The organism is Phormidesmis priestleyi BC1401 (assembly GCF_001650195.1).
Lineage (GTDB): Bacteria > Cyanobacteriota > Cyanobacteriia > Leptolyngbyales > Leptolyngbyaceae > Phormidesmis_A > Phormidesmis_A priestleyi_B.
Genome location: NZ_LXYR01000028.1, coordinates 1 through 57,671, shown reverse-complemented (window position 1 = coordinate 57,671; position 57,671 = coordinate 1). Strand labels below are relative to the sequence as shown.

Genomic DNA, 57,671 nt, shown 5'->3' with positions numbered 1-57,671 from the left:
CGAATCATGGCAGTTGTTTTGAAAGGGGCAACGCAACCGAGACGCGGCAGCCATTTTCAGGTTGACTATCAATGGTGAACTGTCCGCCCAATGCGATCGCTCGTTCTCGCATTCCCTGAAGCCCAAACCCAGTCGTGTTTTGAGCCGGATTAAAGCCTGTGCCATTGTCGTCAATCGAGAGATAGATTAGCCCCGCCTGTTGATGCAATCCTACACTAACCTGCTTCGCCTGAGCGTGCTTATAGATGTTTGTGAGCGATTCTTGCACAATGCGATATAGCGTTGTATTCACGTCTGAAGAGAGCGGCATTGGGAGGTGAATCGTATTAGAGACGATGATTCCTGTCATGTGCTCAAAGTTTTGCAGGAGCGTGTTGATTGCCGTTTCGAGCGATCGCCCCTGTAAGGGGTTCGATCGCAAGACAGAAACAGATTTGCGAATCTCTAGTAATGCGTCTGATCCAAGCTGCTTTGCTTGTTTGAGAAATGCCAGTGCTTTGTCAGCGTCAGATTTCCAAAACAATAGCGCATTGTTCATTTGAATCGTTTGTGCTACGAGAGTGTGTCCGAGTCCGTCATGAATTTCGCGGGCGATGCGGTTCCGTTCTTGTAAGGTGGCTTGATCCTCAACTCGTAGAGCATAATGCCGCAATTGTTCAAGCGTAGTCGCTAACTGATCATGAGTCGTTTCTAGCTGCTCTCGGCTTTGGCGTTCAGCAATTAACGCATTGATTAACAGCAAAGCAAATACTAACGTCAGGCTAAACAACAACACATTGCTGACCCGCGATTCCCAAACCATTGAAACAAATTTTTCGGGCACGATCGGTCTTAACAGCAAAAGCGACCCATAAGAAAGCATCGCTAAAACTAGAACAATCACCTGCCCTATCTGCCCAAATATCAAGCAACTGCGTAACAGCAGCACCAGAAATAATAGAAAATTGGAGCGGCTCGACAACCCTTCTTGAACCACGGGGAGCAGAATTAAGCCAAACTCTAGCGCCGTAAATAGAATCTTTGAGCGAAGCCGAACCGTTGGTAACCGCAGCCCAAGTAGACCAAAAATTGCGATCGCGATCAGGCGCAGCAGCAGCGACGAAGGCGAGCGATACAAATGCAGCACTTCCATCACAACCGACGTTCCTAGCAGCAGCCATTCTAGGTACAGCAGTAGACGAAACGATGGGTAGGTCAAGCGGATCATAGAACTCTTTCCCATCAAAAGATGGAGCGGGGCATCGAAAGACGCTGACCTAATTTTGGAGGGAGTGAAGGAGTCAAACAACACAGTAGCCCCCTTTGGGTGAGCGCGCAATAGCGGCTAGAAGCACACTTAGAACCGTGGATTAAATTCACCCCAACCTTCTCCTATCAGCAGAGGATGATTGATCTCTCTAGTCTTTAAGATACGAGAGTTTGGGAGATGCGGGTGAATCGAGGTGCGATCGTCGAGGTCATTAAACTTTTTGCAAAAGTCCGAAGATGCTCTCATTCCCCAATCCCTTCTCTCAAGCTTGGGAGAAGGGGAGCCAGATTTCAAAGTCCCTCTCCCACATTTGGGAGAGGGATTTAGGGTGAGGGCAGGGACTTTTGCAAAAGGTCTACTTATTCCAGGTCTCTGTAATGGTTTAGCAGACTTGTTTCTCGTCTCAGTAGAGCCAATCTAACTACATTCAACTATTCAGACTAGGAAAAAAGTCACAACATTCAAGTAGGTTTTGACGGGTCAAGTTAGGAGCCTGGTGTCATGCGTCAATTGGGTTCACCCTTTAAGATTTGTAAGTAAAATCGGATTTGGAACCTGGTGAATCTCATGAAAAAGCAACCGATCGCAGCCACATTTCTAATCGGCGCACTAATGATGGGGCTGTCTGCTTGTGGTCAATCCAATTCTGCTCAAACGCCGCAATCTAATTCAACGGTAAGTCCAGCAAATTCAGCGCAATCGAGTAGTCCGTCTGCGCCCGATCAGACCCAAAAAGCAGACCGGGCACAAAAACGTGAGGCAGTTCGCAAACAAGTTCTAGCCGTTTTAACGCAAGAGCAGGCGCAGCAGTTTCAAACTAAAGTGCAGAGTGGTGAAAAAATGCGGCAAGCGCTGAGAGAAGTAAATCTTACAGCCGAGCAAAAAGCCAAAATTCAGGACATTCTTAAGGCTGCGTATCCTCGTCAGCAAGGATCTCAAAAGAGCTAACACTTATCTATTGCAGCAGGTTTCAGTCCGCGTCTGAGACATTTATGCCCCGCTTTCGGCAAACATAGAGGATTTTATGGTCAACGAAGGTCACAATAAAAAGCCGAACGACGCTCCGATCGGAGGGTCGGATGAACCGATCGAGAGCAGCGAAACAACGCCAGCCGTTCTATCAAAGCGCCGGATTGGGTTATTTCTGGGCGGCGTGCTGTTGCTGGGCGGATTGGGATTTTTGGGACTGCGATCGATGGCTGCAAAACCCGATAAACCAGCCGGACGCAATGCCAGACAGCAAGTCACCCCTGTGATGGTCGCGGCTGTGAGCCAGAGGACGGTTCCTGTGCAACTGAAGGCGATCGGCAATGTGCAGGCTAATTCAACGGTGTCGGTCACGCCGCAAGCGAGTGGACGGATTACGGGCGTATTCTTCCAGAAGGGGCAAGAGGTGCATAAAGGGCAGCTGCTGTTTACGCTCGACGATCGCTCTCAGACTGCCTCGATTCAGCAAGCGCAGGGAACCGTAGCCAAAAGTCAGGCGCAAGTGCAGCAAGCTAGAGCCACCCTTGCCAAAGACCAAGGACTTGTTGAACAAGCTAGAGCCACCCTTGCCAAAGACCAAGGGGCTGTCAAACAGGCGATCGCTACCCTGGCAAAGGATCAGGCACAAGCACAGTTTGCTCAAGCACAGAGTCAACGCTACGAAAATCTCTATAAGCAAGGAGCCATTAGTCAGGATCAGGCGCAGCAATATGCAACCAACAGCCGATCAATTGCAGCAACGCTACAGGTTGATCAAGAAGCGATCTCCAACGCTCAAGCCGTTGTGAGAAGTGATGAAGTGGCAATCAAAAATGCTCAGGCAGTGGTGCTAGGTGATCAAGCCGCGATCGAAAACGCTCAGGCAGGCGTGAGCGCTGACAGTGGCGCGTTGAACAGCGTGCGGGTGGAATCGTCGTATACCAAAATTTATGCGCCGATCGACGGGCGGGCGGGTAATATTTTGGTGACGGAAGGAAATGTCGTACAGGCGGGTGGCTCAAATCCGCTGGTGACGATCGCCAAAATTCACCCAATTCAGGTTGCATTCTCGGTGCCCGAATCGAATTTGCCGGACGTGCAAAAGCACATGGATAACGGCAAGCTGAAAGTATCGGTCACGTTTGCGGGCAATAATACTCCAATTCAGGGGTTGCTCTCGTTTGTAAATAACACGGTCGATACGAATACGGGAACAATTCAACTGATTGGTGACTTTGATAATGCAGATGCCAGACTCTTTCCGGGGCAATTTGTGAACACGACGCTGACGCTGACTCAAGAGCCGAATGCTACTGTTGTTCCATCGCAAGCGGTTCAAAATGGTCCAAATGGTCAGTTTGTGTTTGTCTTCAACCCTGATGACAACACAGTAGACAATGTTCCGGTTGTAGCGAGTAGCACGATCGACGGACTCGACGTGATTCAAAAAGGAGTGCAGCCAGGCGATCAGGTCGTTACGGATGGACAAGCGAACCTAGTGGATGGGAGTCAAGTTCGAGTGAAGACCGCTTCAGAGCAGGGCAACGGCGGTAACGGAACTGCACCGGGTGATATGAGCGGCAACAATTCTCAGCCCAACCGCAAGACTGCAAAGCCCGCCTCCGGGAATGCTCCAAATGCCGGGGATGCTCCAAATGCGGGGAATGCACCCCGATCGAGTAGACAACCCAAACCAGGCAATGGGTCGCAGCGTGCAGGAGATAACTAATTTATGAATCTCTCACAACTGTTTATTCGCCGCCCGATCATGACGACGCTCGTGATGGTAGGAATCTTGATCTTCGGCGTTATGAGTTACCGTTTGCTGCCAATCAGTGACTTGCCAAGCGTAGATTATCCCACGATTCAAATCACAGCGTCTCGCCCCGGTGCAAGCCCTGAAACGATGGCAGCATCGGTTGCCCGTCCGCTAGAAAAGCAATTTTCGAGTATTGCCGGGGTTGATACGCTCAACTCAACCAGCACGCTTGGCTCGACGCAAATCACGCTGCAATTCGACCTTAGCCGCAACATTGATGACGCGGCGCAAGATGTCGAAGCAGCCATTTCATCATCATCAGGTCAAATTCCCAATGATCTACCAAATCCGCCGACCTATAGCAAAGTCAATCCCGCAGATCAGCCGATTTTATACCTGTATCTCAAGTCTCCGACGCTGCCTTTGTCTGAAGTAGACAACTACGCTGAGACCTATGTGGCGCAAAAGCTGTCTACGATCGGTGGCGTGGCACAGGTGCAAGTGTATGGTTCGCAAAAATATGCGGCTCGAATTCAGCTTGACCCGCAGCAGTTAGCGACTCGGCAACTCGGACTCGATCAAGTGCAAACGGCGATTCAGCAGGGCAACGTCAACTTACCGACTGGTAGCCTTTCGGGTACAAATAAAAGCTATACCGTGCAAACAAACGGGCAGCTTGAGGACGCAGCCGCTTACAAATCGTTGATTGTTGCTTACAAAGATGGCTCTCCAGTTTATCTTCAGCAACTCGGTCGCATTATCGACAGCGTTGAAAATGATAATATCGCGAGTTGGTACAATGATACTCGCGCTATTATTCTCAGCATTCAACGTCAACCGGGAACCAATACCGTCCAGGTGGTCGATACGATTAAAAAACTATTACCAAAGCTGGGAGATCAGATTCCCAAATCGGTTGAAGTTGGTATTCTTTATGATGCGTCTCAAGCGATTCGAGATTCTGTCAATGATGTGCGATTTACGCTGATGCTGACGATCGCGCTGGTTGTCTTAGTCATTTTCTTATTTCTACGCAATCTGCCTGCAACCGTTATTCCCAGTTTGGCGCTACCTGTTTCGCTAATCGGCACCTTTGCCGTAATGCAGCAGCTTCATTTCTCGTTAGATAACTTATCGCTGATGGCGCTGACGCTTTCAGTCGGATTTGTAGTCGATGATGCGATCGTCATGCTCGAAAATATTGTGCGGCATCTAGAAATGGGTGAAGCGCCTCTTGAAGCCGCGCTCAATGGCTCACGCGAGATCAGTTTCACCATTTTATCGATGACGCTTTCGTTGGTCGCCGTATTCATCCCCATGCTTTTCATGAGTGGGTTATTGGGGCGACTATTTCATGAATTTGCGGTGACGATCGCGGTTTCAATTCTGGTATCTGGTTTCGTTTCGTTGACGCTTACACCGATGTTGTGTAGTCGATTTCTGCGTCCAATAAATCACTCACGTCAAAGTCGGCTGTATCGCGCGTCTGAACGAGTATTCGACTGGTTTTTAGCCCAATATGAGTGGAGCCTGAAGCAAGCCTTAAAGTTTCATCGCACCACTATGATTTTGTCCATTGCGATGTTCTTTGTCACCGTTGCCTTGCTGGTGGTGATTCCAAAAGGCTTTATTCCTAGTGAAGATACCGGAAAAATCACGGGCGTGACGCAAGCGGCACAAGATGCTTCATTTGACGCGTTGGTAAAACATCAGCAAGAAGTAGTGAACGTGATTCGTCAAGATCCAAACGTGGATGCAGTCAACTCAAACATTGGCGGCGGTGCGAGTGCAACGGGCAGTGGTGGCGGAACGCCAAGCAATACAGGCAGCTTGTTTATTCGACTCAAACCCCGCGATCAGCGTCATTTAAACGCGGATGAGATTGTGCAAGCTCTACGCCCGAAACTTGCTGCTATTCCGGGCATTCAGGTATTTTTACAAAATCCGCCTGCGATTCCGATCGGCACTCAGCAGTCTACAGGTCTCTATCAACTAGGGCTGCAAAGCAGCGATGTTCAACCCTTGCAGCAATATGTGCCGCAGCTCGTGGACAAAATGAAGAATTTGCCGCAAATTCAAGATGTCAACAGCGATTTGCAAACAACATCACAAGTAAGGCTGAACATCGATCGAGATAAAGCTTCAGCGTTGGGCATTACTGCTCAACAGATTGAAAACACGCTGAGAAATGCTTATGGAGGATATCAAGTCTCGACAATCTATGCAGCAAGCAATCAGTATCAGGTGATTCTAGAACTCGAACCGCAGTATCAGCAAGAGCCAAATGCACTGTTGCAGCTTTATGTGAATGCGAATGGCAGTTCGGGTACATCTGCTAATAATTCAAGCAATCTGGGTGAAACGACCAATAACACGAGCAACAATGGTACGACTGCAACAGGAGCTAAGACTACCAGCAGTTCCAGCGTTCAGGCAGTTCCCCTCAGCACGTTTGCCACGATTTCTACTGGCGTTGCGCCACTGATGATAAATCATGTTGGTCGTCTGAGTGCGGCAACTATTTCCTATAATCTTACGCCTGGTGCGTCGTTAGGTGAGGCAAATCAGGAAATTGAGAATCTGATTCAAAGTGTCATTCCGGTTAGCGTTACAACGAGCTTTCAAGGGGCAAGCCAGGTATTCCAGAGTTCATTACCCGATCTATTGCTATTGCTGTTAATTGCAATTCTCGTCATCTATCTAATTCTGGGTATTTTATACGAGGATTTTATTCATCCGATTACGATTCTTTCAGGATTGCCATCGGCGGGATTTGGGGCATTGCTAACGCTGCTGATCTTTCATGTTGAACTCAACGTCTACTCGTTTATTGGCATTATGCTGCTGGTCGGCATTGTGAAGAAAAACGGCATCATGATGGTGGACTTTGCGATCGAGTCACAGCGCGACGAAGCCAAAAAACCATCTGAGGCGATTTATCAAGCCTGTTTGGTGCGCTTTCGTCCGATTATGATGACCACAATGGCGGCACTGATGGGTACGTTACCGATCGCGATCGGATTCGGTGCGGGCTCTGAGTCTCGTCGCCCACTAGGAATTGCGGTGGTTGGAGGTCTAATTTTCTCGCAGATCTTGACGCTGTATATAACGCCTGTGTTCTACATCTACATGGAAGCATGGCGCAAGAAGATCGCCCACACGAAGTTTGCTCGTGTCCTCTCACTGGGCGGAAGTCGATCGTAGTTTCTCCTCAGTTTGAACGTTTTTTTAGACCCGCAACCTTTCTGGGAAAGTGCCCCTGATGAACCTTTCAGAACTCTTTATTCGCCGTCCGGTGATGACAACCCTGGTGATGCTGGGAATTGTGATCTTCGGTCTCATGAGCTATGTGCTGTTGCCGATTAGTGCGCTTCCCAACGTAGACTATCCGTTTGTCAACGTATCTGCGAGTCTGCCGGGGGCAACACCAGAAACGATGGCATCATCGGTTGCAGCACCGTTAGAGCGGCAGTTTACCGAGATTGCGGGGCTGAATTCATTCAACTCGACGAGTTCTACGGGGAGTACAAACATCTCCTTACAGTTCGACTTTAGCCGCAAGGTGACGGATGCTGCCAAAGACGTGCAAGCCGCGATCGCTGCCGCCGCAGGGCAGTTGCCCGCCGGAATGCCACGTCCGCCCACTTACCGCAAAGTCAATCCCTCAGTCTCTCCAATTTTGTTCCTGTATCTCTACTCAAAAACACTCCCGATCGCGGCAGTAGACGAAGCGGCTGAAATCACGATCGCTGAGCCGATTTCGATGATCAGCGGAGTGGCGCAAGTCTCGGTTTATGGTCAGAAGCAATATGCGGTGCGCATTCAGCTTGACCCGCGCGAATTGGCGACGCGAGGCATGGGGCTAAATCAAGTCAAAACGGCGGTTCAGCAGGGAAATGTTGAGCTACCAACCGGAAGTTTGTCGGGTCCTGATAAACGCTATTTGATTCAAGCAAACGGACAACTCACCGATGCAGCAGGGTATCGATCGCTAATCATTTCCTACAAAAATGGTGCAGCCGTTCGGTTAGGAGATGTGGCAACCGTAACCGATGATGTGCAAAACAACAAAGTTACCAATCGCTTTTACGACCAGAATATCGCTAATCAACCGTCGATCGTCCTAGCAGTGCAACCACAGCCGGGTGCCAACACTGTCAATATTGTCGATGAAATTAAGCAACTCATGCCGACCCTGCAATCGCAAATTCCACCTGCGATCGAGATGGGTGTTCTATACGATCGATCTCAATCGATCCGCGCTTCTGTCAACGATGTCAAATTTACGCTGGTGCTGTCGATCGGGCTGGTGATTCTCGTGATTTTTGTCTTTTTGCGAAATCTACCCGCGACCATCATTCCCAGCTTGGCGTTACCGATCGCGATTATCGGCACGTTTGCCGCCATGTATTTATTAGGCTACTCGCTCGACAACTTATCGCTGATGGCGTTAACGCTTTCGGTCGGCTTTGTAGTCGATGACGCGATCGTGGTGCTAGAAAATATTGTGCGACATCAAGAAATGGGTGAAACGCCTCATGAAGCGGCTCTTAACGGATCACGAGAAATCGGCTTTACCATTTTATCGATGACGCTCTCGCTGGTAGCCGTGTTCATTCCGATTATGTTTATGGGAGGCTTAATCGGTCGTTTGTTCCATGAGTTTGCGATTACGATTAGTATTGCAATTTTGGTTTCAGGCTTTGTTTCACTAAGTCTAACGCCCATGTTGTGCAGTCGATTCCTAACAACACAGCATAACCATTCACAAAATCGTCTTTATCGCCTTTCAGAAGGTGCATTTAACGCATTGTTGAGCGCCTATGAGTGGACGCTCAAACCCGTGTTAAAATTTCGATTTTTGACGCTGATCGTGTCTGTGATCATCTTAGCGATGACTGTTTATCTATTCACCCTGGTTCCAAAGGGCTTCATTCCAACTGAAGACACCGGACAACTGATGGGCAACACAAAAACGGCTCAAGATATTTCATTTAGCGATATGCTGCGTCACCAACAGGCGATCGTCGATATCATCCGCCAAGATCCTAATATTGATGCAATCAATTCAACAGTGGGCGCGAGCGGTCCTAACGCCTCGGTCAATAGTGGGCGCGTCACGATTCGACTAAAGCCACGAGGACAGCGCCAACTGAGTGCAGACGAGATTATTCAAGAACTCACGCCTAAGCTGCGGCGAGTTCCGGGCATTCAAGCCTTTTTGCGATCGCCCTCTGCCATTCCGATCGGCGGACAACAAACTAACTCTACCTATCAGTTCACGTTGCAGAGCCTAGATCTACAAGCACTGCGACAATCGATTCCGCTTCTGCTTGCCAAAGTTAAAACCATTCCTGGGCTGCGCGGCGTTGATAGCGATTTGCAACTCAGCACCCCGCAAGTGCAAGTGCAAGTCGATCACGATAAAGCAGCAACCTTTGGCATCACCGCTCAACAAATTGGCAGCACACTCGGCGCGGCATATGGTTCTGGGCAGATTTCAACCATTTATACGCCTAACAATCAGTTCTATGTGATTTCAGAACTGAAGCCAGAATTCCAAACCGATCCAAGTGCGCTATCGATGCTGTATATCCAATCGAGCAAAGGGCAAACGATTCCGCTTAACGCTGTCGCGACAATTACTCAAGGGGTGAGTCCGCTAACGGTTAATCACCTGTCAGGGTTGCCTTCGGCGACGATCTCGTTTGATACCCTTCAAGGTATGTCACTCAGCCAAGCGACCGAAGCCATTCAGAAAGTAGCCCAAGACGTTTTGCCACCTACAGTCACTGCCAGTTTTCAAGGCTCAACTCAAGTATTTCAACAGTCATTTAATGATTTAGGCTGGCTGTTGTTGGTGTCGATCGTGGTGATCTATCTCATTCTGGGTATTTTATACGAGGACTTTATTCATCCGCTCACGATTCTTTCGGGGCTTCCATCTGCCGGGTTTGGGGCATTATTGACGCTGCTGATCTTTCAAGTCGAGCTAAATCTCTATTCGTTTATCGGCATCATTTTGTTAGTCGGCATCGTGAAGAAAAACGGCATTATGCTGGTGGACTTTGCGATCGACAAACAGCGCAATGAAGGCAAACTTCCCTACGATGCGATTTACGAAGCGTGCGTAGTGCGATTCCGTCCGATCATGATGACGACAATGGCAGCCTTAGTCGGAACATTGCCGATCGCCCTGGGGGTTGGGGCGGGTTCAGAATCGCGCCGTCCGTTAGGAATCGCGATCGTGGGTGGGCTGCTGTTTTCGCAAGTGTTGACGCTGTATCTCACACCTGTGTTTTACACCTACCTAGAGGCATTGCGAAAACGGCTTGGGCATTCGCAGCTAAAGCTGCCTCGATTCTTTTACCGCCCAAAAGCTAGACCTTCACGCGGAAACTAAACGTCATCGGCTGGGCAGTTGCCACTGCGACTGCTAGACTCACTGCCCGCTTATTAGACCTCCTACGTGAATCTGGATAGCCCTCCTCCCCAGGGAGAAGGGAGCTAGAACCTCTTGTCCCCTCTCCTTAGGGAGAGGGCTAGGGTGAGGGCAAAGGATTCATGCAAGAGGTCTATTCAAACGGCGATCGACTAAATGCAGTCGCTTAGATCCTGACAGAGTGTGCGGTCTGATGCCTTGCAAGTCGAGTACGCTGTCGTCGCATCAACCCCAACGCTAACCCAGCCCCAACCACACCGACGAGATAGCTCAAACTGATCAAGCGAACCAAGAGCGGGGGCGCGACTCCTTCAACCTCGATCGTCTGTGCCACTGCAAACGGCTGAAACGTTCGGTTTGAGTTTGGTGCAGGCGCAACTTCTACTTCGATTTTGTGAGGAGCACCGTCGAAGAATTGCTGCTGCCAGGTCAGGGTTCCTGCTGCATCAGAAACGCCTTGATAAGCAAAAGCAACCCAGTTGTTTTCGAGCTGCGTGGCTTTAAGATTCAAGATCAGATCTTGAACGGACTGGTTAGTGTTGAGGTCGATCGCGGTCACTTGAAACTGAGCCAGTTTGCCCACCGTGGCGTTAGTATCGCCTGAGAGCCGCACATCTAGCCCCTGAGACTGGATTCGGCTTGGCTGGTCTGCTGAAGGAGCCGCTTTGCTCATATGCGACATCGGCATTGACATTCCCGACTGCGCCATCTCTGCGCTAACGTTGATGACCAGCAGCGCGACGATCGCAACCCCGATCGCTCCACTGAGCAATAATCGGACTGGCTGCGGCGCGATTTCTCCCGGTTGAATGGGTTGCCGTCCTCCGATGATCCAACCCCCACCGATTCCCACCGCTAATAAAATAGCGACTAAAACAGCAAAATTCTGATACTTCACCCAGTTTTCAGGAATTGAAAGGGTTAAAGTCTGCTCAAACGGTGCAAAAGCATTCGCCGTTTGCGGAGTGACCTTTGCCAACAGCCGATAAGTGCCTCTGATGGGAAACACCTGCTGAAGAGTTAACTCGCCCTTAGGAGCCACTGCATCTATCTCCAGTAACGTGGTTCCTTCCACGATCGGAAAATCTGTGGTGAACCAGGGCGTTTTAGACGGTGTGAAAATCTGTAAATGAATGTGGGCGTTTTCTAAAGGTTGACCCGATGCGTCCATAGCCTGAAGAGTCAGACGAGCAGGAGGCTGGTAAGTCGTTGCCTCTGCTTCAAAAGGGACAAGTTGAGCGACCCCTTGCGGGTTACTCGAAGAGATCGCCGGATCGGCTGTCAGTCGCACAGTAGGCTGAGGAGTTTGGGAAAATCCTACCGCTCCATAAACAATCATACTCATCAAGCAAATCACGCTGATGAGTACAGAAATCTTCAATTTGGGCATTTCTACTTCACTCTGTTAGGTTTGGGCTGTCGTCTCTAGTGACAAGAAACCGTCAGTGTGTGGTGACGGAGGGAATGCACTTTGTCATGCACAGCCGGATAGGTGGTGAAGTAAATAGTCCACAGAATAAGAGCGCAGAGTGAAATGTAAAGTGTGGCTTGCACAGGCGTGGATAGCGTGAAGCGAACCGCCTGTTGCTGAATAGAAGCAGTCGATCGAGTAATCATTCTGTACCTCGCAGATGAATTAAGAACGGAATCCGTTCGGGTTGATAGGCGCAATTCTTGCATTGCGCTTTGCGCGGATCGGCGGGCATCCTGGCTCCTCAAGCTGGGTTTTGAGCACTCTCAACCCATTCTTGAATGACAGTTGCGGGACAGCGTTGGACTCACACCAAACTTTCCCCTTTACTTCTAATGACTGGTCTTCATCAGAACCGATCGGGCATTCAAACTATCTCACTTTAAGGCAGAACTAGCAATGGATATGAAGCCTTGATTATTCTTTAAGCGCTGCTGTGCTTGAGCCGCGAGCTATGCTGGGCATTCTTGTGTTTAGGAATCCTTAAGGCAAGCTGGCAACCGCTTCAATCAGATTAAGGTTAAAGTAGGGCGATACAGAGCGATCGAGTTTTATGGTTCTCTCCTTTAAGCAATTGGCGATCGGCACTTCACTATTAGCAATTGGGGGAGGTGCTGCCCTGATTAGCAGTCACTACAACGATCGACTCAGCAGCAGTTCGCCGTCTGGGTTGCCCCTTTTTGCCAATCAATCGACCAAGATCGCCGTCTCAGATAGCGCGACCAACAACTCAAACTTCATTGCGGCTGCCGTCGAAAAAGTTGGACCTGCTGTCGTCAGAATTGACTCTGCCCGACGAGTCAACAGTCAGGGTCCTGATGCTTTACGCAACCCCTTATTTAAGCGGTTTTTTGGCGACCAACTTCCTGCCCCTGAAGATCGAGTCGAACGGGGTACGGGGTCAGGGTTTATTGTCAGCGCCGATGGTCGTCTCGTCACGAACGCTCATGTGGTTTCGGGGTCAGACACCGTTGAGGTCAAGCTCAAAGATGGGCGCACCTTTGAAGGGAAAGTGGTGGGGATCGATCCGGTGACAGATGTTGCAGCCGTGAAAATCAACGCCAGCAATCTGCCGAGCGTGCAGTTGGGAAACTCTTCGACGTTGCTGCCGGGTCAGTGGGCGATCGCCATTGGCAACCCGTTTGGACTCGATAACACCGTGACAGCAGGCATTATTAGCGCGCTCGATCGCTCCAGTTCTCAAGTAGGCGTGCCTGATAAGCGGGTCAGCTTTATTCAAACCGATGCGGCAATCAATCCGGGCAACTCTGGCGGACCATTGTTGAACGATCGCGGAGAGGTGATCGGCATCAACACCGCAATTCGGGCAGATGCTCAGGGGTTGGGGTTTGCCATTCCGATCGAGACCGCGAGACGAGTCGTTGAGCAGCTATTTAGCAAAGGTCGAGTTGAGCATCCGTTCTTAGGAATTCAGATGGTTGATTTGACTCCAACAATCAGAGATGAGATCAATAAAGACCAGGGAACTCAGGTTAACGTCAGTCAAGATCGAGGGGTCTATGTTGCACGGGTGTTAGACAATTCTCCTGCCGCTCAGGGTGGAATGCAGCAGGGAGATGTGATTCAGAAAATCAACGGCGCTCAGGTCAAGACCGCTTCTGATGTGCAAGCTCAAGTAGAATCTAGCTCGATCGGCACTCCGCTAGAAGTTGAAGTCATTCGTGGCAATCAGCCTAAGACGATTCGTGTACGTCCCGGCGCGTTTCCGACTAATCGTGCTGACCAATAGCAGCATCAAGACTGCCTACTCGATTTCTTCTTGGATTTCTGATAGGTCTTCTAGCTCCATACGTTGCTCCATCTGCCGCAAAAAGTAGCCCGTCAGCATCGCAGACCCTAGCAACCCGGCTAAGCTCTCTCGATCGGTGGCAATCTTAACTCCAAACCCTTCGGAGGGTAAAGCTCCTAGCAACCCCTGAACGTTGTGAGAAATAATCTGCTTGACTCTGGGGCTGACCGATCGAGCCACTCGGTCTAAGACTTCTGGCGGCTGATGCTGAAGATAGTTAAGCAGTGCATCAACATCAGCCGCCTCGTCGTCAGTTTGGAGGAAATTTGCGCCGTCAGAATTGAACACCATAGAGTTGAATAGATATTGATTGCACTATTCTGACACTTCTTGTCTGAGGTGTACCTACCTCCTTTTAGAGAGAGGTTTGTTTTTAGGCGTTGCTGAATTGATGTGTGAATTTCCGGATTGACCCTCACCCTAGCCCTCTCCCAAGAGGAGAGGGGATCTTTAGCTCCCTTCTCCTTGGGGAGAAGGGTTGGCGAGGGCTTTGCCCCACTTCGTGAGGAGGGCAACTCATACCTGCATTCAGCAACGCCTGTTTTTAAGTAAGCAGATGGAATCCACGGTCAGACGGGTTTCGGCTCTGCTCAACGCCCAACACTAGAATTTCCAGCGGGTTGAGCGGAGCCGAAACCCATCCCCACAAGTTGACTTTGATTGCGTCTGTCTACTGACCTAAGAGATCGATCGCAGCGGCAGGACCCAAAACAGAGACGTAAGGTTCAACAAAGCAACGGGTTGCTGCTGCTTGAGCCATTTCTGAAGTCACCGCCGCGACTTCTTGCTGAAAGCGCGTGTCAAACTCGACTCCTAGCCCGATCGTTTCATACCAGCCAAAAATTTGAGCAAGCTGAGAGTTGGTTTGCTTGCCTAACGCATATTGCCCCAGCATTTTGTTTTGAGACGATTGCAATTCTTCAGGGTTAAGTGGGGTCGATCGGAGTCGATCGACTTCAGTTTGCAGACCGTCTAGAGCGATCGTGGTATTTTCGGGAGCCGTGCCCATATATACGACGAACTGCGATGCATCTAGCCGCGTTGGATAGAAAGCAGACACTTCATAAGCAAGTCCTCGCTTTTCTCGCAGTTCAACAAAGAGACGACTAGAAAGCCCGTTGCCGAGGTAGGTGTTGAGCAACTTCAGCGCCGTGTAGTCCGATAAATCAAAAGCGTTGGTGTTGACCGACGGAGCCAGATAGCCCAACATCACGATCGACTGCTGCGTCTCTTGAGTCTTGATTACCCTGTGGGGATTTGACGAAATCGCAGCCAAGTTTAAAGTCAGCAGAGGATCTGACGGAGCTTGCCAATCGCCCAAAACGTTCTCGATTTGAGCCACTGCTTCGTCTGGAGCAATTCGACCCGCCACACTAATCACCAGATTGTCAGGGCGGAAATAGGTTTGATGATAGTGCTGTAAATCGTGCCGAGACAACTGAGCGACCGTTTCTGCGGTGCCCAACCCCGAAAAGGCGTAGGGATGCTGCCCATACATGGCAGAGCGAAGACCATCAAGCGCCACAGTAAAGGGCTGTTCTTGCTGAGAGCGAATTGCTTGCAGCGTCAGACGACGTTCTAACTCGACTTCATCTTCGGGGAAGGTGGGCGATCGCAGCACCTCACCTGCCAGCGCCAGAATCTCTGGAAAGTCAGCCGAGACGGTTTTTAAGCTCAACAAAAAGTAGTCAGAAGCCGAATCTGTACCGAGACCTGCCCCCACTGACTCGACGCGCTCGGCAATGTCTAGAGACGAAAAACGCTCAGTTCCTTTAGGCAAAACGGCAGAAACCAGATGCGATAACCCTGCCTGGTGCGAAGGCTCCCATCGACTTCCTGCTCGAATGAAGAGACGCGCTGCAACGATGTCAGCCGAAGGATTTTCAACCACCAGAACCACGATGCCATTCTTTAAAACGGTACGGTGAATCTGACGATTTTGGATGGTATTAGAAGTCACGAGAAGGAGTCCTTAACAGGGGTAGGGCAGAATCTTTTCAGAGCGGCTTCATGACGATCGCCGCATAGTGATAGGGCGAAAGATATTGACTCGCCAAGTTTCGCAGATCTTCAGCACTAAAGGCTTGGATGCGCTGAGGATAGTTGACAGATAGTTCTGCCTGGGCGATCGTGTGATAGTAGCCATAAAGCCCCGCCAGTTGACCCGGCGTTTCGGTCGAGAAGGCGTAATCGTTGCACAGAAGGCGTTTGCTGCGCGCTAGTTCGACTTCACTAACGAGAGTCGTCGTCAATGCTGAGAGGCGATCGCAAATCAGCGCTTCCACTCGCTCGATATTTTCTGGTTCTAGCCACGCGGTGATGGTAAACAGACTCGATTCTCGCTGCATTGAAAAGCTGCTGCCGACTGCCTGCACGAGTTGCCGATCTTCCCGCAGTTCTTGCACAAGTCGAGCCGATTGACTTTCTGCCAACAGCACCGAGATTAGATCCAATCCATAGGCGTTTTGCAGAGGGTCGTCATCCATTCCCGGAGCCAGCCACGCCATCATCAGTCGAGCCTGTTCGAGGCGAGGCAGCCGCAGCTCTTGGCGACGAATGCCCACGATCGGCGGTTCGGCTTCTGGCTCTGAACGCGGACAGATGCTCGGAGCCGGGAACGCGGGGAACGATCGCTCAACCCACTTCACCGCATCATCGTGATCGACATCTCCGACAATCACCACGGTCATATTGTGGGGCTGATAGTGAGCGCGATGGAAGCGACGCATTTCGTCGGGCGATCGCGGCATTAAACTGTCTTCGGTGCCTAAAATCGGTCGTCCATAAGGATGACGTTGATAGACACTCTCAGCCAGTGCCTGAAATGCGATGCAGTCTGGATCGTCGTGAGATTGCCGAATTTCTTCGAGGACAACATCGCGCTCTCGATCGAACTCATCATCAGGAATTGCCGCATTTAACAGCAATTCTCCCAAATAGGGCAGAGTGTCACCGAGATATTGAGAGGCTGTCGTCATGAAAAAGTGGGCATAGTCATAACTGGTTGCGGCGTTGGTCACACCACCCCGATTTTCAATCACTTTGTCAAAGCTGCCCGGAGGAAGCCGATCTGTGCCCTTAAAAATCATGTGTTCTAAAAAGTGCGCCATGCCTGACCACTCATCAGGCTCAACGATCGCACCCGCTTTGACCCACACATCAACTGCTGCAACTCCAGTAGCAGGAACCTGTTGATGAATGAACGTCAACCCACTCTCTAGCTTGAGGATCTTGGCTGGAAAGGGAACGATGGCAGACCGTGATAACTGATTTAAGTTCAAGATTCAGTTTCGACCCAATGGATTGTTTAACTCAATAAAAATAATGCTGACTCTGCTGTGCTATTTCTTAATAGAAAAAAGAACACAAATTGTCAATTTGCTGACACTTCGACTTCTGTATTCTAGACCAATTAGCTAAAGAGTTAAGCGGCTCTCACACACGTCAAATAAAGATAGGTATCAGATGTTATAAAATTATCACATCAATACTTCTAAGATTTAGCTGAAAGCTTTCAACAAAAATTCCCCGCTAACTTAGCAAGGGAAGCCATTCGATAGAAGTTCACCGCAACGCCGTTTTACCTCAGTTTTTGACCTGGTGCGAGACCAGGTGGGAGTCGATCGTCGGACTTAAAGTTTCCGGGTACAAGCCCGGTCTACTGCTGCCAGACGTAATTAGATTCCCTTATTGAAAAGCAAGATCATAAAACATTATTGGCAGTCACCAACGCCGCAGTGAACTTCCTTCATTGTAGTGGCTGGAGGAATGAATGGGTAGCAAACAGCCAATTTAACGAGTCGCTGGGCGATCGTCTTTCTCTAACCCTAGAAACCAACCTGTGCGATTAGTTATCTTGTGCCGAGAGTTCCTGAAGCCTGGATTTCAGGCAGTCTTAAAGAAAGTGGTCGATCGTGAAAGCCGAGTCTCTTAATTCTCTATGGGTTGCTCAGGCGATCGCTGGAATTGAGAGGCTCGTTTTTCTAGGTTTCGTACCAGATGGACTCGATCGTGTGACCGATCTCGATCGCTCGCTGACGCAAATTAGAGGAGTCTTCTAGCAAAACCGTGACGTGACCTAGCTTGCGTCCTAGACGCGATTCGGTCTTACTGTACCAATGCACGAAGGCACCAGGAATTTTAGCGAGTTGTTGCCGCTTGTCTAAATAGTCGCTCTCAGAGGATTCGTAGCCGAGAAGATTGACCATCACTGCCCCATCGCAGGTCAAAGCCGGACTGCCCAAAGGCAAGCGACACAATGCCCGAAGCTGCTGCTCAAATTGAGAAGTGACGCAGGCATCGATCGTATAGTGTCCCGAATTATGGGTTCGAGGCGCAATTTCGTTCACCAAAACTTTGCCTTCATGAGTGAGAAATAGCTCGATTCCAAAGATGCCGACGACTTGCAGACTTTCTAACAGGATGCGGGCGATCGTCTCCACTTCCACAGTGATAGAAGCGGGCAGATCGGCAGGGGCAATGACGCGATGACAGACCTGATTTTCTTGCTGAGTTTCAACGACGGGATAAACGACGATTTCGCCCGTGAGCGATCGGGCTGCCATGACCGCAAGTTCTCGATCAAACGGGACGAATTCTTCAACTAATAGAGGCTGGTCATTTAGAGTTTTGAGAATGGCTGCAAGTTCCTCAGCCGTTTTGAGAATAAAAGTTCCTTGTCCGTCATAGCCGTGACGACGAGTTTTAAGGACGATCGGAAACTCAGCCGTTCGGGTCGAAGAACCTGCTTCTAATGCAAAGAATTTAGGCACCGGAAGATGACGATCGCGCAAATAGCAGCGCTGATCATATTTATCTAATAGTGGTTTGAGCGCACTTAAACTAGGACGAAAGCAAACGCCCTGCTTCTCTAAGTGAGAGAGGGCATCTAAATCGACGAACTCGTTTTCAAAGGTGATGACATCGCAACACGCCGCGAGGTGAGCCGTTGAGTCAGCATCGTCGATTGGCGCGAGAATGGTTTGAGTGGCGATCGCAACTGCCGGATCGGTTTGAGACGGGGTTTGAATGATTAGTTCGACGCTCAACTTTTTGGCTGCGTCTGCCATCATCCAGGCAAGCTGTCCGCCGCCAATGATGCCGACTCGATTCATTGCACGGCTCCGCGAGAGGCAAACGGCGAAAACAATCTTGGAAACATCGATAAAACGCCATCGATCGAGCGTGACTGTTGCCCACAGCCTAAAGACTCTTTTGTAGCAACACCCGTTTTAGAATTCACGCCTTGGGCGATTTCACACAGTTCTTTAACCTGAGCGCGGTCTAGAATCGCATTGCTAAAGTCTGCCCCGGTAATGGTGACTCGATCGAAGGTCGATCGCAGCAGAATCGCTTCGGTCAAGATCGCGTCACTCAAATCTGCCTCTGTGAATTTAATCTGATCGATTAAGGCGTTGGTCAGATTGGCTCCGTGCAGGTTTGTCTTGGTCAACACCGACGCGCTCAAGACAATTCCCTGCATTTCTGCATGGGCAAAATTCGTGCTTTCGAGATTGGTGTTCGAGAATTCTGCCGATCGCAAATTCTGCCCTGAAAAATCTTTTCGAGACAGCTCAGCGTTGCTAAACGAAAGCGGGGGAGGATAGTCTAACGCCTGAGCCGGAAAGGGATGACTGCACACAATCAAAGCCAGTAACCATGCAGCCGATCGCCAAAAAAACATAAGACAGAATTCTCTCAGTTACAGATAGTTGTCAGCTTATCGTACTTAGGAACGTTCCAGATCTGGGTCAACACACGGTTTAGAAAAAACCCTACGACTTGCATCCTAGCGATTCTCGCGTGTCTGCACCTGTTTTAGAATTGCTTCCGGTGGCGACTTTACAAAGCTCTTTTACCTGAAGACCGCTTAAGATTGCACCACTAAAATCGGCTCCTGTGACGGTCACATTTTGAAACACAGTCCGCAGCAGCATCGCGTCTGTCAGCACTGCATCGCTAAGATTCACGTTAGACAACCGGACTTGATCCATCATCACCTGGTTCATATTTGCGCCCTGAAAGTTTGTGCCTTTGAGCGTCGAGGTGCTGAAAACGGCTCCTTCTAAATTGGCGTTTGTGAAATTGGCTTGATTGAGATCAGCGCCCGGAAATTCTTCTGAGCGAAGGTTTGCGCCCGAAAAGTCTTTTTCGGCTAATCCCTCGTTTGAGTAGTCGAGTGATTTGCCACTCGCTGCCGCAGACGCTGCTGCCTGGGCAGGAAGTGCGCCACTAAACCACACCAAACCGACTAGCAGAAAGGAGATGACTCTAGACAGCGTTTTAGAAAATACCGAAGGTTTGCGAGTCATAATTCGGGTTTGAGAGAACGTCCTTATATTAGTTTAAGGTCGTCGGTATATTCTCGATCGGCTTGGGCGATCGCCACCGTCACCGATCCGGGCTGTCCTTCGATGCGAACGATTGTTTTGGCAACCCGAATCGAATCTTTTAGCGGATCAGCCGATTGATCAGTTCGAGCTGCCAAAATTGCGGCGGCTTCTGCAACGCTAAACGTCCCAACCTTAGCAACGGCTGACGGATTTGGGACGGTGACAGCATTCAAATCTTCAGCAGAAAAGAATCGTAAAGGAAGACGGCGATCGTCGCAAAATTTCACGAGTCCCGCTTCGTCGGCTTTGTGATCGATCGTGGCAATTCCAGCGATCGCGGCTTCGGCGAGATGATGCGATCGCAGCGTTTTTTGAATTGCGTGTTCGATCAATGACTCCGGCGTTCCTCGCTGGCAGCCGATCCCCACCCAAAGCACTCTAGGATGCCACTGCACTTTAGGCAATGCCGATGCGGGCGCAAACCGTCTTTGAATCGGGCTGATCCAAATCCGCGCTTTGGGTTCGGGAGTCGTTTCTCGTGTCGTCGCCGTGTAGTCAGGAAAGCCTATATAAATCGAAGAATCAGCAGGCAGAAGAGATTGCCATCTCGTTGATCCGGCTTCTTGAATGATCTGGATGGCATCTCGACGATCGAGCGCCGCACGCACCCCTACCCAATCTCCACCTCCGCGCCGCCACCCTAGTGGAATCCCTAAATCAATCAGGTCGAACGATCGCATTTAATCCACCTCCAAGCCGCCGTTAAGGACGATCGATATCCGTGACTTGAGTAATAAATGCAACAATTTGTTGAAGTTCCTGAAATCACTAGAACCTTCAGAATAGAGAAATAAGGCATTTTGTCACAGCCGAGTTATTTCTAATCTAGCGATCGCTAAAGATCGAGGATTAAATAATTTTGGGAATTACACAATCTCGGCTTGCCCTCATCCCCAACCCTTCTCCTTGGGGAGAAGGGAGCAAGAACTCTAGTTCCCTCTCCTCAGGGAGAGGGTGAGGGTGAGGGCAAATCCGGGTCTGATTTAATTCACGATCGCTAAATTAGCTTTCCATACTCAAAAAGTCGATGATTCAAGCTTTCTCACGATTGACAGTTCCGTTTACGTTGGCTTTAGCGAGTGCAGTGCTGATGACGGGCTGCGACGAGACAGCCGAAATAGCTGCTCCTTCTTCTCAAAAAAACGTTGATCTAGAACTCAGTGACCCCACCTACTATGTCAATTTGGGTGCTGAACTGAGAGACAGTCACAAACTAGAAGACGCGATCGCCGCTTACCGAAAAGCCATTCAAATCGATTTTAGAAATACTGAAGCATATCAGGGCTTAGGCAGCGCGCTCTATGACCAGAAAAGACTTGAGGAAGCGATCGCCGTTTACACAAGAGCCATTCAGATCGACGCAGATAATGCTCAAGCCTACTGTGGGTTAGGAAACGCGCTCCTCGACCAAAAGCGCCCCGAAGCCGCGATCGCCGCTTATCGCAGAGCCATCCAAGCCGATCCTACCCTGACCTATTCTTACAGTGGCTTAGGAAATGCACTGCGTCTGCAAAAGAAATTATCGGCAGCCGTCATCGCTTATCGCAAAGCTCTCTCGCTGCCAGAGATGACCGGAACCAGTGCGAGTGCCCACGCGATCGCCTATGTAGGGTTAGGTCGATCGCTGCACGGTCAAGGAAATGCTGAGGACGCGATCGCGCCTTATCGCGAAGCCATTAAGCTTAATCCTGGCGACGCAGTGGCGTATGTCTATTTGGGAGACGCGCTCTCTGATCAAAAACGCCTAAACGAAGCCTCGTTTACCTACCAAAAAGCTTTGGATCTGCCCAACGTCAAAAAGCCGAAGTTTATAGGCAGTCATGCTTTGGCACACAATGGTTTAGGGTTAGTGCTTCAGCGTCAAGGCAAAATGCAGCCTGCGATTCAGCACTATCAGCAAGCGCTGCAATCTGATCTCACTTGTGAAGTGGCAGGAGACAATCTCAAACGAGCGAGACAACTGTTAGCCAAACAGATCCCAAACCCCAACTCCCAGCCAAAACAGAACTTGGACAATATCAGCAACGTCTCGTGGATGCTGTTGCTGCGATCGCTCAAAACAGTGGACACCGCAAGAACTTAAGACAAAAATCGCCCCCAGTGATCTGAGAGCGATTCATTCCTAATGCCAATCGTTCACAGATTGATAGGAGTCCGATCGATTTCACGACTCACCTGAATCGCGGGTCTCTCCATTGCCTGTTGCAGCATCGGTGTCTTAGTCACCGAGTCATTTGCCAGTGTGAACAGAGGATTGGAGAGAATACCCGCGATCGTGGTTGCCACCAAGGTCAACACCACTCCAACCTGTAGCGGACGCATCCCCGGCAGCTCCCAACTGATTTCGGGATAATTTTTCACCGCGTCAGACATTTCTTGCGGCTCTTTGACCACCATCATCTTCACCACCCGAATGTAGTAATAGATGGAAATCACGCTCGTCAACAGACCCAGCAGCACGAGCGGATAAGCCCCCGCCTGCCAGCCTGCCCAAAAGAGATAGAGCTTGCCAAAGAAGCCAGCCAAGGGTGGAATGCCACCTAATGACAGGAGACAGATGCTCAGTGCCAGGGTGAGAAGCGGATCTTTTTGATACAAACCGCCATATTCGCTGATCTGGTCTGTGCCCGTTCTGAGGGTGAACAGAATCACACACATAAACGCACCCAGGTTCATGAACAGGTAGATCATCAGGTAAAACACCATACTGGCGTAACCCGCGTCACTGCCGATGACTAGCCCGATCATCACAAACCCAGCTTGCCCGATCGAGGAATATGCCAACAGCCGCTTCATGCTGGTCTGTGCCAACGCCACCACATTTCCCAGCACCATACTGAGAATCGCGAGGGTCGTCATCACAAGGTGCCACTGCTCAGTCACAAGCGGGAATGCCGTCACCAACAGCCGGATCGCCAGCGCAAATCCGGCTGCTTTAGAGCCAACTGACAAAAACGCCACTACCGGAGTCGGAGAGCCTTCGTAAACGTCCGGTGTCCATTGGTGAAAGGGAACGGCGGCAATTTTGAAGGCGATCCCTGCGATCACAAAGACGAGCGCGATTACAAGCCCGATCGAGTCAGCTAAACCAGCCGCACCGATCTGAGTAGAAATTTCACTTAAATTGGTCTCGCCGCCTGACAGACCATAGAGCAGCGAGGTGCCATATAAAAAGATGGCAGAACTCGAAGCCCCGATCAGCAGATACTTCAAAGATGCCTCGTTAGAGCGGGGATCACGCTTGGTATAGCCCGTCAGCAGGTAAGACGAGATACTCAAAGTTTCGAGCGCAACATAAACCGTGACCAACTCATCGGCACCTGATAGAAACATTCCCCCCAAGGTCGCCGTGAGGAGAATAATCAAAAACTCTGCCAGAGCCGTGCCTGACTGCTCAATGTAGCGGATCGACATCAAGATGGTTCCGGCGGCTGAGAGCGCGACGATTCCGCGAAACAGAATGCTGAGATTGTCGCTGTTATATTCGCCTAGAAACGCGATCGGAGTCGGCGTATCCCACAAAAAATAGAGCGCACCGACTGCCGTAAGCAAACCGCCGATCGCAAAGTAGGGAGTCCACTTTGACGAAGCCGTTCGCCCGACGATTAGATCACCGACCATCACAATCAAGAGCGTTGTGATCACAATGATTTCTGGCAAGATTGCTCCAGTGTTTAGCTGGGCTACAAGCGTAGCAAAATCCATAGAGATTAGTCCGATTGAGCAGGGTTAACAAAAAATTTAGATTGAGCAAGCCGATCAAGTGGATGAGGTTAGATAGGGCGATTGTTTAAATGGATTCTATCGCGCTAGACTGCTCATTTTTCGTTAAATTCTGCGGATTTGGACTGAAATTAGATTGTTTCACCGCTTTGACCTCATTGGGTTGAGTCTATGGCACTTGATTTGAGCGTGACCCCTCAAAGGCATATCCGTTTACCCTGGTAGGGAGACCCGCCCTTATGAGTCGAGAAACCTTTCCAAACCTTTGGATTCGATCGAGCTTGCCTGTGAGTATGGTTATAACTTAGAGGGGCAGACGTGTCTCCATCAAACTTCTTGAAGATGCCCTCATCCCCCAACCCCTTCTCCCAAGCTGGGAGAAGGGGAGCCAGTCAAAGTCCCTCTCCCAGCTTGGGAGAGGGACTTGGGGTGAAGGCAGGGACTTTTGCAACAGGTCTATTGATTCAAAATTGCCCGTCTATATTAAAGGTGAACGTAGAAAAACTGCGGTCTGTCACATCAGGATTTGGAAAGTTGCTTCACCGAAATCCGACGATCGTTCAGATTTGGTGTTATTGATTAAATACACGCGCTGCCTCACTTCTCCGCTCCCCCTGCTCTCTTCTGTAAGCTAACGAGACTCATGTCAACTCTTGTCATCGTTGAATCCCCTACCAAAGCCCGCACCATCCGCAACTATCTGCCCTCCACCTATCGGGTCGAGGCATCGATGGGGCATGTGCGCGATTTGCCGCAGTCTGCCAGTGATATTCCGGCATCCGTCAAGGGTGAAAAGTGGGCACAGCTAGGAGTCAACGTCGATTCTAATTTTGAACCCCTCTATATCGTCCCACAAGATAAAAGAAAGATTGTCAAGGAACTCAAAGAAGCCCTCAAAGGCGTAGACGAACTGCTGCTGGCGACTGACGAAGACCGCGAGGGCGAAAGTATTAGCTGGCACTTACTGCAACTGCTGCAACCCAAGGTGCCGATCAAACGCATGGTGTTTCACGAGATCACCGAAGAGGCAATTCAGGAAGCGATTCGCAACTGTCGAGACGTAGACGAAAAGCTGGTTCGCGCTCAAGAGACGAGACGGATTCTCGATCGCTTAGTCGGCTACACGCTCTCCCCGCTGCTTTGGAAAAAGATCGCGATGGGTCTGTCTGCGGGGCGCGTTCAGTCCGTAGCAGTCCGCGTGCTGGTGAAACGAGAGCGAGAGCGTCGGGCATTCCGCCGAGGATCGTATTGGGATCTGAAGGCGCTACTGGCAATGGGCGAGACAAGCGGCAAGCAGAAAACAAACGAATTTGAAGCCCGACTCATGACGTTAGGCGGTCGCAAACTCGCGACAGGTGCCGACTTTGACGAATCGACGGGTCAAGTCGTCGCAGGTCGAAACGTTCTGCTGCTCAACGAGACTGAGACGAGAGCGTTACAAGAGCGGCTTGCCGACAAAACCTGGACGGTCTCGGATCAAGAAGAGCGCCCGGTGACTCGCAAGCCGTCGCCTCCCTTCACGACTTCGACGCTGCAACAAGAGTCAAACCGTAAGTTAGGACTGTCTGCCCGTGACACCATGCGGACGGCTCAAAGCCTTTATGAGCAAGGCTATATCACCTACATGCGAACGGACTCGGTGCATTTGTCGGGGCAAGCGATCGCTGCCTCTCGCGAGTGCGTCCAGCAGATGTATGGCTCCGACTATCTCAGCCCCCAACCTCGCCAATACACCACTAAAAGCAAGGGTGCTCAAGAAGCTCACGAGGCAATTCGCCCAGCGGGAAGCAGTTTCCGCACTCCGCAGCAGACCAAACTGAGCGGACGAGAGTTTCAACTCTACGATCTGATCTGGAAGCGCACCGTTGCGACTCAGATGGCAGATGCTCGACAAACTCAGATCACCGTTCAAATTCAGGTTGAGGATGCAGGCTTTAGAGCCAGCGGCAAGCGCATTGATTTTCCTGGGTTCTTCCGCGCCTATGTTGAAGGGTCAGATGATCCGAGTGCGGCGATCGAGAGTCAAGAAGTCATCCTGCCTGCGATGCGCGTCGGTGATCATCCCAGTTGCAGGAATTTGGACGCGATCGGGCACGAAACCCAACCTCCTGCGCGTTACACCGAAGCCTCTCTTGTCAAAACTCTAGAAAGTGAAGGCATTGGTCGCCCCAGTACCTACGCCAGCATTATCAGCACCATCATCACCAAAGGATACGCTCAATTAGTCGGCAACGCCCTGATTCCAACCTTTACTGCCTTTGCTGTCACCGATCTTTTAGAGAAGCATTTCCCTGAAATCGTTGACCCCAGCTTCACGTCAAAAATGGAGCAAACCCTGGATGACATCGCCACGGGTGAAGTGCAGTGGCTTCCTTATCTCCGTAATTTTTACTCAGGTGAAGACGGGTTAGAAAAACAGGTCAAAGAGCAAGAAAGCAAAATCGACCCGAAAGAAGCTCGCACCATTCACTTTGGTGACTTAGAAGCAAGAATCAAAATCAGCAAGACGGGGGCTTATATTGAGTCAGAAAACGGCAATATCAATCTGCCCAAAGATATGCCACCTGCTGACCTCAACGCCGAGCAAATTGAAGTTCTGCTTCAGGGTCCTAAAAAGTTAGGCGTTCATCCTGAGAGTGGTGAACCCATTTATGTCAAGCTGGGTCCTTATGGGCATTACATTCAGCTAGGCGACAAGTCGGAGGAAAATCCGAAGCCCAAGAATGTGTCTCTCCCCAAAGGAGTTACCCCTGAAGCGGTGACGATCGAACAAGCGATCGGACTATTAGCACTGCCTCGAACGCTCGGAATGCACCCCGACACAGGGCGAAAAGTTCAGGCGAGTTTAGGTCCTTATGGTCCTTACATCGTCCATGACTTAGGCAAAGGCGAAGACGGCAAAGTCCACAAAGATTATCGATCGCTCAAAGCTGTCGATAATGTTCTGACCGTGGACTTCGATCGAGCATTACAACTCTTAGCCGAACCTAAAGCCGGACGAGGCAAACGAGGCACTGCAAAACCCTTACGCGAACTGGGTGCTCACCCTGAAGAAGGCGATCCCGTCAATATCTATGATGGTCCTTATGGGGCTTACATTAAATATGGCAAGGTGAACGCCTCGCTGCCTGAAGGTCAAACTGTCGAATCTATTACGCTGGAAGCGGCACTTGACGCGATCGCTGCCAAAGCTGGAACCAAAGGTCAGAAAGCTGGGAAGACGACGACGGGGCGAGCGAAAAAAGCAGCCGCTGACGACGCAACCGAAACCACAGCGAAGAAAACGACCGCTAAAAAGGCGAGTGCGGCTAAAACGACCGCTAAAAAAGCAACCACCTCGAAGACGACTGCCAAAAAAACGACTAAGACAGCCGCTGCCAAAAAGACGACGAGCACTCGTAAGAAAGTGCAAACGGCTGAAGAGTAGTGACCAAAAGACTCTAAGGGCGGAACGATCGGTTTATCGTCTTGGAATCATTCCCAAGATTGGTTGATTGATCGCTTCGCCCTTACTCAGTGAAATGATGGAGAAACCTTCACCAGAGAAACTTCTATGCGCTCACTGGAGAAGGCTTCTTCACAGCCGCAGGTTTTTCTACTGGCTTTTCTTTTAAGACTTTGTGATAGAGCTTGCCTAGCTGGGCAGCAACCCCGTTCCAGCTAAACTTTTCTTCGACTCGTTGACGACCTGCCCGACCCAAGCGATCGCGCCACTCAGAGTCAGATAAAATTCGGTCGATCGCCACCGCAAATGCAGCATCGTCTTGTGCGGGAGCCAACAGCCCCGTCTCTTCAGAAACGACGGTGTATTGCAAACCGCCCACATCGCTGGCAACCACTGGCGTATTGCTTGCCATCGCTTCGATCGCCACCAATCCAAACGGCTCATAGTGGCTGGGAACTACCGACACATCCGCTGCCGCGTAATAAAGGTGCAAATTGTCTTCACCCAAACGACCTGGGAATAGAGTCATGTCTTGCAGCCCCAACTCGGCAACAATGCTCTCAATCCGCTCTCGCTCAATGCCATCACTTTGACCCGGACGACTGCCGCCGCCGATCACTAGCTTCAGGTTTCCCTCGCCGCGCAGTTTCGATTGACCGACTGCACGCACCAGCGTTTCGATGCCCTTACGCGGATCAAATCGCCCCACATAAAGCACTATTTTGTCATCGGGTGAGAACCCTAATAGCTGACGCGCTCTGGTCTGTGAGATCGAGCCAAATCGATGGACATCCGTCCCACAGGGGATCACGTCGATGTTGCCGTGGGGTGAAACCAGCGATCGCATGTGCTCCATTTCTTGAGGGCTGGTTGCTACAATTCTGTCAGCAGTTTCAAGACAGGTTTTCTCGCTGGCAAGTCGAGTTTTAGCGATTAAAGGAATTGTTGAAATCGACTGATATTTGACCGCACCTAGCGAATGATAAGTGTGAAGCTGCTTAACCGACTGCAGTTTCTTTAGCTCCATGCCAATCCAGCCTGACATCCAGTAGTGAGTGTGGATCAGATTGTATTCGATGCCATTTTCAACCTGAAAGCGCTGGAACGATCGCACAAACTCCGGCATATAAGGAAACAAGTCATCTCTAGGAATGAAGGTTTCTGGACCTGCCGTTAAACGAATCGTACGGCAGTGGCGGCTATGCTGCACAATTTTGGGTTGCTCTGCATCAGATTGGCGAGTAAACATATCAACTTGCCAATCCTGACGGGCAAGGGCTTCGCCCACTTGGCGCACGTAAACGTTTTGTCCACCTGCTTCTTCTTTGCCAATCTCGATGGCAGGGTCGCCATGTTTAGAAATTAGTGCAACTCTCTGCCTTTGACCTCGAAGTAGCATAGTTTTATTTACCAAAACTCGGTGAATAGAAGGGAATTAAAACCTGAAATCAATTGTGTACGCGTAACCCAACTGCTTTCTAGGCTATCGCTAAACTGTGGTTGACCCAATCAGTCATAAGAAATAAACTTGAATATTTTCGGATGACTTCAAGGGTGAGAAAGCCTCGTGGCTTTCTCCATCGCACTCGATCGCTTCTCACTTTTTGAACCCAAAAGCTTTCACTACTGTCTATACAGATAGCGCACAAATCACACTCTAGATTCTTACTTTGTGGGTAAACTCTAATTAGATTCATCGTCTACAAGCGATACAGCAGTCCAATCTCATGCCACTCGATGACGCTTCAGGAAACTCACTCACTTAACACGATCGTTCGTTAAACTAACAAGATCGCTCATTGCGAAAGTCGGTTTGCTCAAGAATATACTACTTGACGTTTTTTTGCAAAACTTAGTCAAATTCATTGGGTATTTGACTCTTGTTAAACAACGAAAGGCAGAGAATTAAAAAATCACATCCAACCTTTTATAGATTTACCAGGTTTCAAAGAGACTCTTCTGGAGATCTTTCTCAAGTATCGTTTAACTCAAAAAGACTATTAACACCAAAGCGAGAGTGCCTTTAACTGCACAAATCACCTTTAGACACCCATAAAAATGGGGTAGACAACTCTACCCCTCAGACAGTTTATTCAAAAGCTAGTGTGAATTAATACAGACGGCTCAAAACATAATCAGACAGTTTGATCAGCGCCTGACGAGACTCAGACATCGGTAAATCAGAGAGATGTTCGATCGCTGCCTTTGCATGATGGGCTGCAAGCTCCCGCGATCGCTCAATGCCTCGACTATCTTTAATCAACGTCAACGCTTGCTCTAAGTCACCTTCTTGAGCAAATTCCCGCTCGATCAAGACTTCTAAATAGGGCTTTTCTTCAAGTGCATAGAGAACCGGAGCCGTCAAATTGCCACTCTGTAGGTCAGACCCAGCAGGTTTGCCCAGGCTATCGATCGAGCCTGTAAAATCTAAGATGTCATCTACAATTTGAAAGGCTAACCCAAAGTGACGACCATAATTATAGAGTTGCTGCGCCTGCACTTCGGGCAAGTCGCTTAACACAGCCGCCGCTTTGCAACTATTGGCGATTAACGAAGCGGTTTTATAGTAGCTCTTTTCAAGATACGCCTCGATCGACACCGTAGAAAAACGATTTAACCCTTGCTGAATCTCGCCCTCGGCAAAGTCTTTGATCACTTCTGACAGAAGTTTGACCACCTGCAAGTTGTCCAAATTAGCGAGATACCAGGACGATTGAGCAAACAGAAAGTCTCCTGCCAGCACAGCAATTCGGCTACCAAACGTGCTGTGAACGGTTGGAATGCCCCGCCGCATATCTGATTCGTCCACCACATCATCATGCACGAGACTTGCCGTATGAATCATTTCAGTGATTTCAGCGAGTCGCCGATGGCGTTCAGTGATTCCTTGGTTAGGCATCGTTGCCCGTGCTACCAGGAAAACAATTGCGGGGCGAATCCGTTTCCCCCTGGCTCCAAACAGATGTTCTGCGGCAGCATAAAGGATGGGATGACGAGCACCAATTAACTGTTTAAGGTTCTCCGTCAGCACACAGAGGTCTGCTTCAACCGGGGAAAATAGGGATGTTGCTGAGGTCATGAATAAGCCAGCGAAGGGGCGACATGGTTAAGAAACTTTACAAGTCCTGACTTTATTTTAAGATAAGCGTTGGATTCGTGGAATGTTAAGGCAGAAAAAGTTTGGAGATCAGTGTGCCAGTGACTTTTGCAAGAAGTTTAATGTTTATTGACTGCTGGCACTAGCCTGCCGTAGTGCAACTGGGTCACGCGATTAGGGAGTTGCAGTTTAATCGAGCCTCAACCGATCGGGCTTCGACTTCATTCAGCCCTCGACTCTCATCTAGTGGATTGAGCGAAGTCGAAATCCACGGACAACGCAGCGAGGAACTCTCATCCATCTGCAATTCTTATGACTCGTTTGCAGCGCTATTGTCTAACCTTCCAATCACCTCTCTAACCCGATAAATGGGTCTTCCTTGCGACTCATGATAGGTTCTCATCGACAACTCAGCCAACAGCCCAAAGCTAAAAAGCTGTAGCCCTGATAAAAACAGCACAACCGCCAGAATCAGCAGTGGACGCTGCCCAATGGTTTCGCCTAAGCCGAGTTTGACGTAGGCGAGATATAAACCCAGTGCCGCGCCGGAAATCAGTGCCAGCAGACCAAACAAGCCAAAAACATGCATCGGGCGAGTCAAAAACTTCCGCATGAAGAAGATGGTGAACAAATCCATAATCACGCGGAAGGTGCGGTCTAAGCCATACTTGCTCTGACCATAGCGACGAGCATGGTGTCGCACCGGAATCTCGGTGATTCTCGCGCCTTCAATAAAGGCAAGCGCGGGGAGAAATCGATGCAGTTCTCCGTAGAGATTCATATCGGCGACGAGTTCAGCGCGGTAGGCTTTGAGTGAGCAGCCATAATCGTGGACTCGAACTCCGGTGACTCGACCGATCAGCCAGTTCGCGATCTTAGAGGGCAAGACTCGTGTGAGAGAGGCATCCTGTCGATTTTTGCGCCAACCGCTCACCAGGTCATACCCTTCTTCTAGCTTCGCCATCAAAATCGGAATGTCTGCCGGATCGTTTTGCAGATCTCCATCCAACGTGATGATGATTTTGCCTGTGGCGTGACTAAACCCTGCGGCGATCGCTGCCGTCTGTCCATAGTTTCGTCGCAAAATCACGGCTCGTAAATCAGTTCGAGTCTGAGCCTGCTGCTTGAGAAGCTGATCGGAGCCATCACCAGAGCCGTCGTCAACGCAAATAATTTCATAGTGAATCTGCTCGGAAATTAAGCTGGTGGCGATCGCGTCTAACAATAATGGAATGCTCTCCACTTCATTGTAGATAGGCACCACAACCGAGAGATCTGGCACTTGAGACGCTCGATCGAGAGCTTGAATTCCATTAGCAGCAAGAGACAGATTCATGAGTGGCGCGGCTTTAAAGATGCAGAACAGGAGAGATATCAACGACTTAAACGTGAAGAGTTCAGCTTATCAGGAAAGTTGATTTTGCAGAAGTCGCACGTCCGATCGAGGTTCATTCCAGATACACGGTCTCAATCGTCCTAGCGTTTCCTTTCAGATTTGCTAGATTGTAGAAAAACTGTTTATAAATGGTTTTTCTAGCTTTACAACCGTGCGTTAGTGATTAATGATGGCAACCATTCTTCGAGACTTAAGTTATCAATATCAGTGGTTATATGACGGCATCTCCCGAGTTGCGGCGCTGGCAGTTGGCGGAGAATCGCGGTTTCGGCAGTTGGCATTGCAGGGGTTGCCGATCGCGCAAGACTCCAAAGTTTTAGATTTGTGCTGTGGAAGTGGACAAACCACTCAGTTTTTAGTGCCGCGATCGCGCCACGTCACTGGGCTAGATGGCTCTCCGCTCTCGATTAAACGAGCACAGCAAAACGTGCCCCAAGCAACTTACATAGAAGCCTTTGCTGAAAAAATTCCGCTCTCAGACAATGAGTTTGATTTAGTCCACACCAGTGCGGCGATGCACGAGATGGAAGCCGAACAATTGCATCAGATTTTGCAAGAAGTCTATCGAGTCTTAAAGCCAGGTGGATATTTTGCAATGGTCGATTTTCATGCCCCCACTAATCCATTTTTCGTCCCTGGATTGGCGGTCTTCTTTTGGCTATTTGAAACCGAAACCGCGTGGCGATTAATCGAAACTGATTTAGTCGATTTGCTGACAGGGATTGGCTTTCAGGTCAAGGATCGGACGCTTCACGCAGGCGGCAGTCTTCAAGTCATCCAAGCTCAAAAGCCAGCCTCATAGCCTGTCGTATTCATCTTTAAAAAACAACACGACAGAAGCGAACCTCTGCCGTGTTGTTTGTCTTAGATAGTGTTGGAAGAAGAGCCGAAACTCTTCTCAATAAATAATTCTGTATAACCCAGAGAATAACTTATGGAAGTGTGAAGAAAAGCGGTTAAGAGCTTCAAAAACTTGGTTTGATTTGTTTTCTTCACAAGATTAATTTACGCCCTTTTGTCGGCTCGATCGCTCTATCTTGAGAAAGGCAATTTCCTTACCCTTTAGACAGATTCTGTCTCCTAATTCTTCAATCAGTAATGCGGAGAGACTTCTGATAACCAACGCTGCGCCATCTTTGGAGAAGTCAGTCCAACCTTTTTGAGATGCCCAAATTCCGGCTGCTGAAACAGGGTCGCGTACTGACTGCGATTTTTCTGATAAGTCTGAACTGCCCACACAATGACCGAATCGCTGCTCAAAAATGACTTTTGAAAGGTTTCGCGATTGCCATTACAGCAGTCTTCTTGCAGCACAACTCGCCGAATCGTTCGCTGAAGGATTTGACGCATGACGATCGCAAACGAATAATCGAGCCACACGATCGTGTCAGCACGAGTCCAAACAAGCGGACGAATCTTACTGTAATTGCCATCCACCACCCAAGCGTCACCGCTCAACGCCGTCTTAACTCGCGATCTAAACACGTCGATCGTCGCCTCAGTCCAATTTGGCTCCCAGTGAAGGGCATCTAGCTCAATATGAGGAACCGCCAACCGTTGAGACATTTGACGCGCCAACGTAGTTTTGCCGGAGCCACTGGTGCCGACGATCGCGATCTTGCAATCGGACATCGCTCTAAGTCGTGTATTCAGCGTTGATTTTCACGTAGTCGTAGCTGAGGTCACATCCCCACGCCTGACCTGTGCCTGACCCATTGCCGATGCTGACTTCGATCATCACCGGATGACTGACGTATTGGGTATTAGGTGCGCCGCGATCGAACGCGACCGGATGGTTTCCTTCCATCACCAGCAGTTCATTACCCATCTCGGCACTAACTATCGATCCAGCCGGACGAGGAAGCGTACTTGCCTCAGCTTGTTGTTTGAGATAGCTGCTGGCAGCCGCCCGATCGAAAGGTTGAGGTTGACCGTTTTGCATCATCAAGAAATCGCCCAATTTGATTTGCAAATGTCCCTGTTCAAACGGCACTTCTGCTCGTCCTGCTGCCGCCGAGATTCTGCCCCAGTTAGGGTCACGTCCAAAAATAGCCGCTTTGACCAGTGAAGAACCCGCGATCGTTTTTGCGACCCGGCGTGCTGCCGCATCGTTGATCGCTCCAGAAACCTGCACCTCGATTAAGCACGTTGCCCCTTCACCATCGCGCGCGATCGACTTCGCCAAATAGGTGCATACCTCGGTCAACATTGCCTCTAGCTTTTCTGCCTCTGCGCCCATTTCAGTAATCGCCGGGGTGCGAGATTGACCATTGGCTAGCGCAATCAGCGTGTCATTGGTGCTGGTGTCGCCATCAACGGTGATTTGATTGAAACTGCGATCGGCAGCCCGACTCAGCATCTGCTGCCAAAGTGGGGGAGAAACGGCTGCATCACAGGTCACAAACGACAGCATCGTTGCCATGTTGGGATGAATCATGCCCGACCCTTTCGCAATGCCGCCAACCCGCACGGGGCGATCGCCGATCGTGGTTTCTAGGGCGATCGATTTCGTTACTAAATCAGTCGTGCAAATCGCTTTAGCCGTAGCCGCCGAGCCGTTTTCGTCGAGGGAAGCCACCAAAGTAGGCACCGCTGCCCGAATTGCCTCCATTTTATTGCGCTGCCCAATCACACCCGTTGAGGCGAGCAGCACCAGATCCGACGAAATATTTAGCGCTTGAGCAATCAGTTGAGCACACTCTAGAGCATCCAGCATTCCCTGAGCGCCTGTTGCGGCATTTGCTTGCCCCGCATTGCAGAGAATGGCACGAGCCGTCTGTTTTAACTGCAATCGCTCTTGACAATAATCGACAACAGGGGCTTTGGTTTGACTTGTGGTAAACACACCCGCCGCGATCGCGTCTACGTCAGAAACAATCAGCGCCAAGTCTGGCAAGCCTGAAGGCTTTAGTCCGGCGATGATTCCGGTCGATCGAAAGCCTTTAGGTGCCGTCACCCCACCTGGAATTTTCTGCCATGCCATAATCTTGCCTCTCCTACCGTTATCGATACTCTGAGAGGCGATTATATCAAGCTCAATGGATCGCAGTGTCGCTTAAGGCATTAAAGACATGAAAAAAGGGAGGGTCACGCTGCGACTCCCCCTATCATCAGGGTGCATCTACTAAGCACAGTACGCCATTTTTGGGGTGAGGGGGGAAACCCTTGAAGAACTTTTTTCTAAAAACACGTAAGTTTTATCGAAAATTCATAAGAGGCTAAAGAGTCCAGGGTTTCTACGGTAGATTTAGCGAGCTTCGGGGAGGAGTGGTCTCGCAATGTGCGACTTTCCTGAAATGGCTGCAAAGACTGCCCTCATCCTAGCCTTCTCCCGATGGGAGAGGGAACCGGAACGGTCCGAAAGCCCTTCTCCCTAAAGAGAAGGGTGGGAGGGCTTGCCCCACTTCGTGAGGAGGGCAAATTAGTGGTACATCACGTGTAGTCCTCGAAATCTAGGCGTTCAGCTTTTTGGCTAACAACTGGTTAGTCATTTTGGGGTCAGCCCGTCCGCCCGTTTGCTTCATGACTTGACCGACAAAGAATCCCAAAAGTTTTGTCTTACCACCGCGATATTGCTCAAGCTCTTTGGGATTTGCCGCAATCACAGCCTCGATCGCCATCTCGATCGCTCCACTGTCTGAAATTTGCACCAAGCCCTCACGCTCGACGATCGCGTTGGGTGAGCCACCTTGGGTCAACAGTTCGGGCAAGATATCTTTGCCGATTTTGTTGCTAATCGTGTTGGCATCGATCAACGCCGTTAATTCAGCTAGCGCGATCGCAGTTAGCGAAATCTCTTTAATCGTCTTGCGCTCGTTGTTGAGATAGGCGCTGATGTCGCCCATAATCCAGTTGGCGGCTTGTTTGGGATTTGCCTTGGCAGCGACGGCAGCTTCAAAATATTCAGCGATATCGCGATCGTCCGTCAACACCCGCGCATCATACGCCGAAAGTCCAAAATTGGTTTCGTAGCGGGGGCGCTTTTGATAGGGCAGTTCGGGCAATTCACTGCGCCAGTGGTCTAACTGATCAGACGGGACTTCGATCGCACCTAAATCTGGCTCCGGGAAATAGCGATAATCACTGGAGCCTTCTTTGATTCGCATACTAATCGTGCGCTGCGATCCTTCTTCCCACAGGCGCGTTTCTTGCAGAATGCGTTCACCCGACTCGATCGCTGCAATTTGCCGCTCAATCTCGTGCTCGATCGCCCGTTGAATGGCGTTGAAAGAGTTCATATTTTTGATTTCGACTTTAGTGCCGAACTCTTTTTGCCCGATCGGACGCACCGAAATATTCACATCACAGCGCAGCGAACCCTCCTGCATATTGCCATCACTGACCCCCAGATAGCGCATAATCCGCCGCACCTCTTGAGCATATTCGGCGGCTTCCTGCCCCGATCGCAGATCTGGCTCTGAGACAATCTCCACGAGCGGAACGCCTGCCCGGTTATAGTCCACTAACGAATAAGTCGAGCCTGAGAGCCGCTCGCTGCCGCCGTGCACGAGTTTTCCGGCATCTTCTTCCATGTGCAGGCGAGTCACTCCGATTCGTTTACGCACCGGATTGTTTTCTGCATCCAGCATCTCGATTTCAACCCAACCGTGTTCGGCGATCGGAAGATCAAATTGCGAAATCTGATAGTTCTTGGGCAGGTCAGGATAAAAATATTGTTTGCGATCGAACTTGCTGTAAGGCGCAATCTGACAGTTGAGCGCCAGTCCTGCTTTGACCGCATACTCCAAAACTTTTTGGTTGAGCACAGGCAACACCCCCGGCATCCCCATACAAATCGGGTCAATGTGAGTGTTTGGCTCAGTCGTAAACTTGGCAGAACTGTCAGAAAAGATCTTCGTTTCGGTGCTCAACTGACAGTGAGTTTCTAGCCCGATAATCGCTTCATACTGGGTTTTGGCTGGCGCAGCAGTCGTCATAAAATTTCAGAACTATAGCGGGGCATACTCCTTTATTCTAGCGGGAACCGGAACCTCGCCTTCTCTAACATCAGACCTCTCACTCCTCGAAACCTTCAGGGAATCTTTACAGACCTGTGACTCAGAGAAATTTTGCGTAAGATTGGTAGAACGCTCCACTCAGAATATTTAGAAAGACCCCAATGCTTGTCTGTCCACAGTGTCAGTTTGAGAACCCCAATGTCAACAAATTTTGTCAAGAGTGCGGCATCTCTTTGACCGAAGAAACTTGTCTAAGCTGTGACACTCAGGGCGAGGTCGATGTGCAAATTTATTTAACGCTGCGATCGCAGCTTCACCAGGTTATTCCCCAAGTTCACGATGCTTGGGGATCGGGCGAAGATGCTCTCTTGCTAGAAGATCGATCGCACCTCCCTTCGTTCGTCGATCGCTTGCGGAGCGATCGTGACCTATCTGGGCTGCAAGTCTTGCACTGGTTCTACGAAATGGTCGAGATCTGGGAAGCATTAGAACCCTGGCACTGTCGGCAGAGCTTGCTAGACCCCCAAAACCTGCGAGTTGATGAAGATCAAATATTGTGCCTACAGAAATTGTTTCTAGAAGAAACCCCCGCGCCATCGCTGCAAGATCTAGGTGAGACCTGGCAATTTCTACTCAACCAGCTTTCTCAAACTCAATTGGCAGCCCTACATTTGCTAATTGCTGATCTGCAAGCGGGTAAACTAATCACAACCGATGAGATCAAATCGCGCCTTGAAGCGATCGCGCACGAGATGCAAGCAAGCTTTACTGAGATCGAGATCATGCCCAACTCTCAAGATCTGACCACTCCCGACTCCAGCAATGTTCCGCTCGAAAGGTTTGAGGACGAAGACTTAGAAGCCGAAGCCGTCACCCTACAACCCGAAGAAGACGGAGACGACATGCCGACGATCGTCTTGCCCATGCAGCTATTTAGCCTCGAAGACGCAGGCAGAACTGACATCGGACGGACTCGCGATCACAACGAAGACTGTTTTGGCATTGACACCAAAATTGCAAAAATTCAAATTCCGTCTGGCAAAACGGTTCGAGCACAGGCACTCTATATTCTTTGCGATGGCATGGGCGGACATGCGAGTGGTGAAGTCGCTAGCCAGTTAGCAGTAGACACCCTGCGCCACTATTTTCGAGACTATTGGCAGAATGCAGGCGCTAATGCTACTGGGCTTCCTCCCTTAAACGTGATTCGTGAAGCCGTGCAGCTAGCCAACACAGCCATCTATGATGTCAACCAGCAAAACGCTCGATCGGGCAGCGGCAGAATGGGCACCACGATGGTAATGCTGCTGATTCAAGACACCGAGGCGGCGGTCGCCCATGTTGGAGACAGTCGCCTCTATCGCTATAGCCGCAAAGGAGGCTTAAAGCAGGTGACGATCGACCACGAAGTCGGTCAGCGAGAAATTCAGCGCGGCACAGAAGCCACGGCTGCCTATAGTCGCCCCGATGCCTACCAGTTGACTCAAGCGCTAGGACCCCGCGACGAAAACTTTATCAGTCCCGATATTCAGTTTTTTGAAATTAACGAAGACATGGTGCTGATTCTCGCATCGGATGGCTTGACCGACAACGATTTGCTCGAAACGCACCGTGAGACCCACATTGCCCCCCTGATTAGCTCACTGACTAACCTTGAGCAAGGAGTCAGTCAACTCGTTGAGCTTGCCAATCAATATAACGGTCATGACAACATCACGGCGATCGTGATTCGAGCTAAGGTCAGACCTAACCTAGACCAGTTGTGGTGACGGTAGACTCAAGCCTCCTAATCTTCTTCGTCCCACGCGTCTACCGAGAGTAGCTCGCTAACGGGATCTTGCATCGTGAAATCAAATGAGAGTAGCTCTTGTTTCCAATAAGCCCACTCATCGCCGTAGAGGAGTGCAATCTTCCAGAGGCTATCGCTGGGTTTAAGCAGCTTTGAGTCGATGAGCGAGCGCACCTGACGCTGTAGCTTCACCATTGGGTGAGCAACGTGTGTGTTCATTCCTTCCTTAATCATGATTGAGTTGTGGTAATTTCTGGGGTGACTTCCTAGCAAGACGTAGATGGTTGCTGTGTCAGGAAGCTTCTTTTCAACTTCTCATGTTATCGTGCTTTTTGAACTTTGGAACACGCCAAAAGGCTGCGATCGTTCTCCTTTTAAGACACGAATGCGGCTTTTGCTTGGTTTTGCAACACCCAACTACACTTCATTCTTCTATCACAGCGTGGTAAGACGCTTCGATGTTGCCCGTGCCAACGTTGTTCAGCGCTGAGAGCCATTGCTCGCGTTAATTGACGATTGTTCACCGAGAACTTCTCAAAACTGGGACAATGTAATGACTACTTTAGAAAAGGTGCAGGTGATATGCCTAAAATTAGTGTTCAAGGAAAAACCGTTGAGTGCGCGATCGGAGACAACCTCCGTCAGGTGCTTCTCCAGAACAATATTGACCTCTACAACGGAAGCGCAACTGTCATCAATTGTCATGGTTTGGGTACATGTGGCACCTGCGCAGTTGAGATTCAGGGAAACGTGTCTCCGATCGGCTGGCGTGAGAAAGCCAGATTATCTTTGCCGCCTCACGGTGCAGGAACGACTCGACGGCTTGCCTGTCAGGTTCAGGTAATGGGCGATCTGCAAGTCACTAAGTTTGATGGCTTTTGGGGGCAGGGCAACCAGCCCGTTTAGAAAATCGCAGGGTAGAGGTCAGACTCTATCCTCTGTGCCAAGTGTTTTAATAGAAACTTAGGTAAGTTACAAATAACTAAACTGTTGGCAAGAGATTATGAATTTTCCTGGCAGAATTATTGGGGGCACGTTGGTTGCGATCGCCATGGCATGGATTTTAAATATCGCTGGCGTGTTCCCCTTCAACAGTCGCAGCAATAATCAACTTGCTAGCGACGGTGCAAATAATCCGCCGACCTCCACTAACAATCAGCAAAACGGTCAGGGCACTCAAAGTAACAGGGCAAGCACCCAAAACTACGGGACAGGTAATCAGGGCAGCAGCAACACAGCACAGCTACCCAACGCGACCAATCAACCCAATACAGGAGTTGATGGAACGGCTCCTATTAATTCTGACCCTAACGCAAACGCTCCTGCCCCTTCGGCTCCGGTGGTTAGAGGGGCTTGGTGATCATCAGGAGGGTTAGATTGAGTGTTAAGTAGGCAGGCTCAGTTAAAGTCAGTTTGTGGGTTTCGACTTCGTTCAACTCGCTGGAGATTCTGGCTTTGAGCGGAGCCGAAAAGCGTCTTACCGTCAATCCCGTTTACAGACTTAGCAAATGCGCTTCTCTAGATATTGACCAATCATTTGCTGCTCACCCGCACGAGAAATGATCGTCTGTCGGGTGCGATATTTATGACCCACCAGCTTTAACTCTTCCTCAAACACTGAGTCTTTATATTCAGTTTTCAGGCACAGGGTTTCAGGGTTGGTGAAGTAAAATTCAGCCGTCACGGGTTTGGGAGTGGCAAACCCACGATCGCGATATAGAGTCGTTTCCAACACGCCAAATAACGTCGAGCCTTTAGACTCTTTCTTACCCGAAACCGAATTTTCACTATCCCAAGTGACAGCGGCTCCGCAGGTCATGATAGTTTCGTCGGTTAGTTGGTGAAGTCGAGCCAGGTCTCGCAGTTCTAAACATCCCGACTCTAAAAAGCGAATCTTGACCAAACTGACCATTTCTTTAGATTCGCCGTCGGGCAAGGTGTAATAACGCCGCTCAGAGCGCCATTCGCCCTCCGATCGTTGAAAAAAGGCTGCAATCAGGGATTCGCTTGTCGTCGATTGAAAGTGTAAAGATGTTGTCATGAGAGTGCTCCTCGCGAGAGTAGGTGGCGGTTGGTAAGCTAACCATTCATTGGTTTTGGGCAGCGCTTCTAGGAGCACTTTTAGGTAAAACTGCACTTGCCCTGTTACAATTTTTAATATACTACACGAATCTGGTTGGCGTTTCCCCTTAGAGAAGGATCTTGCCTCGGTCTTTTTGAGGAAAAGACAAGGTAAGAGATTTTCGGCGTTGCTGAATCGATCTATAGAAGCACAGATTCTACCCTCACCCTAGCCCTCTCCCAAAAGGAGAGGGGACAAGAGTTCTGGCTCCTTTCTCCCTGGGGATAAGGGCATTTCATATCTGCATTCAGCAATGCCACGTCTTCTTAATGAATTACTGCCTCTTTATCCACATCACTTATCTACACTCAAATTCATGCAGATACTTGAGGTGCAACACCTTCAAAAAACCTATCGATCGTCCCGTAAAAAGATCGCCCAGGCAGTGAGAGATGTGTCGTTGACCATCGCTGGGCGAGAAGTGCTGGCGTTTTTAGGACCCAACGGAGCTGGAAAAACGACCACGATTAAGATGATTGCGGGGCTGATTTTGCCCGATCGGGGCGATGTCAAAATCAATGGGCGCAATCCTCACCGAGACGCTGAGGCGCTGCGATCGCTTGGAGCCGTTTTAGAAGGCAACCGCAATCTCTATTGGCGACTGACCCCGATTGAGAATTTAGAATATTTCGGCGTGTTGCGAGGCTTGAGTCCCAAAGTGGCGCGACAGCGTGGACGAGACCTGCTAGAGCGATTTGAGCTATCTGACAAACGCAACGCTCCAGTTCAGACTTTATCGCGAGGAATGCAGCAAAAACTGGCGATCGCCGTTGCCCTGATTCATGAGCCACAGCTACTACTTCTCGATGAGCCAACGCTGGGGTTAGATGTCGAAGCCACTCAAACGGTGAAGCGCCTGATTCGTGAAATCGCCAGTGAGGGGCGAGCCATTCTGTTGACGACTCATCAATTAGATATTGCAGAAGAACTCTCCGATCGTGTCGCGATCATCAACCAGGGCGCGATCGTGGCTGAAGAATCGACCGGGGAACTAATTCGACGATTTTCGGGCAGCGCTTATGTGGTGGAACTAGAGCACGAACTCGATCTCGATCGCACTAGCAAAATTCAGAATTTGGGCGCGATTGTCACCGAAAAAACGATCCTGATCCGAGAAACAGAGATCTTGTACGAGGTTTTGCACATTCTCCAACCGCTTCCTCTAATCCGAGTCGAAAAAGAGCAAGCCAACCTGACCGAAGTTTTTCTTCAGCTTATTCAAACCCAATCAAAAACATCGTGTTGAAATTATTTTTAGCAGAAGTCAAACGCAGTTGGATTCAGTTTATTCGCTACCCAGCCGAAGCGATTGGGGGCATCTTTATTATCAGTGCGCTGTTTTATGGGTTGTTTCTCGGAGCTAGCTATGTAGCAGGGTCAAGCATTAAATTGGGCGATCGGCTCGACTCGATTATCGTCGGCTATATGCTGTGGACGCTGGTGACATTCGTGCTGTTTGACATTGCCGGAACGCTGCAAAACGAGGCACAGACGGGAACGTTGGAGCAGCTATTTATTTCACCCTTTGGGGCACCTCGCGTTTTTTTGACTCGCGCGATCGCAAACTTGATGATTCAGTTCGTTCTGATCACCACAATTTTGCTGATCATCATGTCACTCACAGGACGATGGCTGTCGTTTCCACCTACCTTGATTTTTCCATTAATCACGGTGATATTGGGCGCGTATGGATTATCATTCGCGATCGGGTCTCTGGCGCTATTGCTAAAACGTATCCAGCAGCTATTAGGAATCTTTCAGTTTGCGCTGCTCTTTTTGCTATCGGTTCCGACTGAAAGCTGGACAGGTTCGTCAAAAATAGTAGGGCTGCTGCTGCCGATGACCGCCGGAGCGGGACTTTTGCGAGACATGATGGCACGACAACAGCCCCTCAATCTCCCTCAGTTGGGTTTGGCTTTGCTCAATGGATGTGTTTACTTTGGGCTGGGACTGGCTCTGTTTCGATTTGCTGAACGTGAGACTAAGCGCAGAGGCAGACTGGGCGGATATTGATCGCCGCCCTAAAACCTGAACCACAAAAATTCAGAATAGGGCGTTGCATTCAGTAACAGACATAATAGTTATCGCTTCTATGAATGCGTAGAACTCTGACAGCATAGAGGTCAAACATACCTTCTGGTTCAAAGTTCAGCCATCGCTCCGGTTCAAAGTCCCCCAATTTTGATGAGTCACTGCGTTGGGCGGGTTCCCCGACTTAAAGCAAGTGACGTGGAGGATCTAGGGGGCGAAAGATTTTGGCAGTGACCGATCAACCGACTTGTGTAAGCAGTAGGCAGCGAAGTCACTTCACTAGGTGCAACTTATCCGGTTCTTAGAGATCACGTCATCACCGAAAGTCGAGTTGGAAAACCCTTTAATAACGTCAGTCTACGCCTTGATGACGGGGATCACAACTTAGTCCCGATCGGGGTTGCTAGCGAGATCTGGGTCGGGGAGCGCAGGCATGACAAGGAGTTGGGGGATGAGAGCATCTTCAGACCTCTGCAAGAAGTTTAGTGAACGGTAAGACGCGTTTCGGCTCTGCTCAACTCTCAAAGCCAGAACTCCTAGCGGGTTGAGCGAAGCCAAAACCGACCCAAACAAGTTGACTTTAGTTGCGCCTCCTTGCTCAGTTCTGCAAATCTGTCTCTAGATAAACAGACAAGTCATTAAAAATCGGTTATCTTCCTGCTAAATGATAGTCAAGGAAAGATCCTCGTGTTTCCGATCAGCGATGACAACCCAACACGCATCACCCCTTACGTCACGTATGGGCTAATCGCCGCCAACGTCTTAGTGTTTATCTATCAGTTGAGCCTGACTCCGCAGCAGCTAGAGTCGTTTTTCTTCACTTGGGCGGTCATTCCTAAAGAGTTGAGCCAAAGTTTTGGGGGCGCTGCAAGCAGTTCTGGCTTCCCTGAATGGGTTACGCTCATCACCTCTCAGTTTCTGCACGGTGGCTTTTTGCACATTGCAGGCAATATGCTGTTTTTGTGGATTTTTGGCAACAACGTTGAAGATCGGTTAGGGCACATCAAGTTTTTGATCTTCTACATCGCGTGCGGAGTCTTAGCTGCCCTAAGTCAATGGTTCTTCTCAGCAGGTTCTGAGGTGCCTTCGCTAGGGGCAAGTGGCGCGATCGCGGGGGTGATGGGCGCTTATATTCTGCGATTCCCGCAAGTGAGAGTGCTGACGATTATTCCGCTTGGCTTTATTTTCTTGCCCGTGCGAATTCCAGCGATCTTTTATTTGGGAATCTGGTTTTTGCAGCAGGCACTCTATGGAGTCGCCAGTTTAGGAGTAAAAACCAATATTGGGATGCAGCAAGGCGGAGTTGCCTATTGGGCACACGCTGGAGGATTTGTGTTTGGCGCAGTGTTGGGACCGTTGCTAGGTTTGTTCTCAGATGATTCTAAGGCGCAATCTTCTTGAAGCTGATCGTGCGATCAGACTCTACTACTCTAGAAAAGGGGCTTCGATCGAAGCCCCTTTTTGCTGTGAATGAGCAAATTTGGTTCAAAAAACGCATCGCAGAGTCTTGCAAGAAGATCTCAACAAGACTCATAATCAAAGAGAAATCTTTAAATTTTGCTGCGCTTTCAGTTTGATCAGACTAACTGAATCAGTTAACAGTTGTCGCAAGTCCGATCAAGGCTCTACCTAGACGCTATATGATCGGCAAGGCACCTCATTTTTTCGGCTTAGGTCGGTGGTTTGCCTCAGCGATCGCGTGAATGCAAATTTCCGACGCACCTTATCATCCGCTAATATCCCAGGAGCAGTGACACATGGGCGGTCTTATCAAACTTATCAAAAATTTCTTTAGCGGTATCTTTGCTTTTTTGAGCGGTCTCGTCGGTGGCAAAAAATCTATCGAAGGCAGCGCTCCCAAAACTCGAAAAAGCTCTGGCTACTTTCTAGAATGGGACGGTGCTGAAGCTGAGAAAAAGCCTGTCGTCAGCATACCCACAGTTGAAGCTAGCCCTGCACCTGTTGCCGCGACTATCGACGCGACGCAGACCTCAAAACCATCGTCTAAGCGATCGGAGCAGCTAGCGGCTGCGGCATCTAGCAACGGTGCGACCGCTGTTCAAAAGTCTGTCGAAAAGGCACCCGTTGCAGCAGTAGTCGCTCCAAAACCTGAAGCGACTGTTGAGTTTGCAACCAAATATTTGGTGCCTACTAGCAACAGCAGCCGCCGTCGCCCCGGCGCAAACATGAACTCCTACTTAGATATGGCGCGTGGCATGAAGTCGAACTAAATTCGAGCTTCTAAGTAGACAGACTTAACTAAACATAAAATGCGGGAGATGCCCTCACCCCAGCCCTCTCCCGCAGGAGAGGGAACCAGAATCTAGTTCCTCTTCTCCTTGGGGAGAAGGGGCTAGGGGATGAGGGTCTTCAGTTTAATTGTGCCTACCTACTTACATAATTCTAAAAAACATCCCGATCGCCTGACCGGGATGTTTTTTAATCGTTAGTAAACCTCAGTTTGACGCTCTTCTGTTTTTTGAAGCACCCAAACCGCGTGAATGATGCCAGGAACCCAGCCCAATAAAGTCAGCAAGACGTTGATCAGCAGTGCTGAACTGATACCACTATTCAGAAAAACAGCCAGAGGCGGCAAGACGATCGCCAACAGAAAACGAACAATTTTCATAGTATTTTTCTAACCCAGCTATTCTTTAATTCTTTCAATAGCATTGTCGTTAACTAGGTCGGGTTTAAGCCTCCATCTCAGGGATTAAACTTCAGAGATCTTTTGAGAACGCTAATCCACTATAGAGATGAAACGCAGGATTCCACAGGCTAGTGTCTTGACCAAACAGATGAACGTGAGATTTAAGACGCTTGAGCAGGTTAGGAAACTCGATCGCGGTTTCTGCAAAAGGCATGAACTCTGACCAAACGGGTTGCTCAGGGAGTTGATAGGTGAGAAACGCGAGTAGAGTGTTCCAGTAAATGCGATTGGTGGTTTGCCCGATCGCGTTCACTGAAGCTGAAAACGCAACCCCTTGATGAAACTGATAATTTAAGTCGCAGAGCCGCAAAATGCAGCGTCGTTTGGGAAGATGTAAATCACAAACATGAGCATAGTCTTGAGTTTGTTCTTTGCGCTGTCGCTGCGTTCTTTGTCGGGCATCGGTATCGACAACTTGCTCAAAAATTGGCAATCGTCCTTCAACGCGCTGAGTCACTTCTGCCCAATCGAAACTGAGAGAACCCAATTGATCGTGCTCGTTTTGGCAGACCGCAATCGCGTTAGGCTGATAGCTTTGAAAATATTGGACTTGGAAGACTTGAAGGCTTTGCAGCGCAGTCAACGGTGCCCAAAACGCGGGAATTTCAGCCTCTCTAAGCTGCTGCCCATAGTGTCGAAGTTCTCCGATCGCGCCCGTTCGATAGAGTCGCCAGCCCCGATGCGGAATCTGCAACCGCGCGGTGTAAGCATCTAGCTTCATAATTCGAGCAAAGTTTTGAGCCAGTGTTGTGCGGATGTCGCTGCTAATGGCTTCTAACACTAACATTCCCATTTCGGCATTTTGAGGATCTGCGGTGGCTTGGGCGATCGCGGTTTGTTGGCGAGTTTGAACCAAGGCTTTGAGTCGCTGAATGCCTTGTCGTGCCTGATTCGCAAGTTTGGGGTTGACGACATCGCGCAGCAGTTGACGATAAATCTCTTCGGCTGCCTCTAGTTTGCCAGACACTTCATAGATCCGCCCTTTATAAAATTGCCCAAACGGATTTTGGGGCGATTCGCGCAAGAAGTCTTTGAGCAACGTCGCGGCAGTGCGATAGTCTTGACGATCGAAGGCGGCAGCGATTTGATCTAGCATGATTGACTCAGCCTGAAGGATTATTTTTTCTTCTCTTCAGTCTTCACTCTCCATTCTTATTTCTTTCAACAACTCCTGCAACTAGCGAGAGCGCCACGATCGGAGCAGTGACGGCTCGAAGCACCCGACGACCTAAAGAAATTGGCTGATAACTGGCTGCGATCGCGCCTTCAATTTCGGCATCTGTCCAGCCGCCTTCCGGTCCGATCGCGAGGGTAATTGAAGGACAAGCCAATGGATCTAAGTAGTCCAACAAGTGCGGCGAGTTGCCCCGTGCGAGACAGATTAGGCGGCAGGTATCAGAGTTAGATGATTCTATTTTCAGTCGATCGCTCCAGGAAACGGGATCTAAAATCTCAGGGACGATTTGACGTTCACACTGCTCTGCGGCTTCTTGAGCAATGCGTCGCCAGCGTTCTAACTTGTTGGCACTCGGATTGAGAAGGGTTCTCTCACTGATCATAGGCGCAATGCAAGTCACGCCCAATTCTGTAGTCTGTCGCACCACCTCATCCAACCCGTTTCCTTTTGGGAGTGCCAAAACTAACGTGACGGAAATCGGCAGCTCAGACTGAGCGTGAATAGATTCTAGAATGTGTGCCCGATCGGAGACTAGAGACGCTAGCCAGCCGTGTCCGTGTCCATTCATCGCGATGAACTGATCGCCCGATCGCAGCCTCAGCACTCGACTCAAATAATGCTGTTGCTCGATCGTCAACAAAATCTGCTGCTGATCAATTTGAGCATCCGTGATCACAAGCCTTTGTAGCTGAGTCATTGGAAGTCTCTCAGAATTTCAATAAAAAAGTAGGAGCGTTTAACTCACTCCTACCCAAACAGCAGACAGTCCGATCTCAGTCTCTAAGAATCCGTGTTGGTGAGATAGGTTTCTAGCGCGTCTGCCACGAGTTCGGTAATCGGTTTGCCTTGAGTTTTTGACGCTTGCTGAAGACGCGTGTAAATCTCACGACGAACGCCCACTCGATGCCGAGAACGGAGCGTCACCGTGTCCGATTCAGCCGATTCGATCTCTTCAAAGTCATTGGTCGAGACCGTCACGACTTCATCGAAACCATCAGGCTGATAGTCGCTGACAAACTGCCGTAGCGCATCAAAACCGACCCGATCGCAGAAATCGCCAAAGCTTTCGCCATCGGTGCGCGACTGTTTGAAGTAAACAAAGAGCGGCTCTAGAAAGGTTTCTAAATCGTCGATGTGCAGCTTCTCAACGTAGGCGCGAGACAGTCGGGTTTGATTGGGGCAAGCGCCCAGCCACATTTGATAGGTGTCCGGTCCGTTGCCGACAAAGCCGAGTTCTGCCAGATAGGGACGGGCGCATCCATTTGGGCATCCTGTCATGCGGATGATAAACGATTCATCGGGCAGCCCGACTTTGATCAACAGCGATCGAATTCTTTCCAGAATGGACGGAATCACGCGCTCTGATTCGGCAGTGGCTAACCCGCAAGTGGGCAACGCCGGACACGCCATCGAATAGCGCAACAGCGTATCAATTTCGTCTTCGCGCTTGATGCCGCAGCGAGTCAGAATTTGCTGAATCTCGGACTTTTGAGCGGGTTCGATTTCGTAGAGAATCAAATTTTGGCTAGGTGTAACCAACATCGGCAAGCGGTAGGTCTCGACGATTTCACGCAGGGCAGTTTTAAGTTGAAAAGCGCCTTCGTTTTTGACGCGACCGTTTTCGACCGAAATCCCGACAAACAGTTTGCCGTCTCCTTGCTCATGCCACCCCAAAAAATCTAAATATTTGAATTCAGGTAACGGCTTGAAGGGTTCGATCGACTGACCAAAATACTCTTCGACCTTGGCGCGGAATTTGTCAACGCCCCAGTCTTCGATCAGATATTTCATTCGAGCATGACGACGATCAGTGCGATCGCCATAATCGCGCTGAGTAGCGACGATCGCTTTCATCAATCTATAGACATCATCTTTGGCAACGTAGCCGATCTCATCTGCCAATCGTGGAAAGGTTTCTTCTTTGTTGTGAGTGCGCCCCAAACCACCACCCGCAAACACGTTGAAGCCTTCTAACTCGCCTTGCTCATTGGTCAAGACCACTAAGCTGACATCCTGAGAATAAAGATCGACGGAGTTGTCACCCGGAACCGTGACGCTGATTTTGAACTTACGGGGCAGATAGTGCGTGCCGTAAATCGGTTCTGGGTTGTCATGGACGATCGTGCCCGTGCCATTCTTTTGACGCGCCGCAACCACTTCAGGATTCTCTTCTGCCGAAATGAATTTCTCACCATCCAGCCAAATCTCGTAGTAAGCACCCGTTTGGGGGGTCAGCAAATCAGCAATGGTGTGTGAATATTCGTAGGCGTATTGATAATCGGGACGGTTGCGAAATGGAGCCGGAGGAGCCATCACATTGCGGTTGACATCGCCACAAGCGCCCAGCGTGTTGCCCATATTGCGAACGATCGCTGCCAGAGACGCTTTCAGATTCTTTTTAAGAATGCCGTGTAGCTGAAAGCCTTGGCGCGTCGTGGCTCGAATCGTATGATTGCCATAGTCATCCGAGATGCGATCGAGCGCCAAATAAAGCTCAGGCGGGATAAACCCACCCGGACTGCGCGTTCGCAGCATCATCTGATAGTCTTTTTCTTGACCTTTGGCGCGGTTGTCTCGGTTGTCTTGCTGATAAGACCCGTGAAACTTGAGAATTTGAATCGCGTCTTCGGTGAAGTGCGTTGTGTCTGCTAAAAGCTCAGACGCAACGGGTTCTCTTAAAAAGTCACTGCGATCTTTGAGTCCTTCGACTTTAGAAAGCTTGCGGGTAGTGGAGTCGGGTGTCGAAGATATAACCATTAGACTGCTGCTGCGATCGTTAAAGAGGTCAATAAAGTTTCAGTCATCTCGTTTGCAGTGCAAATGACAGATGACAAAAAACCGAGAGAAGTTTTTATTCCCGGTAAGTCGGTCGGAGTTACGATGATAAGCCCATCGTATTACCTTCATTCTATGAGGCAATCAGGCGGAAATCTTGGTGACTCTAAAATGTTTTAATACGACGATCGGTCTAAATCTCTCGACGAAAAGCTCTAATGCCTTCTTCCGCATCAGTCTTAGCCTTCATGTCGAGTAGTTGAGGGGTTGTGTTAAAGCGATCGCGTCTGTAGACTCGTGAGCGGTAATCTAACATGCGGAAGGGAATCTCTGAGTCAGGACGAGTTTGAAATTCTAGGTGAAAAACAGACTCATCGGACTGAAGCAGAATTAGGGCATCGGCGCGAATCGGTTCGAGGGAAAGCTCAGAGGGTTTGATTTCGGTCAGAGCGATCGATCCCAACAGCCAACTGGCAAAGTCGGCGGAGAAGTGTTCGGCAAGGAATCGGCAAGTGTCATCGTACATGAAGGGATTGTACGACTTGTGATGCTCACCTGATTTTGATCAAATCCAAAGTTTGATGAACGATCGGGAGGCTGCGATCGGAAAAACGCAAACAGCTAGGAAACACCAACACTGTGCGCCCCTTGCGGGATGCAGCCCAACGGGTCAAATCAGCGGCGGTCGATAACCTCGAAATCAACACCGTCAATTTTCGCTTGCCCACTGCATTTGAATCGTTAGACTGCGCCTCACCGATTACCTTGCTCTACTTCAAGGCTTCGATCGTAACGAGACCACCTTCAACCGCCTCAATCTGAAGCTTAAAACCATACAGCAAACCCATTCCCACCAACGGATCTGCCTCGGAAGCCGCTACATCAACAATTTGGTTCTGACCATCCCAGATCACAGTCGCCTTGTATATTTCAAAGACGACTTCGCTCCCGTCGCCTAAAGTACCAACATCGCGGTAATGCCAAGGCAAGCCAAGATCTGTGATCATGGAAAGCGGTAAAGACAAAAAGCTGGTATGGCTACCGCCACATAGGTTAGGACAGGGACATTTTTGGCAGCACGCGAAGCACATTACCAAAAATGTCCTAAGCAAAGTGGCGATGGCCATAAATCCTGTATCGATGACCGCATCAACGGTTACTTTGGGCGAACCAATACGACCCACTGCAACTTTGATGATTGCCTCACAATTATTATTAACCGTACCGAACATCATACGGACTGTCTCAGACTGCGGCTGCCGAAACGGAAGACTGCCCGATGTCCAATCCGAATCACCCAGGGTTGAGCATCGGGTTCGCGTTCATAAAGTCGATCGACTGCGACCATAGGCGTATCAGCTACCTCAAAAGAGCCTGTCTCAATGTCGATCGCCACAATCTTGCCATAATTGCTTTCTTCGACTTGGGAACGCACCTGAGATTCATAAATCTCATCACCCCGTCGAGCGAATTCTTCTTTGCTGTAGCGGGGTTGTCGAACTGTCATGGGCTTGACCTCGTTTCAACTTTAGCCCCTACATTTTAACCTGAGCAGTGTATTGGGCAGTTATCGAAGCAATGAGGGGGAGCAAACGAGAAGTGGTTTGGTTTTCTGGGTCAATCCAACCTACAAGATCAGCGATCGCACTCACCTGATTTTGATCAGATTCAAAGTTTGATGAACGATCGGGAGGCTGCGATCGAAAAAACGCAAACCGCTAGGAAACACCAACACTATGCGCCCCTTGCGAGATGCAGCCCAACGGGGCTGTTCAGCGGCTGCCAATAAACTTTGCATCACCACACGCAGCTTTAGCCAGTCCGCTGCAACAGTGTTGTTCGACTGCGCTGGGCTTTAGAAATGCTGTAGGTACTGGGTTTCCTCCAATTTTCCTCTATAATCTGAGGCGCTTTACTAGAGAAAACCTGCTTAAACTTCACACTCTATTTCACACTGCTGGCATATCATAGGGGTAGGGAACGATAGGTATTATCTCTCGGCTCCAGCTATGCTTAATTTCTTTGAAAGCTCCAAAAAGGATGTAAAAGGTGGTTAATTTCAATCCACTCACTGCGCCACCACCCCAAGAGGTGCCCTTAAAGGATGCACCCCTTATTCGAGTGATTGCACAGTTGCGCTTTCCACCTATTCTTTCAATTGAGAAGAGCGATTTTGTGGGTTCATTTCAAGAAGCAATTCGTGAGAGCTATCCTATCCTCCAGCCCGAACAAACTCAGGGTTTTGCTTTTAGTCCTCAGGGTGTCGTTCCAACTGCACCTCAAGTTACTTGGCGGTTTGTAGATACAGCGGATAATTGGAATTGGCGAGTTTCGTTAGCACCTAACTTTTTGGCGCTTGAAACGACTGCTTACCTAAGTCGTCGTGATTTTTTAAAGCGTCTAGAAAATATACTTATTGCGCTTAATGAGAGTTTTAAACCTGCAAGTATCGAGCGATTTGGATTGCGATACATTGACAGAATTGTTGGACAAAATTTACAAGACATATCTTCTCTTGTAAAACCTGAGATAGCTGGAATGATGGCTGCTAATTTTAGAGAGTATATTCATCAAACCATCAATGAATCTTTGTTTATTATTCCAGACGGAGGTGAGCAAATTGTTGCAAGATGGGGAGCTATGCCTGCTGGTGCAACTTTTGATCCAGAGGCAATAGAAGCTGTTGCTGATCCTAGTTGGATACTTGATCTTGATATGTCTGTTTCCAAAAATAGGGACTTTCGTGTTGATGAGTTGATGAGTGAAGCACAACACTTTGCTGAAAGAATCTACACTTTCTTTCGATGGGCAGTAGAAGATGATTTCTTACGGCGTTACGGAGGTCAATTATGAGTGTTCTTTTAGCTAAACCAACTGTATTTATTACAGATGTCAGAACACCTCATATAATTGCCTCAAGAATTTTAATCGCTCCCTCTGGCACAACTACCTCCAGAGAAACCATTAATCGAAATTTAGTAGCTGCCTCGGAAATGACAACGAGTGGGGTTGCTATGGCATCGATTAGTTCTCCAGAAGCAACACAAAAGGTGCTCAGTGAGCTAAGAAGGTTGAGCGGATTAACTTGGGATCAACTTGCTAAGCTCTTTAACGTCTCTCGAAGAAGCCTTCATTTTTGGGCAAGTGGGCAACCCTTATCCCGCTTTAATGAGGAACATCTTAATCGACTGTTAGGTACTATTCGATATATTGACCGGGGAAGTGCAAATCTAAATCGTAGTCTTTTACTTTGTCCTGATAGCAATGGAAATCCCCTTTTCGATCTCCTGGTTGCAGGTAGATACGAAGAAGTCAAGCGGATCGCTGGTTCTAATAATGCGCCCCGAAGACCATTATTAGGTTCTCTGTCCGAAGATGCACGTAAGATGCGTATGCCTCAGAAGCCAGAAGATCTAGTTGATGCTCTCAATGATCCTATCCATCGTGACGTAGGACGATCTAGACCTGCCAGAGCAGTAAGGAGCCGAAAAAATAGTAGTGGTCAATGATCGTGACATTTGGATTCAGGCAATAGACACCACTCTTTTAGAATGGTATCAGGGTGATTGTGTGCTTGGAGAACACTGGTTCATCTATCGCTTTAATCCTCAACGACCTTTGACATCTGACTCTGCTGATGTTGCAAAGGAAGAAACTGATCTTGCAGAATCTGAAGTCAAGGGTTTTGCCATAGTCACACAGACCTGCGATATTGTTCGCAGTTGTAACGAACGCCCATTTGTTGAAATCGTACCTCTTGTTGAGGTTGATGAGCAGCAGTTGCATGACGTTCAACGAAGCAGGCGACCTCAATACGCTTACATTCCAGGGGTCGCGGGACTTAATCTTGTCGCTGACCTCGACCGTATCATGACAGTAGAAAAGGCGGTTGTAGCAGAATGGGAGCGTAAACCTGGATGTCTTAGTGATGACGAAATTAGGGCACTTGGGCAAGCACTGACACGGAAACGTGCTCGATTTGCTTTCCCTGACGACTTCACTGACTTTGCCAGAAAGCTCCAAAATCGTCTACGCGACAAGCATGACAAAGCTACTGATGAAGGAGAAGCACTTCGCGCCTTACGCGAGATTAGGGTACGTGCAGAACCTTCATGGAATAGCTCTGAAATCCGACTCATATTTTGGTTTATCCGAGATGAGGATCAGAATCAGTTTAAGGGAGTAGGATGGGATCAATTTCTTAACCAGTGGCTGCAATTAATCCCTGAATCTGGACGATACAAAAATGTAGAAGGTTCAGTAGTAGCTTTGGAAGGTATGACAGCAAAGGAGTATGTTGAGAGCGATCCGTTGGATCTGGATCACTTATCCTCGTAAGGTGCAGAATATGCGGCTTTACTACTTGCAAGCTTCATGAGTAGTGATCGCTTGCCGAACCATTAAAGCTTTGGCTTATTGCTGAATCTCACGGTACTTTAACGCTAAGCAATCATAGGCAACAGTCAAGTACCGTCCCACAGATAACCTAGCGGTCGAACGTTCCGGTTGAGCGGCTGTCGATAACCTTTGCATCACCACTCAGATCTCTCGTCAGTCCGCTCCAACCGGGTTGTTAGACCGTGCCTCACCGATCGCTTCCAACTGGCATTCCTGTCTTCACTTTTATTCAATGCGCTTAGGGCAGACTTCAAACTCAGAACGCGCACGAAAGAAACAGACATCAAACTCAAAGAAGAAATTAGCCTGTCCCAAAATCAAAGGCACATTGGTTGCTTGTGTCCAGGCAAATGCTAGGTTAACCATTTGGAATGAACTGACTTGAGCATTGATAACGACTGCACGGGCTTCAAAGTGAGCCAAGTTCCCTGCCAGTAGAACCGAAAGCGTTTCATCCTCCCAGATCAAACCCAGTTGTAGCCCTAACTCATAGGGCAAAACATTCACACTTGCGCCTGTATCTAATAAACCTTCGGCGTTCAGGGATTGACCATTCAGACTGAGCTTCAAAGGCAAGTATGGCATCCGATCAACTATGCCAAGACTGCTATCAATAATTTTGTAGGGAAATTTTTGAGCGTCAACCATTCTTCTCTTGCTGCTTTGTCGCCAGAAGATTCATCAAAACACTGGCAGCCTCAGAGCAATTGTACGGCGACCAGACCGGATACTCCTGGTTCGCAACGAAGAAGTTTGCGTTCTCTTCCTTGACAAGTTCTGTTGCAAGAAACTGCATTAGCCGAAGCTTGTCAATTTTTGGAAGTTCCTGGATTCGTGACATGAGTTCAGCGAATGGCATGTGAGAGTCTCCTTTGCTGGAGAGGGGTGAGGATGCTGGCTTGTCGCATGGGGGCGATCGCTAGCATTCACTTATTCTACCAATTAGCCTGATGGGTTGGTTCAGGAACTTCTACCCCTGTGGCAGCGATCTTTCTCTGAAAAATCGAGGTGGCGATCGCTGAAGCAAGATTGGGGAGCAACCAAAAAGTAGTTGGATTTATTGCTTCAATCTAGAAAACCTCAAGCTAGTGTTGAACTCTGGACTGCTGAAAAACATCGTCGCTACATGGTTTTGACCAGTATTTTGCATTATTTTTAACCGTCTCTAAATTATTTACTTCTATGGCAGAGCCAATATTATTTAGATTCCTAACGTACATATCGTGATTGGGAACATCACACCAAACATCAGTCTTTCCACCATCCCAGGGTGATGGCCAAAGATAAATGATACCCGGAGGATTCATGCCTACACGCGAGTAAAATCCTGACCGATAGCGAATGGCTGATTGAATGGTTTGTGCAAATGTGAGCGTTGGAACGCCTACATTTCCTTGTCCAGGAGTGTAATTTTGGGTGAAGTAACTCGAATCACCTGATCGATACTCAGCAGCATTGATACCAATAATGATTGGTTGGTTGTTCTGCCAAATGAAAATTGGACCACCTGAACCGCCTCGACCATTATCGCAGTCAGTATGAAAAACACCATCATTGGCATAAACGTCACGAACTCGACATCCGATGTGTACTTGTGCCGTTTCACCATTGATGAACTCCTGAACCTTTTCATTTTCAAAGGTTGAGTACCCAACGTAGGTCACTGTTTTACCATTTAGCTCTTGGTAACTGAGCGTCTGGTAACCAAACCAACCATAACGATCGCCAATTGGTCGTTCCAATCGAATTATTGCCCAGTCAGCCCTTCGGTTTTGGTTCGGATTATCTGTTCCCCACCAGTAGAGAATTCCCCTTGCTGTTTCAGGAGCCTGACCATTCTTATAGTTTGGGGCAAAAGTGATGTCTCTGCGTTGTCCGTTCTCCCAAATACAATGAGCATTTGTTAATACCAGATCTCTGTCTATTAAAGCTCCAGTGCAGTGCCCACCACCATCTATTTGAACTCATCCAACAGCACTCCAAGGAAAGGCATTGCTTCTCATCGGAACGCGATCGTCATCTCCAAATCCCAGATTAAAGTTAGGTTCATTAGTGATAGGTTGACCATCAATGGGAGATGGAATACCAGATGTTTGAGCGAATGCTGTATTAATTGAGCAGAAAGATAAAGCGCTAAAAAGAAGCGCTGAGGCAAGATTTCTGTACTTCATCGTCTTTTTATTTAGTCTGGGTGAATCATCTTGAAATAATTTTGTAAATGCAAACCCCTATCAAAGTATGGTACATCTACCCTAATCTCCATACATCCGCTTTGTCGGTCGGATAAGGTCAGGAAAAAGTCAGATACACTATGCCAGTAAATCTCACGATCTCAATATCGAATAGCGATGCATACTCACTTTAGAGATTGCACCACACCGATAACTTTTCGACTGCGCCCTGACAGCAGATTTAGCGGTCTAACGGCAAAGTTGTGCGGCAGCAAATAACCTTGACTGCGACACGAGATCTTTAGTCTGTCCGTACCAACGCAGTGTTATGCGAAACTACACTCTGCTCGCGCCATTATGAACTCACGCGCGTTATCGGGAACATGCCATAGTTTCTCTTGAGGTCGGAGTAGAGACAGTACATTCTCGTCAAGGGACCATAGATCATGAGATTTGAACGCATTGTAAACCTCTTCTAAACCATCTGCTGCCGCATTACCATGTTTTAGATTTTTGAAAGTTGCCACAAAATCATTATGGAATTCGTGTGCGATAGCTGCTGCAGCCATCCAATCTGGCAGGACAAAATGAGGATGGCTTTTGCCCTCCTTCGGAAGGTCTCCGTCTTTTTCTATCCACCAGTCAAGGTTAGCAAATTCAACTCTTATGTTTGCCCGGCTGTTTTCTACTTCTATTCCCAGGCCTGTGCTTGAGTAACGCCGGATGAACTGGATAAATTTGGCACCTTGAGAGAGTGGAATAGGTTGACCCTGAATCGCACTTTTTGTGCCTTCGCCAGGAAATCTATCTAGCAAAAGATGAAGATTTCTATCTTCAGGTTTCAAACACATACCTGCACGTAAAGTGCCAAAATTTATTGTCAAGAAGTAATACATAAGAGCTATGGCTTGTGCAAAATCAATACATTCGTCGCCAAAAAATAAGCGGTATGTATTGTAATGTGGCTGGACATAAGTCCTTGGTAGCTCTTCAATTAAATTCAGTCCCAGCGTTGCAGCAGCAACCTGTGTATGAGCGTGAAAAAAACCTGTTAAAAAGAGACCTCGCTGCTTCTGCATTATGAGCCATTTTGCTAGCTCAAGTGCTCGTTTCTCCTTTTGTCCAGGTTTGTAATCCTTGTATTGCTTGACTGGTACTGGAAGTACTGCTTCAACCTGGTTCAGGATGAAAACAACGGCAACTGCTAAACCCGGAAGACTATGCTTTTGTATTGCTTCGGATGGCTTCGCATCAGCGAAACCAAGCCACACGTTATTCATTGAACATTCTTGTGCAGGGACTATAAACGATCACTTAGGTAATTTTTTCCGTATAACGTTCCCAATCACCGGACACAGATAACCTTTGCACCTCACCGATAACTTGACTTTGTTCCGGTGCATTGGGATTGTTATGCGTTGCTCGACCCAACCGATCGCTCCGCAACTTCGCCAGACCGCAAATCTTGAAGGACGAAGAACTCGGCATTCGCGGACGTATTCAACTTTTATGAGACCAACCCCCTCCCACTCAAGATGAAAGATCTCTGCCAAAGCCCACACCGATAAGTTCGCGGCAACCGTTATCAATCACGTTGACTCTCGCATTCGCCGACCCGTTCTCAATATCGTTAATGTTCGGTTGAACGACAACTCTGAAAAACCGTGTTGATGGCGATTCGGGCTGGCGGCATAACTATTGATTATACGGAAACTTTCTGTATATCTCCCTGATTTAGGCAGATATCCCGAAACTTTCTGTATATCTCCCTGATTTGAGTAGATATCCTG

The 57,671-nt window shown here is 49.2% G+C and carries 50 protein-coding genes, 1 other RNA gene and 1 riboswitch (1 of these 52 running past the window's edge); of the genes, 18 read left to right on the top strand and 33 right to left on the bottom strand.

Annotation, left to right across the window (positions count from 1 at the left end):
- Window positions 1–8: the start of a response regulator transcription factor gene (locus tag A8707_RS15335; RefSeq protein ID WP_068818122.1), read on the bottom strand. It extends 664 nt beyond the left edge of the window; only the first 8 of its 672 coding nucleotides appear in the window; it begins with the start codon at window positions 6–8; the stop codon falls past the left edge of the window.
- Window positions 5–1,207, bottom strand: coding sequence for a sensor histidine kinase (locus A8707_RS15330; protein ID WP_082906376.1), 1,203 nt, complete (start codon window positions 1,205–1,207; stop codon window positions 5–7). Before A8707_RS15330 ends, A8707_RS15335 begins: the two co-directional genes overlap by 4 nt.
- Before the next feature lie 609 nt (window positions 1,208–1,816).
- Between A8707_RS15330 and A8707_RS15325 the strand changes: the two genes are divergently transcribed.
- From A8707_RS15325 to A8707_RS15310, 4 genes are all read left to right on the top strand, one after another.
- The gene (locus A8707_RS15325) at window positions 1,817–2,197 is read left to right on the top strand and encodes a hypothetical protein (RefSeq protein WP_068818120.1); all 381 of its coding nucleotides are present in this window, start codon (window positions 1,817–1,819) and stop codon (window positions 2,195–2,197) included.
- Between the two features lie 76 nt (window positions 2,198–2,273).
- Window positions 2,274–3,944 carry an efflux RND transporter periplasmic adaptor subunit gene (locus A8707_RS15320; RefSeq protein ID WP_068818119.1) on the top strand — a complete coding sequence of 557 codons (1,671 nt, stop codon included), beginning with the start codon at window positions 2,274–2,276 and terminating at the stop codon, window positions 3,942–3,944.
- Between the two features lie 3 nt (window positions 3,945–3,947).
- Complete coding sequence (locus tag A8707_RS15315; RefSeq protein WP_068818118.1) at window positions 3,948–7,178, top strand: efflux RND transporter permease subunit; 3,231 nt, start codon at window positions 3,948–3,950, stop codon at window positions 7,176–7,178.
- A gap of 58 nt (window positions 7,179–7,236) precedes the next feature.
- On the top strand, window positions 7,237–10,377 hold the full coding sequence (locus A8707_RS15310) for an efflux RND transporter permease subunit (RefSeq protein WP_068818117.1): 3,141 nt from the start codon (window positions 7,237–7,239) through the stop codon (window positions 10,375–10,377).
- Window positions 10,378–10,582: 205 nt separating this feature from the next.
- On the opposite strand, the gene A8707_RS15305 is transcribed toward A8707_RS15310, so the two are convergent.
- Together A8707_RS15305 and A8707_RS26925 are read right to left on the bottom strand one after the other, a co-directional pair.
- Complete coding sequence (locus tag A8707_RS15305; RefSeq protein ID WP_068818116.1) at window positions 10,583–11,806, bottom strand: hypothetical protein; 1,224 nt, start codon at window positions 11,804–11,806, stop codon at window positions 10,583–10,585.
- 35 nt (window positions 11,807–11,841) lie between these two features.
- The gene (locus A8707_RS26925) at window positions 11,842–12,033 is read right to left on the bottom strand and encodes a CbtB-domain containing protein (protein WP_074382514.1); all 192 of its coding nucleotides are present in this window, start codon (window positions 12,031–12,033) and stop codon (window positions 11,842–11,844) included.
- A 62-nt stretch (window positions 12,034–12,095) separates the two neighbouring features.
- Window positions 12,096–12,262: riboswitch (cobalamin riboswitch) on the bottom strand.
- Window positions 12,263–12,440: 178 nt separating this feature from the next.
- Here A8707_RS26925 and A8707_RS15300 point away from each other — a divergent pair.
- On the top strand, window positions 12,441–13,637 hold the full coding sequence (locus A8707_RS15300) for an HhoA/HhoB/HtrA family serine endopeptidase (RefSeq protein ID WP_068818115.1): 1,197 nt from the start codon (window positions 12,441–12,443) through the stop codon (window positions 13,635–13,637).
- 15 nt (window positions 13,638–13,652) lie between these two features.
- Here A8707_RS15300 and A8707_RS15295 read toward each other — a convergent pair whose 3' ends face one another.
- The 8 genes from A8707_RS15295 to A8707_RS15260 form a co-directional block, all read right to left on the bottom strand.
- A complete protein-coding gene (locus A8707_RS15295; protein ID WP_068818114.1) occupies window positions 13,653–13,988 on the bottom strand; it encodes a DUF760 domain-containing protein in 336 nt (111 codons plus the stop codon).
- A 379-nt stretch (window positions 13,989–14,367) separates the two neighbouring features.
- On the bottom strand, window positions 14,368–15,657 hold the full coding sequence (locus A8707_RS15290; protein ID WP_231948095.1) for a M16 family metallopeptidase: 1,290 nt from the start codon (window positions 15,655–15,657) through the stop codon (window positions 14,368–14,370).
- Between the two features lie 37 nt (window positions 15,658–15,694).
- The gene (locus tag A8707_RS15285; RefSeq protein WP_068818113.1) at window positions 15,695–16,978 is read right to left on the bottom strand and encodes a M16 family metallopeptidase; all 1,284 of its coding nucleotides are present in this window, start codon (window positions 16,976–16,978) and stop codon (window positions 15,695–15,697) included.
- 279 nt (window positions 16,979–17,257) lie between these two features.
- A non-coding RNA gene (gene ssrS / locus A8707_RS15280) (6S RNA) lies at window positions 17,258–17,441 on the bottom strand.
- 239 nt (window positions 17,442–17,680) lie between these two features.
- The gene (locus A8707_RS15275) at window positions 17,681–18,811 is read right to left on the bottom strand and encodes a 5-(carboxyamino)imidazole ribonucleotide synthase (RefSeq protein ID WP_068818112.1); all 1,131 of its coding nucleotides are present in this window, start codon (window positions 18,809–18,811) and stop codon (window positions 17,681–17,683) included.
- Window positions 18,808–19,380 (bottom strand): pentapeptide repeat-containing protein, encoded by a 573-nt coding sequence (locus A8707_RS15270; protein WP_068818111.1) that lies wholly within the window; start codon window positions 19,378–19,380, stop codon window positions 18,808–18,810. Before A8707_RS15270 ends, A8707_RS15275 begins: the two co-directional genes overlap by 4 nt.
- Window positions 19,381–19,471: 91 nt before the next feature.
- On the bottom strand, window positions 19,472–20,008 hold the full coding sequence (locus tag A8707_RS15265) for a pentapeptide repeat-containing protein (RefSeq protein WP_068818110.1): 537 nt from the start codon (window positions 20,006–20,008) through the stop codon (window positions 19,472–19,474).
- 23 nt (window positions 20,009–20,031) lie between these two features.
- A complete protein-coding gene (locus tag A8707_RS15260) occupies window positions 20,032–20,769 on the bottom strand; it encodes a cobalamin biosynthesis protein (RefSeq protein ID WP_068818109.1) in 738 nt (245 codons plus the stop codon).
- Window positions 20,770–21,116: 347 nt separating this feature from the next.
- On the opposite strand from A8707_RS15260, the gene A8707_RS15255 reads away from it, so the two are divergent.
- Window positions 21,117–22,172 carry a tetratricopeptide repeat protein gene (locus A8707_RS15255; protein WP_068818108.1) on the top strand — a complete coding sequence of 352 codons (1,056 nt, stop codon included), beginning with the start codon at window positions 21,117–21,119 and terminating at the stop codon, window positions 22,170–22,172.
- Between the two features lie 53 nt (window positions 22,173–22,225).
- On the opposite strand, the gene A8707_RS15250 is transcribed toward A8707_RS15255, so the two are convergent.
- A complete protein-coding gene (locus A8707_RS15250; RefSeq protein WP_068818107.1) occupies window positions 22,226–23,794 on the bottom strand; it encodes an NAD(P)H-quinone oxidoreductase subunit N in 1,569 nt (522 codons plus the stop codon).
- Between the two features lie 661 nt (window positions 23,795–24,455).
- Here A8707_RS15250 and topA point away from each other — a divergent pair.
- Window positions 24,456–27,239 (top strand): type I DNA topoisomerase, encoded by a 2,784-nt coding sequence (gene topA, locus A8707_RS15245; RefSeq protein WP_068818106.1) that lies wholly within the window; start codon window positions 24,456–24,458, stop codon window positions 27,237–27,239.
- Between the two features lie 124 nt (window positions 27,240–27,363).
- Here topA and A8707_RS15240 read toward each other — a convergent pair whose 3' ends face one another.
- From A8707_RS15240 to A8707_RS15230, 4 genes are all read right to left on the bottom strand, one after another.
- Window positions 27,364–28,656 carry a glycosyltransferase family 4 protein gene (locus A8707_RS15240; RefSeq protein WP_068818105.1) on the bottom strand — a complete coding sequence of 431 codons (1,293 nt, stop codon included), beginning with the start codon at window positions 28,654–28,656 and terminating at the stop codon, window positions 27,364–27,366.
- Between the two features lie 711 nt (window positions 28,657–29,367).
- On the bottom strand, window positions 29,368–30,336 hold the full coding sequence (gene sds, locus A8707_RS15235) for a solanesyl diphosphate synthase (RefSeq protein WP_068818104.1): 969 nt from the start codon (window positions 30,334–30,336) through the stop codon (window positions 29,368–29,370).
- Window positions 30,337–30,520: 184 nt separating this feature from the next.
- Window positions 30,521–30,655 carry a hypothetical protein gene (locus tag A8707_RS30245; RefSeq protein ID WP_269452731.1) on the bottom strand — a complete coding sequence of 45 codons (135 nt, stop codon included), beginning with the start codon at window positions 30,653–30,655 and terminating at the stop codon, window positions 30,521–30,523.
- Window positions 30,656–30,664: 9 nt separating this feature from the next.
- Window positions 30,665–31,690, bottom strand: a complete 1,026-nt coding sequence (locus tag A8707_RS15230; protein ID WP_068818103.1) for a glycosyltransferase family 2 protein — start codon at window positions 31,688–31,690, stop codon at window positions 30,665–30,667.
- A 229-nt stretch (window positions 31,691–31,919) separates the two neighbouring features.
- Between A8707_RS15230 and A8707_RS15225 the strand changes: the two genes are divergently transcribed.
- Window positions 31,920–32,552, top strand: coding sequence for a class I SAM-dependent methyltransferase (locus A8707_RS15225; protein ID WP_068818102.1), 633 nt, complete (start codon window positions 31,920–31,922; stop codon window positions 32,550–32,552).
- Between the two features lie 290 nt (window positions 32,553–32,842).
- Here the strand turns inward: A8707_RS15225 and A8707_RS15220 are convergent, their stop codons facing one another.
- The 3 genes from A8707_RS15220 to gatB form a co-directional block, all read right to left on the bottom strand.
- Window positions 32,843–33,382: a P-loop NTPase family protein gene (locus A8707_RS15220; RefSeq protein ID WP_068818101.1), complete on the bottom strand. Its 540-nt coding sequence runs from the start codon at window positions 33,380–33,382 to the stop codon at window positions 32,843–32,845.
- A gap of 4 nt (window positions 33,383–33,386) precedes the next feature.
- A complete protein-coding gene (gene argJ / locus A8707_RS15215) occupies window positions 33,387–34,733 on the bottom strand; it encodes a bifunctional ornithine acetyltransferase/N-acetylglutamate synthase (RefSeq protein WP_068818100.1) in 1,347 nt (448 codons plus the stop codon).
- Window positions 34,734–35,202: 469 nt separating this feature from the next.
- Window positions 35,203–36,687, bottom strand: coding sequence for an Asp-tRNA(Asn)/Glu-tRNA(Gln) amidotransferase subunit GatB (gatB, locus tag A8707_RS15210; RefSeq protein WP_068818099.1), 1,485 nt, complete (start codon window positions 36,685–36,687; stop codon window positions 35,203–35,205).
- A 182-nt stretch (window positions 36,688–36,869) separates the two neighbouring features.
- Here gatB and A8707_RS15205 point away from each other — a divergent pair, with 182 nt between their 5' ends.
- Complete coding sequence (locus tag A8707_RS15205) at window positions 36,870–38,477, top strand: serine/threonine phosphatase (RefSeq protein WP_068818098.1); 1,608 nt, start codon at window positions 36,870–36,872, stop codon at window positions 38,475–38,477.
- 17 nt (window positions 38,478–38,494) lie between these two features.
- Here the strand turns inward: A8707_RS15205 and A8707_RS15200 are convergent, their stop codons facing one another.
- On the bottom strand, window positions 38,495–38,716 hold the full coding sequence (locus A8707_RS15200) for a DUF4327 family protein (RefSeq protein WP_068818127.1): 222 nt from the start codon (window positions 38,714–38,716) through the stop codon (window positions 38,495–38,497).
- Between the two features lie 363 nt (window positions 38,717–39,079).
- On the opposite strand from A8707_RS15200, the gene A8707_RS15195 reads away from it, so the two are divergent.
- Both A8707_RS15195 and A8707_RS15190 read left to right on the top strand, forming a co-directional pair.
- Entirely contained in the window at window positions 39,080–39,403 is a 324-nt protein-coding gene (locus A8707_RS15195; RefSeq protein ID WP_068818097.1) for a 2Fe-2S iron-sulfur cluster-binding protein, read from the top strand.
- Window positions 39,404–39,500: 97 nt separating this feature from the next.
- Window positions 39,501–39,857, top strand: a complete 357-nt coding sequence (locus A8707_RS15190) for a hypothetical protein (protein ID WP_068818096.1) — start codon at window positions 39,501–39,503, stop codon at window positions 39,855–39,857.
- 141 nt (window positions 39,858–39,998) lie between these two features.
- Here the strand turns inward: A8707_RS15190 and A8707_RS15185 are convergent, their stop codons facing one another.
- Window positions 39,999–40,538, bottom strand: coding sequence for a phycobiliprotein lyase (locus tag A8707_RS15185; RefSeq protein ID WP_068818095.1), 540 nt, complete (start codon window positions 40,536–40,538; stop codon window positions 39,999–40,001).
- A 397-nt stretch (window positions 40,539–40,935) separates the two neighbouring features.
- Between A8707_RS15185 and A8707_RS15180 the strand changes: the two genes are divergently transcribed.
- The 4 genes from A8707_RS15180 (at window position 40,936) to A8707_RS15160 (ending at window position 44,881) form a co-directional block, all read left to right on the top strand.
- Window positions 40,936–41,865 carry an ABC transporter ATP-binding protein gene (locus tag A8707_RS15180; RefSeq protein ID WP_068818094.1) on the top strand — a complete coding sequence of 310 codons (930 nt, stop codon included), beginning with the start codon at window positions 40,936–40,938 and terminating at the stop codon, window positions 41,863–41,865.
- Window positions 41,859–42,632 carry an ABC transporter permease gene (locus A8707_RS15175; protein WP_068818093.1) on the top strand — a complete coding sequence of 258 codons (774 nt, stop codon included), beginning with the start codon at window positions 41,859–41,861 and terminating at the stop codon, window positions 42,630–42,632. The genes A8707_RS15180 and A8707_RS15175 overlap by 7 nt, the downstream gene beginning before the upstream one ends.
- Before the next feature lie 705 nt (window positions 42,633–43,337).
- Window positions 43,338–44,051, top strand: a complete 714-nt coding sequence (locus A8707_RS15170; protein WP_068818092.1) for a rhomboid family intramembrane serine protease — start codon at window positions 43,338–43,340, stop codon at window positions 44,049–44,051.
- Window positions 44,052–44,407: 356 nt separating this feature from the next.
- Window positions 44,408–44,881 carry a hypothetical protein gene (locus tag A8707_RS15160; protein ID WP_068818090.1) on the top strand — a complete coding sequence of 158 codons (474 nt, stop codon included), beginning with the start codon at window positions 44,408–44,410 and terminating at the stop codon, window positions 44,879–44,881.
- Between the two features lie 215 nt (window positions 44,882–45,096).
- On the opposite strand, the gene A8707_RS15155 is transcribed toward A8707_RS15160, so the two are convergent.
- The 7 genes from A8707_RS15155 to A8707_RS15125 all read right to left on the bottom strand — a co-directional run bounded on the left by A8707_RS15155 (window position 45,097) and on the right by A8707_RS15125 (window position 50,819).
- Window positions 45,097–45,279 carry a YqaE/Pmp3 family membrane protein gene (locus A8707_RS15155; protein WP_068818089.1) on the bottom strand — a complete coding sequence of 61 codons (183 nt, stop codon included), beginning with the start codon at window positions 45,277–45,279 and terminating at the stop codon, window positions 45,097–45,099.
- A gap of 91 nt (window positions 45,280–45,370) precedes the next feature.
- On the bottom strand, window positions 45,371–46,456 hold the full coding sequence (locus A8707_RS15150) for a tetratricopeptide repeat protein (RefSeq protein WP_068818088.1): 1,086 nt from the start codon (window positions 46,454–46,456) through the stop codon (window positions 45,371–45,373).
- A 43-nt stretch (window positions 46,457–46,499) separates the two neighbouring features.
- Entirely contained in the window at window positions 46,500–47,234 is a 735-nt protein-coding gene (locus A8707_RS15145) for a 16S rRNA (uracil(1498)-N(3))-methyltransferase (protein WP_068818087.1), read from the bottom strand.
- A gap of 83 nt (window positions 47,235–47,317) precedes the next feature.
- The gene (sir, locus tag A8707_RS15140; RefSeq protein WP_068818086.1) at window positions 47,318–49,294 is read right to left on the bottom strand and encodes a sulfite reductase, ferredoxin dependent; all 1,977 of its coding nucleotides are present in this window, start codon (window positions 49,292–49,294) and stop codon (window positions 47,318–47,320) included.
- A gap of 211 nt (window positions 49,295–49,505) precedes the next feature.
- A complete protein-coding gene (locus tag A8707_RS15135; protein WP_231948094.1) occupies window positions 49,506–49,838 on the bottom strand; it encodes an RpnC/YadD family protein in 333 nt (110 codons plus the stop codon).
- Between the two features lie 244 nt (window positions 49,839–50,082).
- Window positions 50,083–50,547 carry a clan AA aspartic protease gene (locus A8707_RS15130; RefSeq protein ID WP_068818085.1) on the bottom strand — a complete coding sequence of 155 codons (465 nt, stop codon included), beginning with the start codon at window positions 50,545–50,547 and terminating at the stop codon, window positions 50,083–50,085.
- Complete coding sequence (locus A8707_RS15125; RefSeq protein WP_068818084.1) at window positions 50,544–50,819, bottom strand: hypothetical protein; 276 nt, start codon at window positions 50,817–50,819, stop codon at window positions 50,544–50,546. The genes A8707_RS15130 and A8707_RS15125 overlap by 4 nt, the downstream gene beginning before the upstream one ends.
- Before the next feature lie 542 nt (window positions 50,820–51,361).
- On the opposite strand from A8707_RS15125, the gene A8707_RS15120 reads away from it, so the two are divergent.
- The 3 genes from A8707_RS15120 to A8707_RS15115 are packed head-to-tail and all read left to right on the top strand — an operon-like array spanning window position 51,362 to window position 53,650.
- Window positions 51,362–52,165: a TIGR04255 family protein gene (locus A8707_RS15120; protein WP_068818083.1), complete on the top strand. Its 804-nt coding sequence runs from the start codon at window positions 51,362–51,364 to the stop codon at window positions 52,163–52,165.
- Window positions 52,162–52,821, top strand: a complete 660-nt coding sequence (locus A8707_RS26920) for a transcriptional regulator (protein ID WP_074382513.1) — start codon at window positions 52,162–52,164, stop codon at window positions 52,819–52,821. Before A8707_RS15120 ends, A8707_RS26920 begins: the two co-directional genes overlap by 4 nt.
- Entirely contained in the window at window positions 52,811–53,650 is an 840-nt protein-coding gene (locus A8707_RS15115) for a hypothetical protein (protein ID WP_068818082.1), read from the top strand. The genes A8707_RS26920 and A8707_RS15115 overlap by 11 nt, the downstream gene beginning before the upstream one ends.
- A 285-nt stretch (window positions 53,651–53,935) precedes the next feature.
- Here the strand turns inward: A8707_RS15115 and A8707_RS15110 are convergent, their stop codons facing one another.
- The 4 genes from A8707_RS15110 to A8707_RS15095 form a co-directional block, all read right to left on the bottom strand.
- The gene (locus A8707_RS15110; RefSeq protein ID WP_231948093.1) at window positions 53,936–54,295 is read right to left on the bottom strand and encodes a retropepsin-like aspartic protease; all 360 of its coding nucleotides are present in this window, start codon (window positions 54,293–54,295) and stop codon (window positions 53,936–53,938) included.
- 55 nt (window positions 54,296–54,350) lie between these two features.
- A complete protein-coding gene (locus A8707_RS15105; RefSeq protein ID WP_068818080.1) occupies window positions 54,351–54,569 on the bottom strand; it encodes a hypothetical protein in 219 nt (72 codons plus the stop codon).
- A 226-nt stretch (window positions 54,570–54,795) separates the two neighbouring features.
- Window positions 54,796–55,668: a trypsin-like serine peptidase gene (locus tag A8707_RS26915; RefSeq protein WP_082906375.1), complete on the bottom strand. Its 873-nt coding sequence runs from the start codon at window positions 55,666–55,668 to the stop codon at window positions 54,796–54,798.
- 539 nt (window positions 55,669–56,207) lie between these two features.
- Entirely contained in the window at window positions 56,208–57,161 is a 954-nt protein-coding gene (locus A8707_RS15095; RefSeq protein WP_068818078.1) for a hypothetical protein, read from the bottom strand.
- Window positions 57,162–57,671: the final 510 nt, after the last annotated feature.

Coding starts and splice junctions, on each gene's coding strand:
- A8707_RS15330 (WP_082906376.1), bottom strand. CDS start 1,207: ATGATCCGCTTGACCTACCCATCGTTTCGTCTACTGCTGTACCTAGAA.
- A8707_RS15325 (WP_068818120.1), top strand. CDS start 1,817: ATGAAAAAGCAACCGATCGCAGCCACATTTCTAATCGGCGCACTAATG.
- A8707_RS15320 (WP_068818119.1), top strand. CDS start 2,274: ATGGTCAACGAAGGTCACAATAAAAAGCCGAACGACGCTCCGATCGGA.
- A8707_RS15315 (WP_068818118.1), top strand. CDS start 3,948: ATGAATCTCTCACAACTGTTTATTCGCCGCCCGATCATGACGACGCTC.
- A8707_RS15310 (WP_068818117.1), top strand. CDS start 7,237: ATGAACCTTTCAGAACTCTTTATTCGCCGTCCGGTGATGACAACCCTG.
- A8707_RS15305 (WP_068818116.1), bottom strand. CDS start 11,806: ATGCCCAAATTGAAGATTTCTGTACTCATCAGCGTGATTTGCTTGATG.
- A8707_RS26925 (WP_074382514.1), bottom strand. CDS start 12,033: ATGATTACTCGATCGACTGCTTCTATTCAGCAACAGGCGGTTCGCTTC.
- A8707_RS15300 (WP_068818115.1), top strand. CDS start 12,441: ATGGTTCTCTCCTTTAAGCAATTGGCGATCGGCACTTCACTATTAGCA.
- A8707_RS15295 (WP_068818114.1), bottom strand. CDS start 13,988: ATGGTGTTCAATTCTGACGGCGCAAATTTCCTCCAAACTGACGACGAG.
- A8707_RS15275 (WP_068818112.1), bottom strand. CDS start 18,811: ATGAATCGAGTCGGCATCATTGGCGGCGGACAGCTTGCCTGGATGATG.
- A8707_RS15270 (WP_068818111.1), bottom strand. CDS start 19,380: ATGTTTTTTTGGCGATCGGCTGCATGGTTACTGGCTTTGATTGTGTGC.
- A8707_RS15265 (WP_068818110.1), bottom strand. CDS start 20,008: ATGACTCGCAAACCTTCGGTATTTTCTAAAACGCTGTCTAGAGTCATC.
- A8707_RS15260 (WP_068818109.1), bottom strand. CDS start 20,769: ATGCGATCGTTCGACCTGATTGATTTAGGGATTCCACTAGGGTGGCGG.
- A8707_RS15255 (WP_068818108.1), top strand. CDS start 21,117: ATGATTCAAGCTTTCTCACGATTGACAGTTCCGTTTACGTTGGCTTTA.
- A8707_RS15250 (WP_068818107.1), bottom strand. CDS start 23,794: ATGGATTTTGCTACGCTTGTAGCCCAGCTAAACACTGGAGCAATCTTG.
- topA (WP_068818106.1), top strand. CDS start 24,456: ATGTCAACTCTTGTCATCGTTGAATCCCCTACCAAAGCCCGCACCATC.
- A8707_RS15240 (WP_068818105.1), bottom strand. CDS start 28,656: ATGCTACTTCGAGGTCAAAGGCAGAGAGTTGCACTAATTTCTAAACAT.
- sds (WP_068818104.1), bottom strand. CDS start 30,336: ATGACCTCAGCAACATCCCTATTTTCCCCGGTTGAAGCAGACCTCTGT.
- A8707_RS30245 (WP_269452731.1), bottom strand. CDS start 30,655: ATGGATGAGAGTTCCTCGCTGCGTTGTCCGTGGATTTCGACTTCGCTC.
- A8707_RS15230 (WP_068818103.1), bottom strand. CDS start 31,690: ATGAATCTGTCTCTTGCTGCTAATGGAATTCAAGCTCTCGATCGAGCG.
- A8707_RS15225 (WP_068818102.1), top strand. CDS start 31,920: ATGGCAACCATTCTTCGAGACTTAAGTTATCAATATCAGTGGTTATAT.
- A8707_RS15220 (WP_068818101.1), bottom strand. CDS start 33,382: ATGTCCGATTGCAAGATCGCGATCGTCGGCACCAGTGGCTCCGGCAAA.
- argJ (WP_068818100.1), bottom strand. CDS start 34,733: ATGGCATGGCAGAAAATTCCAGGTGGGGTGACGGCACCTAAAGGCTTT.
- gatB (WP_068818099.1), bottom strand. CDS start 36,687: ATGACGACTGCTGCGCCAGCCAAAACCCAGTATGAAGCGATTATCGGG.
- A8707_RS15205 (WP_068818098.1), top strand. CDS start 36,870: ATGCTTGTCTGTCCACAGTGTCAGTTTGAGAACCCCAATGTCAACAAA.
- A8707_RS15200 (WP_068818127.1), bottom strand. CDS start 38,716: ATGAACACACACGTTGCTCACCCAATGGTGAAGCTACAGCGTCAGGTG.
- A8707_RS15195 (WP_068818097.1), top strand. CDS start 39,080: ATGCCTAAAATTAGTGTTCAAGGAAAAACCGTTGAGTGCGCGATCGGA.
- A8707_RS15190 (WP_068818096.1), top strand. CDS start 39,501: ATGAATTTTCCTGGCAGAATTATTGGGGGCACGTTGGTTGCGATCGCC.
- A8707_RS15185 (WP_068818095.1), bottom strand. CDS start 40,538: ATGACAACATCTTTACACTTTCAATCGACGACAAGCGAATCCCTGATT.
- A8707_RS15180 (WP_068818094.1), top strand. CDS start 40,936: ATGCAGATACTTGAGGTGCAACACCTTCAAAAAACCTATCGATCGTCC.
- A8707_RS15160 (WP_068818090.1), top strand. CDS start 44,408: ATGGGCGGTCTTATCAAACTTATCAAAAATTTCTTTAGCGGTATCTTT.
- A8707_RS15155 (WP_068818089.1), bottom strand. CDS start 45,279: ATGAAAATTGTTCGTTTTCTGTTGGCGATCGTCTTGCCGCCTCTGGCT.
- A8707_RS15150 (WP_068818088.1), bottom strand. CDS start 46,456: ATGCTAGATCAAATCGCTGCCGCCTTCGATCGTCAAGACTATCGCACT.
- A8707_RS15145 (WP_068818087.1), bottom strand. CDS start 47,234: ATGACTCAGCTACAAAGGCTTGTGATCACGGATGCTCAAATTGATCAG.
- sir (WP_068818086.1), bottom strand. CDS start 49,294: ATGGTTATATCTTCGACACCCGACTCCACTACCCGCAAGCTTTCTAAA.
- A8707_RS15135 (WP_231948094.1), bottom strand. CDS start 49,838: ATGTACGATGACACTTGCCGATTCCTTGCCGAACACTTCTCCGCCGAC.
- A8707_RS15130 (WP_068818085.1), bottom strand. CDS start 50,547: ATGATGTTCGGTACGGTTAATAATAATTGTGAGGCAATCATCAAAGTT.
- A8707_RS15125 (WP_068818084.1), bottom strand. CDS start 50,819: ATGACAGTTCGACAACCCCGCTACAGCAAAGAAGAATTCGCTCGACGG.
- A8707_RS26920 (WP_074382513.1), top strand. CDS start 52,162: ATGAGTGTTCTTTTAGCTAAACCAACTGTATTTATTACAGATGTCAGA.
- A8707_RS15110 (WP_231948093.1), bottom strand. CDS start 54,295: ATGCCATACTTGCCTTTGAAGCTCAGTCTGAATGGTCAATCCCTGAAC.
- A8707_RS15105 (WP_068818080.1), bottom strand. CDS start 54,569: ATGCCATTCGCTGAACTCATGTCACGAATCCAGGAACTTCCAAAAATT.
- A8707_RS15095 (WP_068818078.1), bottom strand. CDS start 57,161: ATGAATAACGTGTGGCTTGGTTTCGCTGATGCGAAGCCATCCGAAGCA.